Origin of the sequence: Variovorax sp. PMC12, from assembly GCF_003019815.1 — a bacterium.
Lineage (GTDB): Bacteria > Pseudomonadota > Gammaproteobacteria > Burkholderiales > Burkholderiaceae_C > Variovorax.
On the sequence record NZ_CP027773.1, the window covers coordinates 3,369,495 to 3,427,165 of the forward strand.

Annotated in this window: 44 protein-coding genes and 5 tRNA genes (1 of these 49 only partly in view); 15 read left to right on the forward strand and 34 right to left on the reverse strand. The window is 67.8% G+C overall.

The window, feature by feature from the left end; translation table 11 throughout:
* Positions 1 to 229 precede the first annotated feature (229 nt).
* From C4F17_RS15690 to C4F17_RS15705, 4 genes are all read left to right on the forward strand, one after another.
* Complete coding sequence (locus tag C4F17_RS15690; RefSeq protein WP_275892589.1) at positions 230 to 2,533, forward strand: TonB-dependent receptor; 2,304 nt, start codon at positions 230 to 232, stop codon at positions 2,531 to 2,533.
* 109 nt (positions 2,534 to 2,642) lie between these two features.
* Positions 2,643 to 3,260, forward strand: coding sequence for an ABC transporter ATP-binding protein (locus C4F17_RS15695; protein ID WP_106937576.1), 618 nt, complete (start codon positions 2,643 to 2,645; stop codon positions 3,258 to 3,260).
* Between the two features lie 32 nt (positions 3,261 to 3,292).
* Positions 3,293 to 4,051, forward strand: a complete 759-nt coding sequence (locus C4F17_RS15700) for an ABC transporter permease (protein WP_106937577.1) — start codon at positions 3,293 to 3,295, stop codon at positions 4,049 to 4,051.
* A gap of 53 nt (positions 4,052 to 4,104) precedes the next feature.
* A complete protein-coding gene (locus C4F17_RS15705) occupies positions 4,105 to 4,809 on the forward strand; it encodes an aspartate/glutamate racemase family protein (RefSeq protein WP_106935864.1) in 705 nt (234 codons plus the stop codon).
* A gap of 20 nt (positions 4,810 to 4,829) precedes the next feature.
* Here the strand turns inward: C4F17_RS15705 and C4F17_RS15710 are convergent, their stop codons facing one another.
* Complete coding sequence (locus tag C4F17_RS15710) at positions 4,830 to 9,062, reverse strand: OmpA family protein (RefSeq protein ID WP_106935865.1); 4,233 nt, start codon at positions 9,060 to 9,062, stop codon at positions 4,830 to 4,832.
* A 38-nt stretch (positions 9,063 to 9,100) separates the two neighbouring features.
* Positions 9,101 to 17,200 carry an SdrD B-like domain-containing protein gene (locus tag C4F17_RS15715; RefSeq protein WP_106935866.1) on the reverse strand — a complete coding sequence of 2,700 codons (8,100 nt, stop codon included), beginning with the start codon at positions 17,198 to 17,200 and terminating at the stop codon, positions 9,101 to 9,103.
* A 227-nt stretch (positions 17,201 to 17,427) separates the two neighbouring features.
* On the opposite strand from C4F17_RS15715, the gene C4F17_RS15720 reads away from it, so the two are divergent.
* From C4F17_RS15720 to C4F17_RS15730, 3 genes are all read left to right on the forward strand, one after another.
* A complete protein-coding gene (locus tag C4F17_RS15720; RefSeq protein ID WP_106935867.1) occupies positions 17,428 to 18,264 on the forward strand; it encodes a response regulator transcription factor in 837 nt (278 codons plus the stop codon).
* Positions 18,265 to 18,274: 10 nt separating this feature from the next.
* On the forward strand, positions 18,275 to 20,560 hold the full coding sequence (locus C4F17_RS15725) for a sensor histidine kinase (protein ID WP_159053671.1): 2,286 nt from the start codon (positions 18,275 to 18,277) through the stop codon (positions 20,558 to 20,560).
* A 74-nt stretch (positions 20,561 to 20,634) separates the two neighbouring features.
* On the forward strand, positions 20,635 to 21,045 hold the full coding sequence (locus tag C4F17_RS15730; RefSeq protein WP_106935869.1) for a PaaI family thioesterase: 411 nt from the start codon (positions 20,635 to 20,637) through the stop codon (positions 21,043 to 21,045).
* Here C4F17_RS15730 and C4F17_RS15735 read toward each other — a convergent pair.
* Together C4F17_RS15735 and C4F17_RS15740 are read right to left on the reverse strand one after the other, a co-directional pair.
* Entirely contained in the window at positions 21,008 to 22,036 is a 1,029-nt protein-coding gene (locus tag C4F17_RS15735; protein ID WP_106935870.1) for a lysylphosphatidylglycerol synthase domain-containing protein, read from the reverse strand. The genes C4F17_RS15730 and C4F17_RS15735 overlap by 38 nt on opposite strands.
* A gap of 20 nt (positions 22,037 to 22,056) precedes the next feature.
* Positions 22,057 to 22,248: a hypothetical protein gene (locus C4F17_RS15740; RefSeq protein WP_081269572.1), complete on the reverse strand. Its 192-nt coding sequence runs from the start codon at positions 22,246 to 22,248 to the stop codon at positions 22,057 to 22,059.
* Here C4F17_RS15740 and C4F17_RS33640 point away from each other — a divergent pair.
* Entirely contained in the window at positions 22,247 to 22,378 is a 132-nt protein-coding gene (locus C4F17_RS33640; protein WP_267898695.1) for a hypothetical protein, read from the forward strand. The two genes, C4F17_RS15740 and C4F17_RS33640, sit on opposite strands and share 2 nt — an antisense overlap.
* Before the next feature lie 39 nt (positions 22,379 to 22,417).
* Here C4F17_RS33640 and C4F17_RS15745 read toward each other — a convergent pair.
* From C4F17_RS15745 to trpE, 27 genes are all read right to left on the reverse strand, one after another.
* Positions 22,418 to 22,493: transfer RNA gene (locus C4F17_RS15745), tRNA-Phe, on the reverse strand.
* Between the two features lie 25 nt (positions 22,494 to 22,518).
* Positions 22,519 to 23,220 (reverse strand): response regulator, encoded by a 702-nt coding sequence (locus C4F17_RS15750; RefSeq protein WP_081269565.1) that lies wholly within the window; start codon positions 23,218 to 23,220, stop codon positions 22,519 to 22,521.
* 90 nt (positions 23,221 to 23,310) lie between these two features.
* Positions 23,311 to 25,641, reverse strand: a complete 2,331-nt coding sequence (locus C4F17_RS15755) for a sensor histidine kinase (RefSeq protein WP_106935871.1) — start codon at positions 25,639 to 25,641, stop codon at positions 23,311 to 23,313.
* The gene (locus tag C4F17_RS15760; protein WP_106935872.1) at positions 25,638 to 26,279 is read right to left on the reverse strand and encodes a DUF4390 domain-containing protein; all 642 of its coding nucleotides are present in this window, start codon (positions 26,277 to 26,279) and stop codon (positions 25,638 to 25,640) included. Before C4F17_RS15760 ends, C4F17_RS15755 begins: the two co-directional genes overlap by 4 nt.
* Positions 26,260 to 27,639: a 16S rRNA (cytosine(967)-C(5))-methyltransferase RsmB gene (gene rsmB, locus C4F17_RS15765; protein ID WP_442805190.1), complete on the reverse strand. Its 1,380-nt coding sequence runs from the start codon at positions 27,637 to 27,639 to the stop codon at positions 26,260 to 26,262. Before rsmB ends, C4F17_RS15760 begins: the two co-directional genes overlap by 20 nt.
* 69 nt (positions 27,640 to 27,708) lie before the next feature.
* Complete coding sequence (locus C4F17_RS15770; RefSeq protein ID WP_106935873.1) at positions 27,709 to 28,308, reverse strand: lema family protein; 600 nt, start codon at positions 28,306 to 28,308, stop codon at positions 27,709 to 27,711.
* Positions 28,309 to 28,409: 101 nt separating this feature from the next.
* Positions 28,410 to 32,645 (reverse strand): DNA-directed RNA polymerase subunit beta', encoded by a 4,236-nt coding sequence (rpoC, locus tag C4F17_RS15775; RefSeq protein ID WP_081269561.1) that lies wholly within the window; start codon positions 32,643 to 32,645, stop codon positions 28,410 to 28,412.
* 21 nt (positions 32,646 to 32,666) lie between these two features.
* Positions 32,667 to 36,791, reverse strand: coding sequence for a DNA-directed RNA polymerase subunit beta (gene rpoB, locus C4F17_RS15780; protein WP_081269560.1), 4,125 nt, complete (start codon positions 36,789 to 36,791; stop codon positions 32,667 to 32,669).
* A gap of 250 nt (positions 36,792 to 37,041) precedes the next feature.
* The gene (gene rplL, locus C4F17_RS15785; RefSeq protein ID WP_081269559.1) at positions 37,042 to 37,416 is read right to left on the reverse strand and encodes a 50S ribosomal protein L7/L12; all 375 of its coding nucleotides are present in this window, start codon (positions 37,414 to 37,416) and stop codon (positions 37,042 to 37,044) included.
* A 42-nt stretch (positions 37,417 to 37,458) separates the two neighbouring features.
* On the reverse strand, positions 37,459 to 37,992 hold the full coding sequence (gene rplJ / locus C4F17_RS15790) for a 50S ribosomal protein L10 (protein ID WP_081269558.1): 534 nt from the start codon (positions 37,990 to 37,992) through the stop codon (positions 37,459 to 37,461).
* A 245-nt stretch (positions 37,993 to 38,237) separates the two neighbouring features.
* A complete protein-coding gene (gene rplA / locus C4F17_RS15795) occupies positions 38,238 to 38,936 on the reverse strand; it encodes a 50S ribosomal protein L1 (RefSeq protein ID WP_081269557.1) in 699 nt (232 codons plus the stop codon).
* Complete coding sequence (gene rplK, locus C4F17_RS15800) at positions 38,937 to 39,368, reverse strand: 50S ribosomal protein L11 (RefSeq protein ID WP_019658337.1); 432 nt, start codon at positions 39,366 to 39,368, stop codon at positions 38,937 to 38,939. It lies immediately after the preceding gene.
* 143 nt (positions 39,369 to 39,511) lie between these two features.
* A complete protein-coding gene (gene nusG, locus C4F17_RS15805; RefSeq protein WP_081269556.1) occupies positions 39,512 to 40,123 on the reverse strand; it encodes a transcription termination/antitermination protein NusG in 612 nt (203 codons plus the stop codon).
* Positions 40,124 to 40,507: a preprotein translocase subunit SecE gene (secE, locus tag C4F17_RS15810; protein ID WP_081269555.1), complete on the reverse strand. Its 384-nt coding sequence runs from the start codon at positions 40,505 to 40,507 to the stop codon at positions 40,124 to 40,126.
* Between the two features lie 101 nt (positions 40,508 to 40,608).
* Positions 40,609 to 40,684, reverse strand: a tRNA-Trp gene (locus C4F17_RS15815).
* Positions 40,685 to 40,705: 21 nt separating this feature from the next.
* Complete coding sequence (tuf, locus tag C4F17_RS15820) at positions 40,706 to 41,899, reverse strand: elongation factor Tu (protein WP_093060175.1); 1,194 nt, start codon at positions 41,897 to 41,899, stop codon at positions 40,706 to 40,708.
* A gap of 73 nt (positions 41,900 to 41,972) precedes the next feature.
* A tRNA-Thr gene (locus C4F17_RS15825) sits at positions 41,973 to 42,047 on the reverse strand.
* Positions 42,048 to 42,098: 51 nt separating this feature from the next.
* A tRNA-Gly gene (locus tag C4F17_RS15830) sits at positions 42,099 to 42,172 on the reverse strand.
* A gap of 65 nt (positions 42,173 to 42,237) precedes the next feature.
* Positions 42,238 to 42,323, reverse strand: a tRNA-Tyr gene (locus C4F17_RS15835).
* Between the two features lie 109 nt (positions 42,324 to 42,432).
* Positions 42,433 to 43,140 carry a uracil-DNA glycosylase gene (locus C4F17_RS15840; RefSeq protein ID WP_106935874.1) on the reverse strand — a complete coding sequence of 236 codons (708 nt, stop codon included), beginning with the start codon at positions 43,138 to 43,140 and terminating at the stop codon, positions 42,433 to 42,435.
* Positions 43,137 to 43,937, reverse strand: coding sequence for an indole-3-glycerol phosphate synthase TrpC (gene trpC, locus C4F17_RS15845; protein ID WP_106935875.1), 801 nt, complete (start codon positions 43,935 to 43,937; stop codon positions 43,137 to 43,139). The genes C4F17_RS15840 and trpC overlap by 4 nt, the downstream gene beginning before the upstream one ends.
* A 31-nt stretch (positions 43,938 to 43,968) precedes the next feature.
* Entirely contained in the window at positions 43,969 to 44,991 is a 1,023-nt protein-coding gene (gene trpD, locus C4F17_RS15850; RefSeq protein WP_106935876.1) for an anthranilate phosphoribosyltransferase, read from the reverse strand.
* A gap of 21 nt (positions 44,992 to 45,012) precedes the next feature.
* Complete coding sequence (locus C4F17_RS15855; RefSeq protein WP_106935877.1) at positions 45,013 to 45,672, reverse strand: LysE family translocator; 660 nt, start codon at positions 45,670 to 45,672, stop codon at positions 45,013 to 45,015.
* Positions 45,673 to 45,688: 16 nt separating this feature from the next.
* The gene (gene ltaE / locus C4F17_RS15860) at positions 45,689 to 46,747 is read right to left on the reverse strand and encodes a low-specificity L-threonine aldolase (protein ID WP_081268450.1); all 1,059 of its coding nucleotides are present in this window, start codon (positions 46,745 to 46,747) and stop codon (positions 45,689 to 45,691) included.
* Positions 46,748 to 46,753: 6 nt separating this feature from the next.
* Complete coding sequence (locus C4F17_RS15865; protein ID WP_106935878.1) at positions 46,754 to 47,338, reverse strand: aminodeoxychorismate/anthranilate synthase component II; 585 nt, start codon at positions 47,336 to 47,338, stop codon at positions 46,754 to 46,756.
* Complete coding sequence (locus C4F17_RS15870) at positions 47,335 to 47,727, reverse strand: GxxExxY protein (protein WP_106937579.1); 393 nt, start codon at positions 47,725 to 47,727, stop codon at positions 47,335 to 47,337. Before C4F17_RS15870 ends, C4F17_RS15865 begins: the two co-directional genes overlap by 4 nt.
* Positions 47,727 to 49,229 carry an anthranilate synthase component I gene (gene trpE / locus C4F17_RS15875; RefSeq protein ID WP_106937580.1) on the reverse strand — a complete coding sequence of 501 codons (1,503 nt, stop codon included), beginning with the start codon at positions 49,227 to 49,229 and terminating at the stop codon, positions 47,727 to 47,729. Before trpE ends, C4F17_RS15870 begins: the two co-directional genes overlap by 1 nt.
* A gap of 361 nt (positions 49,230 to 49,590) precedes the next feature.
* On the opposite strand from trpE, the gene C4F17_RS15880 reads away from it, so the two are divergent.
* On the forward strand, positions 49,591 to 50,193 hold the full coding sequence (locus C4F17_RS15880) for a chalcone isomerase family protein (protein WP_106935879.1): 603 nt from the start codon (positions 49,591 to 49,593) through the stop codon (positions 50,191 to 50,193).
* Between the two features lie 15 nt (positions 50,194 to 50,208).
* Here the strand turns inward: C4F17_RS15880 and C4F17_RS15885 are convergent, their stop codons facing one another.
* Positions 50,209 to 50,910 carry a phosphoglycolate phosphatase gene (locus tag C4F17_RS15885; protein WP_106935880.1) on the reverse strand — a complete coding sequence of 234 codons (702 nt, stop codon included), beginning with the start codon at positions 50,908 to 50,910 and terminating at the stop codon, positions 50,209 to 50,211.
* Positions 50,911 to 50,989: 79 nt separating this feature from the next.
* Positions 50,990 to 51,415, reverse strand: coding sequence for a hypothetical protein (locus C4F17_RS15890; protein WP_106935881.1), 426 nt, complete (start codon positions 51,413 to 51,415; stop codon positions 50,990 to 50,992).
* A gap of 95 nt (positions 51,416 to 51,510) precedes the next feature.
* On the opposite strand from C4F17_RS15890, the gene C4F17_RS15895 reads away from it, so the two are divergent.
* Positions 51,511 to 52,446: a bestrophin family protein gene (locus C4F17_RS15895; RefSeq protein WP_106935882.1), complete on the forward strand. Its 936-nt coding sequence runs from the start codon at positions 51,511 to 51,513 to the stop codon at positions 52,444 to 52,446.
* A gap of 133 nt (positions 52,447 to 52,579) precedes the next feature.
* On the forward strand, positions 52,580 to 53,137 hold the full coding sequence (locus C4F17_RS15900; protein ID WP_081268456.1) for an Rrf2 family transcriptional regulator: 558 nt from the start codon (positions 52,580 to 52,582) through the stop codon (positions 53,135 to 53,137).
* A gap of 31 nt (positions 53,138 to 53,168) precedes the next feature.
* On the opposite strand, the gene C4F17_RS15905 is transcribed toward C4F17_RS15900, so the two are convergent.
* Positions 53,169 to 54,560 (reverse strand): aminotransferase-like domain-containing protein, encoded by a 1,392-nt coding sequence (locus C4F17_RS15905; RefSeq protein WP_106935883.1) that lies wholly within the window; start codon positions 54,558 to 54,560, stop codon positions 53,169 to 53,171.
* Positions 54,561 to 54,914: 354 nt separating this feature from the next.
* Between C4F17_RS15905 and C4F17_RS15910 the strand changes: the two genes are divergently transcribed.
* The 4 genes in view from C4F17_RS15910 to C4F17_RS15925 are tightly spaced (at most 14 nt apart) and all read left to right on the forward strand, a layout consistent with a single transcriptional unit that may run on beyond the window.
* Positions 54,915 to 55,397, forward strand: a complete 483-nt coding sequence (locus C4F17_RS15910; RefSeq protein ID WP_081268458.1) for an MSMEG_0572/Sll0783 family nitrogen starvation response protein — start codon at positions 54,915 to 54,917, stop codon at positions 55,395 to 55,397.
* Between the two features lie 14 nt (positions 55,398 to 55,411).
* The gene (locus C4F17_RS15915; protein ID WP_106937581.1) at positions 55,412 to 56,467 is read left to right on the forward strand and encodes a Nit6803 family nitrilase; all 1,056 of its coding nucleotides are present in this window, start codon (positions 55,412 to 55,414) and stop codon (positions 56,465 to 56,467) included.
* A complete protein-coding gene (locus C4F17_RS15920; protein WP_106935884.1) occupies positions 56,430 to 57,512 on the forward strand; it encodes an MSMEG_0568 family radical SAM protein in 1,083 nt (360 codons plus the stop codon). The genes C4F17_RS15915 and C4F17_RS15920 overlap by 38 nt, the downstream gene beginning before the upstream one ends.
* Positions 57,513 to 57,514: 2 nt before the next feature.
* On the forward strand, positions 57,515 to 57,671 hold the 5' portion of the coding sequence (locus tag C4F17_RS15925) for an MSMEG_0567/Sll0786 family nitrogen starvation N-acetyltransferase (protein WP_106935885.1). 404 nt of this gene lie beyond the right edge of the window; 157 of the gene's 561 nt are visible here — the first part of the coding sequence; it begins with the start codon at positions 57,515 to 57,517; its stop codon lies beyond the right edge, outside the window.

Below are 57,671 nucleotides of genomic sequence, written 5' to 3' on the forward strand. Positions count from 1 at the left end.
CATGCGTTTTGCATACCAAAGGTAAAGTTTCGGCCCGAATGGTATTGCGAGTCATTACTATTCGCACAGCCGTGACGCATGTTTCTCCTTTGTGAAAAGCCCAGCGTGCAGCCAGCCAGGCGTTCGTCCAGGCGGCCAAGCAAGAGACACGGCCGACAACAACTCTCAGAGGACTATGAACTACGTCAAGAGCCGCAAGCATTCGCCTGCGCGTTACCTTTCTGGCCGCATGGCCACCACCGCCACACTGGTCGCCATCGGCTCGGTGTCCGCGCATGCCCAGGGCACGCTGAACGAAGTCCGCGTCGAAGCCTCGACCGACTACAAGGTCGAGAAATCGGCCTCGCCCAAGTTCACGGCGCCGCTGCTGGACACGCCCAAGTCGGTCACCGTCATCCCGCAGGAAGTGATCCGCCAGACCGGCGCGACCACGCTGGTCGACGCGCTGCGCACCACGCCCGGCATCACCTTCGGCGCCGGCGAAGGCGGCAACCCGGTGGGCGACCGCCCGTTCATCCGCGGCTTCGATGCGCAGAGCGACACCTACGTGGACGGCTTGCGCGACGGCGCGGCCCAGACGCGCGAAATCTTCAACGTGGAGTCGGTCGAGGTCGTGAAGGGACCGAGTTCCGCGTTCGGCGGACGCGGCTCGGCCGGCGGCTCGGTGAACATCATCAGCAAGGCGCCGCAGGCGGAGAACTTCTTCAGCGGCACCATCGGCCTGGGCACCGATTCCTACCAGCGCGAGACGCTGGACATCAACCGCAAGATCTCCGATAGCGTCGCGGCCCGCCTGAACCTGATGAACTTCAAGTCGGACATCGCCGGGCGCGGTCCGGTCAACGTCAAGCGCTGGGGCGTGGCGCCGAGCGTGACCTTCGGCATGAACTCGCCGACGCAGGTCACGCTGAGCTACTACCACTACGAGACCAACGACCTGCCCGACTCGGGCATCCCCTTCAACAACCCGTTCACCTCGGGCGTGTACCTGAACCGCAACGGCGACGGCCAGCCCATTTCGGTGCCGCGCGGCACCTACTACGGCCTGGTGGGCCGCGACTACCAGCGCACCAAGGTCGACGCCGGCACCGTCGACGTGAAGCACGACTTCGGCGGCGGCCTGGTGCTGCGCAACGTCACGCGCTCGAGCACCTCGACCAACGACTACATCTGGTCCCAGCCCGACGACAGCCGCGGCAACTTCCTGGTCAACGGCAACGTCTGGCGCCGGCCCAACAACCGCGCGTCGGACTCCGAGTCGCTGGTCAACCAGACCAGCCTGACCGGCAAATTCGAGACCGCCGGCATCAAGCACAGCTTCACCACCGGCATCGAGCTGGGCAAGGAAGCCACCACCAAGGGCAACTACCTGTTCCTGCAGGACGCGAAGACCGGTTTCGAGACCTACCCGCGCACGGGCGTGAGCGGCCTGAACTGCGCCGTGGGCTCGGGCATCCGCAGCAACTTCAACTGCACCTCGGCGCTCAGCCCGACGCCGTACGACCCGTGGACCGGCGCCATCACCAGGTCGCCGGCGGTGACCGAAGTGAAGACCACCACCAGTTCGGTCTACGCCTTCGACACCATCGAGTTCAACCCGCAGTGGTCGCTGAACCTCGGCCTTCGCTGGGACGACTACAAGACGCGCGCGGTCACGCCGGCCTACATCGCGCCGATCGCGACCACGGCCTCCGTGCCCAGCAATGCCCTGAGCGGCTCGACCAGCGTGTCCGTGCCCGCCGGCCGCATGGTCCCGGGCATCGAGCTCGAGAACAAGGCCTCGTTCCTGAACTACCAGGTCGGCGCGGTCTACAAGCCGGCGCCCAACGGCAGCATCTATGTGTCCTACGGCACCTCGTCGACGCCGCCCGGCACCGACGGCGGCGACGGCGCCGACGGCATCAGCGCGGCCATCCGCAACCTGAAGCCGCAGGAAAGCCGCAGCCTCGAACTCGGCACCAAGTGGGAAGTGCTGGACCGCCGCCTGGTGCTGACCTCGGCGATCTTCCGCACCGACATGAAGAACGCCCGCGTGGTCGCGGCCGACGGCTCGACGCAGAACGTCGGCAAGAAGCGGGTGGAAGGCATCGAGTTCGGCGTGGCCGGCAGCATCACCCGCGACTGGCAGGTGTTCGGCGGCTACACGCACCTGAACGCCAAGCTCACGGACAACGGCTACACGCTGTCGGGCACGACGTACGTCGCCTCGCCGTTCAACGGCAACATGTTCCCGAACACGCCGAAGGACAGCGCGACGCTGTGGACCACCTACACGGTGATGCCCGGCCTCACGATCGGCGGCGGCGCCACCTACGTGAGCAAGCAGTACGGCAACGTCAACAACACGAAGTGGATTCCTTCCTACGTGAAGTACGACGCGATGGTGAGCTACGTGGTCAACAAGAACCTCAGCCTGCAGCTGAACGTCCAGAACCTGACCAACAAGTACTACTTCGACAAGGCCTATGCGTCGCACTACGCGACCGTGGGCGCGGGCCGCTCGGCCTCGCTGACCGCATCGTTCTCGTTCTGAAGCGGCACAGGGCGCCCACGGGTGCCCGCCTGTTCCTCGTGCCGGTCCCGGCCGGAGCATTCATACTCGGCGGCAAACGCCGGCCATGGATGGCTCCGGCGACCGCACGATGGAACCCAACCTCCCCTTCCTGCAGATCAGGAACCTGCGCACGCGCGGCGCAGGCGCCATCGACCTGAGCGCCGCGCGCGGCGAATGCATCTGCATCCTCGGCAAGTCGGGCTCCGGCAAGAGCGTTTTCCTGCGGCTGGTGGCCGACCTCGACCCCGGCGAAGGCACCGTCACCCTCGACGGCATCGAACGCAAGACACTGAGCGGCCCCCAATGGCGCCGGCGCGTGGTCTACCAGGCGGCGGAGCCCGCATGGTGGGCGCCCACCGTGGCCGCGCATTTCCCCGACGACGCCCATGCCCGGCTGGGCGCCTGGATGGAAGAGATCGGCCTTTCCCCCGGCCTGCTCGACACCGAGATCCCCCGCCTCTCGACCGGCGAGCGCCAGCGCCTGGCGCTGCTGCGCTCGCTCGCGCGCGAGCCCGCGGTGCTGCTGCTCGACGAGCCCACCGCGTCGCTGGACACCGAATCGACGCTGGTCGTCGAGGCCCTGCTGGCCCGCCGGCTGGCGCAGGGCCTGACCATCCTGATGGTCACGCACTCGCGCGAGCAGGCCGCGCGCATCGGCCAGCGCCGCTTCGAGATGGCGGACGGCCAGTTGAGGAGCATGCCGTGAACGCCACCATCCACCTCGACGCCACCGACCTGATGCTGGCCACGCTGCTGGTGCTGCTGAACGCCGGCGCCTCGCTGGCGCTGCACCTGCGGTTGCACCGCCAGGTGCTGTGGGCGGCGGCGCGCATGGTGGTGCAGCTGCTGCTGGTGGGGCTGGTGCTGCGCTTGGTGTTCAGCGCGGCGTCGCCGGCGGTCACGCTCACCATCGTCGTGCTGATGATCCTGGCGGCCGCCCGCGAAGTGGCGGTGCGCCCGTCGCACCGGCTGGCGCGCGGCGGCAACTTCCGCATCGGCGCGGCGGCCGTGGGCATATCGAGCGTGGCCACCGTGGTGCTGGCGCTCATGACAGCGATCCGCCCGCAGCCCTGGTACGACCCGCGCTATGCGATACCGCTCATGGGCATCGTGCTGGGCAGCGTGCTCAATTCCGCGAGCCTGGGCCTGGACAGCTTCTTCGAGGGCGTGACCACCGGGCGCGCGCGCATCGAGGCGCAACTGGCGCTGGGCGCGACCGTCCGCGAGGCGCTGTCGGAGCTCACGCGCTCGTCGATACGGCGCGGGATGATCCCGATCATCAACCAGATGTCGGCCGCCGGCGTCATCACCCTGCCCGGCATCATGACCGGCCAGCTGCTGGCCGGCATGGACCCGGTGGAGGCCGCCAAGTACCAGATCCTGCTGCTGTTCCTGCTGACCGGCGCGGGCGGCCTGGCGGCGGCGGGCTCGGTCTACATGGCGGCGCGCTCGATGACCGACGAGCGCCAGCGGCTGCGCTCCGACCGCCTGGGCTGAGGCCGGCTGCGACACTGCTTCCCCGTATTTCTTCCTGCTTCACTGGAGACAAGATGGCTATCGACACTTTGCATATCGGCGTGGTCGGCTGCTCGGCCGAAGGCGCGGCGCTGTGCTATCGCACGCTGTGCGTGGAAGGCGCGCGCTACCTCGGGCAGCCGCATGCGCACCCGGAAGTCTCGGTGCACACGCACTCGCTCGCCAGCTATGTCGACTGCCTCGACCGCGGCGACATCGACGGCGTGGCGCAACTGATGCTGTCCTCCGCGCGCAAGCTCGCGGCAGCCGGCGCCGACTTCCTGATCTGCCCCGACAACACGATCCACCAGGCGATGCACCGCGTGCTGCCGCAATCGCCGCTGCCCTGGCTGCACATCGCCGAAGTGGCGGCGGCGGAAGCCGCGTCGCGCGGCTTTCGCCGCGTGGGCGTGCTGGGCACGCGCTGGCTGGTCGACAGCGAGGTCTATCCGCAGGCGCTGGCGGACGCGGGCCTCGCCGCCGTGCGGCTCGATGCGGCGGAGCGCGCCGAAGTCGGCCGCATCATCATGGACGAGCTGGTGTGCGGCGTGTTCCGCCCCGAATCGACGGCGGTGCTCCAGCAGATGATCGAAGCGCTGAAGGCGCGCGGCTGCGATGCCGTCGCGCTCGGCTGCACCGAGCTGCCGCTGGTGCTGAACGACGGCAACTCCGCGCTGCCCACGCTCGACTCCACGCGCCTGCTCGCGCACGCGGCGCTGCGCCGCGCCACGGCGCGCTGAGGCCCCTCGGCCCCTGCCGCTCAGAACTTGCCGAGCACGTTCAGGAACCAGCCCTTGCTGCGGTAGCTCATGTCGGTGAGGTTGTCCGAGTAGTCGGTGAAGTTGTAGCCCACGCCCACCTTCAGGTTCTCGTTGACGTGGTAGTACGCCGCCGTGACCCAGCCGTTCTTGCGGTCCTGCAGTTCCCTGGCGCGCAGCGAGCGCCACTCGACCATCCAGTCCCAGTTGCGCACCAGCTTCCAGTCGACGCGCAGCACCGCGAGTTCGGCCGAGCTCTTGAACCACGGCGCCGAGCTGTCGCGGCTCGCGCGCAGGTCGCCGCGCCGCCAGGCGTACTTGCCGCCCAGCGTCCAGCGCTCGTTGAGGTCCCAGGTGGCGTCGATGGCGAACACGTGGCTGCGCTGCTGGTAGTCGACGGCGGTGGTCGACACCGTGCCCAGGCTCGAATCGACGCCGCTCGACACCACCTGCCCCGGCGACGACAGGTCGTACAGGAAGGTGTACTTGAACAGCAGGTTCAGCCGGTCGTTGAACGCGGGGCGCAGCGCGTAGCCGAGCATGGCCTCCGTGTACTTGGCCGCGGCCAGCACGCCGGTGCTGCTGTCGCTGTCGGCCCAGTTGAACTTGCCGAGCCAGCGCGAGTCGTCGTCCACCTTCCAGGTGAATGAGTTCTTCAGCAGCCAGCTGGTGCGGGTCTCGGAAGTCGTGCGGTCCTTGCGGTACTCCAGGCCGCCGCTGTACTTCAGGCGCTCGCTCGAGTAGCCGGTGGTGAAGGCGACGGCCTCGCGGCGCGTGGCGCCCAGCGTCTCGGCGCCGACCCAGCCGTTCTCGAAGTTCACGCCGAAGGTCCAGCGCGTGTCGGGCGCGTACTGCACGCCGTAGGCATGCGTGAGGCCCGGCTGCGTGCCGGTGGCCTGGCGGTGCTCGGTGAACATCGTGAGGCCGTCGCCCACGCGCGAGCGCACGCCCGTCACCAGGGTGCCGCCGCGGCCGATGAGGTTCTCGTCGGTGCGGCCGGTGTCGGACACGTAGGTCATGTAGAGGTTGGAGCGGTCGTCGTACTGGTAGTCGACGCCGGCCTTGCCCGCGAAGCCGCCGTCGCCGGTGGAGAGCTCGCCGCGCAGCGCCAGCTTGTCGTTGACGCGGTAGCGCCCGCCGAAGCCCAGGCGGTCGTTCTCCAGCCGCGTGCCGGTGCGCCGCAGCGTCTTCTGCGTGAAGCCGTAGGCGCTCCAGCGGTCGCTGCCGGTGTATTCGAGCTGCACGGCGGCGTCGGCGCGCTCGCCGGACACCGCCTGCGTGGTCGGCAGCGAAGGGCTGGTGATGAGTGCGTCGCCGGTCTTTTCGTCGTAGCGCAGGCCCAGGCCCAGCTTCCACTCGGGCGTCAGGGCCAGCGAATACTGCGCGTCGAACACGCTGCTGTTGTAGCCGTCGCGCTCGTCGCGGCGGTCGGCCTTCAGGCGCAGCTCGCCGTTCTCGGCCTTCTCGCCGAAGGGCACGGTGGCCTGCACGCCGAACTGGCGCGTGGCGTTGCTCGCGTACTGGCCCGGCGCGGAGAAGCCGGCGTCGCGCGACTGCGCATAGGCGCTCACGCGCCCGCCGCCGCGGATGTCGAAGTCGCCCAGGTCGGCCTGGCCTTCCAGGCGCCAGGCGCTGGCGCTGCCGGTGGGGCCGTTGCCCAGCGTGTTGCCGACCGCGCCGTTGCGCCCGGTGAAGCTGAAGCCGCCGTCCATCGAGTCGAGCTGGCCGGTGCCCGGGCCCTTGCTGCGCGCGAACTCGCCCTTGAAGTAGGTGTTCTCGGTCTTGCGCAGCGTCAGGTCGGCGCCGGCCAGGCGCTGGTCGCCGCCGATCTGGTCCTGGCGCGACGCGGTCACGCCCACGCCCACGTGGTCGTTGGCCCACCAGGAGACACGGCCGCCCACGGCGAGCGTGTCGAGCGAGGTGGTGAGCGGCGTGTATTCGTAGTCCACCACCAGGTAGGTCGGCATGCCGGTGAAGCCGCCGGCGCGCACCAGCGAGCCGTCGTCGGACAGGCTGGGCAGCGGCGCCGACAGCAGCACGCGGCCCTGCAGGTAGTCGATCTCGTAGTCGGAGCTCGGCACGAGCTGCGTGCGCTTGAGCACGAAGCCGGAATCCTTGTCGCGGATTTCCAGCGTCACGCGCTCGGCGCCGCGCGTGATGTCCTGGTTGCGCAGGTAGTAGAGCGAGCCGCCGGTGCCGCGGAATTCCTCTCGCGCGGCCAGCGTGCCGGGCTCAGCCGCGAAGGCGTCGATCTTCAGCCGCGCCTCGCCGAACGAGGTCGACTCCTCGCCCAGGTAGCGGCCATGGAAGCCGTAGAGGCCGCGGCTCACGCGGGTGAGTTCGGTGTCGCCGAAGTTGAGCTTGAAGTTGCCCCACATCGCCTGCGAGCGGCCGTCGTCCACGCGCAGGTAGAAGCGGCCCTGCGTGGGCGCGTCCTGGATGGCGGTGGAGTCGTCGCCGAAGGTGGTCCACGAGTCCTCCGGGTCGAAGCGGCGGAACAGCGAGGTCGGGTCCTTGCGGTCGAGATTGCGGAACAGTTCCTTGAGCGGGCGTTCCTCGGTGTCGACGCTGGCCGTCAGCGTCCAGCGGTCGTTGAGCTGACCCTTGGCATAGCCGGCGATGCGGCCTTCGCTCCAGCCGCCGCCACCGTAGCGGTTCTTGTCGTTGGTCATGATCGCGGCCGGGCCGCTCACGCTGTTGCTGCCCACCGTGAGGTCGGCCTGCCCGACGAAGAACCAGTCGCTCGCGGGCAGCTCGAAGTCGCGGCGGTAGGCGCGCGTGGCGCCCTGCGCGTCGGTGACCGCGATCTCGCCGGTCTGCACGCGGCGCGGCACCAGCTGCTGGAACACGAAGCGCCCGCTCTCGTCCACCGGCACCGCGAAGCCCAGCGCGCGCACCGTCTCGCCGGGGCGGATGGCCGCGCCGCTGGCGGTGACCGTGCCTGCGCTCAGCGGAATGTTGGCGATGGCGATGTTGTTCATGCCGTAGCCGCGCAGCAGTTCGCGCGCCGGGTCGGGCGGCGTGCCGGTCTCGGGCCTGTGGCGCTGGGCCAGCGTGAGCGAGAGATCGTCGGTCTCGTCGAAGCGGCCCTGGCGGTCGTACACGCGCACGCGGTAGTACAGCTTGCCGCTCGCTCCTTCGGCGACGCGGTTCAGCAAGCCCTCGGGCACCTGCCATTCGCCGCGCAACGCGGCGTCCAGCGGCACGGTCGCGACCAGGCGGCGCTGCATCGCCTCGTTGGCGGTGAACACGCGCAGCTCGGCCTTGCTGGTGAACAGCAGGTAGTTGCTGTAGCCGGCGAAGCGCACGGTGTCGCCGGCCACCACGGTGGTGGGCCAGGCGCTGGCGCTCAGGCGGCGCGGCTGGGAAAGGTTGTCGTACTGCAGGCGCAGCTGGTTGCGCTCGAGCTGCACGTCGACGCAGCGCTGGCGGTCGGCGCTGTTGGTGCCGTCGCCGGCCGCGGCCTTGCCGTCGGCCGTGAGCAGCTGGCCGTCCACGCTCAGGCGCAGCGGCGCGTCGTCGGTGCCGAAGGCGGTGAAGGTGCGGCACACGCCGCGGTCGGCCGCCGCCGGCGCGGGTGCCACGGCCACTGGCGCATCGCGCCAGTACACGCGCACTTCGACGCGGCGGTTGGCGGCCCAGTTGGCGGGGTCGGTGGCGGGCGTGGCCACGGGCGCGTCGGGTCCGCGCGAGGAAGCGGCCGCCGCGTCTTCGGGCAGGCCCAGGCGCTGCGTGAGGTAGCGCGCCACCTGCTGCGCGCGCGCCAGCCCCAGCGCATGGTTGTCGGCGAAGCGTTCGCGCGACCTCGCGCTCAGCGCCTGGGTGTCGGTGTGGCCGACGATCTCGAAGCGCAGGCCGTCGCGCCCTTTCACCTGCGCGGCGATGCGGTCGAGCTGCGCGCGGTCGGCCGGCGCGAGCCCGTCGGCGCCCGATTCGAAATGCGGCACTCCGGTGTCGCTGCGCTCGGCGCCCGGCACGGGCGGCGGCGTCGGGCCCGCGGCAGCTGCCGGCGCGCTCGCGTCGCCCAGCACGAAGGTGGCCTTGGGCAGTTCGCGCTCGCTGCTGCGCGGCAGGTGGCGGGTGCCGTCTATGTCCACGGCGCGCGGGTCGGCCGCGGCCTGGTCGTGCATGCGGCCGCGCACGGCCGACTCCTGCGCGGCCGCGAGCCCCATGCCCATGCAGGCGGCGGTGACGGCGCCTGCGAGGGCGATGCGCTTGGGTAGCTTTCTTTTCATGTCGGCTCGCTGGCTCGGGTTCTGTGCGAAGGGGCGGTTCATGGCTTGCCGCCCTCCGGCGTGGCGGCGGGCACCAGTTCGACCTCGACGTCGAGGTTGAACAGCGGCGGCGCGTTGCCGTCGGCGCGGGCGCGCTGCTCGCCCAGCTGCTTCCAGCGCGCGAGCACCGCGGCCTTCACCGCGTCGGTGCGCTGGCGGCCGAGCGATGCGGGCTCGCCGGGCGCGGCGCGGTAGGCCAGCCGCAGCAACGATGTCTTCTCCGCCAGCACGCTCACCGTGCGGTCGAGCTCGGGCACGAAGCCGGCGCGCAGCGCGGCGCCGCCGTCCTCGAAGGCCGCGCCCTGCAGCGCGAGCCGCACCACGCGGTGCACGGTGGCGCCGAAGTTGATCTTCAGCACCTTGCCGCGCGTGGCGCGCTCGGCCGCCGGGTTCTCGCTGGTGGTGCGATAGCCCGAGGGCAGCGTGCGCTCGTCGAGCTTCAGCACCAGGTTGCTGCCGGTGCCTTCCTTCGGAATGGCGGCGCAGGCGATGTGGTAGCGGCCCTCGGCGTCGGTGGTCACCAGCACGCCGTTGACGGTGGCGATGCGCACGTTCGCGATGCCGGGCTCGCCGTCGTCCTGGTAGCCGTTGGCGTTCTTGTCGTCGTAGACCTTGCCGATCACGTCGGTGCAGTCGAACAGCGCGTCGGGCACCACGCGCACGGTGGCGGTGGCCAGGTTCGACAAGGTGCGGCCGCCCACGCCCTGCGTGGCGACGACCTGGTTGACGAACTCGCCCTCGCCCACGCCGACCCCCACGCCCGCGACCATCAGGTATTCCTTGGTCTCGTTGGGCGCGAAGTTCTGGCCGGGCACCACCAGCTGGCGGCCGTTGAGCTGCGGCACCACCGGCAGCGCCACGCCACCCGGCAGGCTGCGCACGGTCAGCGAGCCCGGCACGTAGCGGAAGCCCGGCGGCAGCGTGTCGACCACGGCCACGCCCGGCACGGGGTTGCCGCGCGTGTTGCGCGCCGTGATGCGGTACGGCAGCAGCTCGCCCTTCTTCACGGTGAGCTTCGAGGTGGTCTTGCGCAGCTCGATGAGCGTGGCGTCCGACGGGTCCAGCGGGATGTTGTTGGCCACCACGTGCTGGCCGCCGCCGCCCGGCATCTGGAACACCATGTAGTAGCCCGCGCCGGGCACCAGCGCCGCGCCGGGGCTCACCACGCAGGGGTTGGTCTGCGAGGGCGCCGGGCCGTTGGGCGGCGGTGAGCACGACTGCGTGCCCAGCGCGCCGGCGGCCGCCGGGTAGATCGACGACGGCAGGTAGTTGCCCGGCGGCGTCACCACCAGGCGGTACTCGCCGGCCGGTGCGCCCGGCAGCACGAAGAAGTCGTAGTAGCCCGACGGGCCGGTCGTGTAGCTGTCGCGGCCGTCGAACAGGTGCTGCGCCGGATCGAAGCCGGGCGGGCCCACAAGCCGCACCACGGCGCCGGGCACGGGCGTGCCGCTGACGCTGTCGTACACCACGCCGCCCGGGTCGTACGGCAAGTCCTGCTTCTGCACGTTGGCGCCGGGGTTCACGCGCACCTTGATGGTGAAGCGCGGATCGCTCGGCGAGGGCGTGGGGTACGGGGCGCCGGCGCCGTTCTGCGATGCGTCGGTCGGCCACACGCCGCCCACGTAGCGGCCGTCGGGCGAGCGGAAGCGCACGCGGTATTCGCCGGGCACGAGGTCGCCGAAGCGGTAGCCGCCGTCGGCCGCGGTGGTCACGCTGTAGAGCACGGTGGCCGCGTTCTCGGCGCAGGCGTTGCCGCCGTCGGCGCAGCGCAGCAGCTCCACGGTCCAGCCTTCGCCGTTGCCTTCGCCCGAATCGCGGCTGCGGTTGTGGTTCTGGTCGAACCACACGTTGCCGGTGAGCGAGGCGGGCTGGCTGCTGTGCTCTGTGAAGTCGTAGCCGGTGCCGCGCGCGTCGAGCCCCGTGATGTTCACGCGGATCTGGTTCGGGCCCTGCGCGGTGCCGCCCAGGGTGCCGGGCACGGCGATGCCGTCCTCGTAGCCGGCGGGCTGCGTCTCGGTGACGGTGTAGCCGCCGCTGCCGGGCAGCGGCAGGCCGGGCAGCTCGTAGCGGCCGTTGGCATCGGTGACGGCGGTGCGCGTCACCGGCTGGCCCGCCGCGTCGGTGCCGGTGAGCGTGATGGTCACGCCCGGAATGGGCAGGTCCTGCGGCTCGCGCGTGCCGTTGCGGTTGGCGTCGTTGTAGACGGTGCCCGCCAGCGATGCGCCGCGCTCGCCGAAGTTGTAGTTGTCGCCGTTGCCGCCGCGGTACGCGATGGCGCCGATGACGTCGTTGCCCAGCGTGCCGCTGGGCACGCCGTCGAGCGTGCCCACGGCGTCGAGGCCGTCGGCATAGGTCACGGGCTGCGTCTCGCGGATGGTGTAGCCCGCGGCGTCGGCCGGCAGCAGGCCGGTGAAGACGTAGCGGCCGGTGGCGTCGGTGACCACAGTGGCGTTCACCGCCAGGCCGCTGGCCGAGCGGCCGGTCAGCGTGAGCGTGACGCCGGCAATGCCGGGCTCGCCGGCCTGGCGCACGCCGTCGTTGTTGTTGTCGACGTACACCCAGCCCGCGATCTGGCCGCCGCGCTCGCCGAAGTTGTAGTCGATGCCCACGTCTTCCGACACCAGCGCGATGCCGCCGAAACGGTCGTTCACGTTGCCCGGGTTGGCCACGCCGCGCGCAGCGCCGTTCACGATGCCGAGCGACTCGGGGCCGTCGGCCACGCCGGCGGGCTGCGTCTCGTCGATCTGGTAGGTGCCGGGCACGAGCTTGTCGAACAGGTAGCCGCCGTCGGCGCCGGTCTGCACCGTGCGGTCCACGGCGTTGCCCAGGAAGTCGGTGCCGGTGACGCGCACCGTGGTGCCGGCGATGCCGGGCTCGCCGCTGTCGCGCACGCCGTTCGACGGCGCCACGTCGGCATACACGTAGCCGGCCAGGCTCGCGGGTTTCACGGCCGAGAAGTTGTTGCCGGCCGAGCCCGCGCCCACCGCGCCGAGCACGATGTTCTGGATCACGTTGGCGGTCGAGCCGTTGGGCCCGTTGCTCACGCCGCTGCCGCCGGTGGGCACGCTGCCCGCCGTGCTGCCCGCGCCGCTGACGTTGCCTGCGCGCGTGATGCCGGGCTCGTAGCCCTGCGGGCGCGTCTCGGTCACGGTGTAGCTGCCGGGCGCGAGGTTCGGGAAGCTGTAGTCGCCGCTGGCGTCGGTGGTGGTGGTGCGCGTGACGCTCTGGCCGTTGACGTCGGTGCCCGTGAGCGTGATGGTCACGCCCGCGATGCCCGGCTCGCCCGGCGCGTTCTGCGCGCCGTTGCCGTTGCGGTCGTAGTACACGCGGCCCGAGATGCCGCCCGGCAGCAGCTCGCCGAAGTAGTACTCGCCCTGCACCAGCGGCACGTTGGTGCCCGAGACGGTCACGCCGGTGATGGCGTTGCCGCCTGCCTGCGGCGTGCCGGGCAGTGCGTTGTTGTTGGCCTTGCCCGGCGCATAGTTGGCCGGCTGCGTCTCGGTGATGGTGTAGCCGCCGGCGCCCGAAGGCGGCACGTTGCGGAACTCGTAGCCGCCGTCCACGCCGGTGGCCACCGCGACGATGTTCACCGGGTTGCCCGCGGCGTCGGTGCCCGTGAGGCGCAGCTCCACGTTCGGGATGCCGGTGTCGCCTGCCTGCGGCACGCCGTCGTTGTTGGCATCGACGAACACGCGCACGCTGACGCGGCTGAGCAGCTCGCCGAAGTCGTAGCCGGTGGCGTTGACGTTGGAGCGCAAGGCGATGGCGCTCACCACGTCGTTGCCCAGTGTGCCGCCGGCCGTGCCGGCCGCGTCGCTGCCGTCGGCGAAGCCCGCGGGCTGGGTTTCGGTCAGCGTGTAGTTGCCGGGCGTGAGATTGGCGAAGGCGTAGTTGCCGGTGCCGGTGGCCGTGGTGGTGGTCTTCGACACCGCATTGCCGAACATGTCGGTGCCGGTGAGCGTGACGGTCACGCCTGCGATGCCGGGGTCGCCCGCGCTCGCGGCGTTGCTGTAGTCGGCGTCCTGGTAGACGCGGCCTGCGAGGCTGGACGCGCGCACTTCGCCGAAGTTGTTGGCCGACGAGGTGCCGCCCGTGCCGAGCACGATGTTGTCGATGCGGTTGGCGTTGGAGCCGTTCGGGCCGCTGGTGACGCCCGCGCCGCCGGTGGGCACGCTGCCTTGCGCGCTGCCCGCGCCGGTGACGCTCCCCGCGCGGGTGATGCCCGGCAGGTACGCGGCGGGCTGGTCCTCGACCACGTTGTAGGTGCCGGCGGGCACGGTGAAGCCCCAGTTGCCGTTGCCGTCCGTGGTGGTGGTGAGCAGGACGGCATTGCCCAGGTAGTCGGTGCCGGTCAGGCGCATGGTGACGCCGGCGATGCCGGACTCGTCGCCGTCGATCTGGCCGTTGCCGTTCAGGTCTTCATACACGCGGCCGGACAGCGCGCTGTTCTGCACCGTGACCCGGCCTTCGTTGAAGTTGTTGCCGGCGTTGGGGTCGGCGCCGCCGTTGGTGTCGCCCGAGCCGGTGGTGACGATGTGCGCGCGGTTGACGATGTCCGTGCCGTTGGCCGGCGGATTGCCGCTCGCGAAGCGCACCGGAATGCGCACGGTGGCGGTGCCGTTGGCGGGCATCGAGGTGATCGCGCAAGTCACCGCCGTGCCGCCGGAGGCGCCGGTGCAGATGGGCGCCGCGGGCGTGAAGCTGCCGCCGGTCACGGTGAACACGGGCGTGCCGTCCAGCACCAGGGCCGCGGGCAGCGTGTCGGTGAAGCTGGTGGTCTCGGCGCTGTCGGGGCCGTTGTTGCGCAGCTGCACGAACCAGTCGAAGGGCTGGCCCGACGACGCGGTAGTCAGCGGCGTGCTGGTGCCCTTGACCACGGCCGCCTTCGAGACCACCTGCACGTCGGCCTTGAAGCGGAAGGTGGTGTTCTCGGCCACCGTGTTGTTGCCCTGCACCGCGTCGTAGACGTTGCGCGCGGCGTCGAAGAAATCGACCTTGGCGTTGTTCTGGAACGTACCGCGCGACACGCCGCGCAGCACCACGCGGAACTGCAGCGAATTGATGTCGCCGGTGGCGGTGGCGCCGGCGCCGCCGAGCGTCGGAATGGTGAACACCACCTGTCCGCCGGCCGAGCCGATGGCCGCGCCGCCGGCCAGCGCGAAGCTGGTGCCTGCCGGCGCATCCGCCGGGATGCTCACCGACACCAGCGTGGGCGCTGCCTCGCCGTTGGGGCCGGGCAGCGGCAGCAGGTCGATCATGCGCACGTCTTCCGCGGTCGACGCGCTGTTGTTCGACACCGTGATGGTGTAGCCCACGTCGTCGCCCACGTTCACGGGATCGACGTCGTCGCGCTTGGTGACCACCAGGTCGTACACCGGCGCGGTGATCGTGGCCGGCACCGACGCGTCGTTGTTGGCCGTGCTGAGCTCCGGCGTTGCCGTGGAGATGTGCACGTTGTTGGTCACCGTGGTGCCGTTGAGCACGTACAGCGGACGCACGCGCACCGTGACGGTCTGCTGCACGTTGCGGTCGAGCGAGGTCCAGGCGCACTCGAGCTGGTTGTTGGTGGTGCCGGTGCCGGTGGGTTGCGTGGTGCTGGGCTTGGTGGTGCAGCTGCCGCCGCCCGAGGCGTCGGCCGAGATGAACATCAGCCCGGCCGGCAGCGTGTCGACCACGTGCACGTCGTAGGCGCGGCTGAGGCTGCCCTGCGCCAGGCTCTGGTTGCGGGCCGTGAGCGTGTAGGTGAGCAGCTGGCCGACCGGCACCGAGCCGGGGCTGGCCGACTTGGTGACCACCACGTCGCTGCGCGCGGTCAGGTAGGCGGTGGTGCTGCCGTCGTTGTTGGCCAGGTTGGGGTCGGCCGGCGTGGCCGCCACGGCGCGCGCCGTGTTGTTGATCTGGAAGCCGTGGTCGGTGGCCGATGCGCCGTCACCGTAGTGCCGGGCGACGACCTGGATGACCGGGCACAGCGGCAAGGCGCTGGCGGGGGCGGTGCTGGCGCGGCAGACCGGCAGGGTCGACAGCGTGCAACCGGAGAGCGAGGCGTTGCCGAAGCCGCCGCCGTTTGCAGGCAGCGCACAGGTACCGCTGAAGGTGCCGGCGTTGGCCGTCTGCGAGACGCTGCCGGCGCCGATCACCTGCGCGAAGGTGTCGGTGACGACGACGCTCTGCGCCTCGGAGGGCCCGTCGTTCACCACCTCGATCTGCCACGTGACGTCCTGGCCCGCGACCTGGCGGTTGCCGGCGCTGTCGCCGATGCCCACCACGCGCTTGAGCACCCGCACGTCGGCGGCGGTGGCGTTGTCGTTCACGCCGGTGCCCAGGCTCGTGCAGTCGTTGCCGGTGTTGGCGTCGGGGTCGGCGCCGAGCGTGGGCGCGGCGGCGGGCAGCGCCACGTTCACGCACATGGTGTTGACGACCTGGCCGCCGCCCGGCGGCAGCGCCGGGATGGTGGCGTTCACGATGATGTAGCCGCCGTTGCGCGCGCTGCTGCCGTTCGACTGGTCAACGCCGATGTCGGCCGTGAGCGTGCGGGTGCAGGTCACCGTCGCGGGGCCGGGCACGGGCACGGCGGGCGTGGGCACGACGGTGGCGCCGCCCTTGGTCACCGTGCAGGTGTAGCCGTCGCGCTGCGTGACGCTGTTGATCTGCACGCCGGCAGGCACGTCGTCCACCAGCTGGATGGTGCTTCCCGCCAGCAGGCGCGTGCCGCCCAGGTTGGTGCTGCCGACCTGGTAGTCGAAGGCCTGGCCCAGCGGCACGTTGTTCTGCGGCCAGCTGCGGCGCTTGTCGGCGCGGAAGTCGGCGGAAGAAGGCGCCACGTCGACCGGCACGCTGCCGGTGGCCGAACTGACGATGGGGCCCGTCGCGTTCACCGTGGCTTCGTTGACGACGCCGGTGCCGGCAGTCATGGCGATGACCGGCACCAGGATGTCGCCGAGCGCCACGCTGGCGCCGTTGTTGCCGCCGATGTTGCTGCGCGTGCAGCTCACCGTCTGGCCGCTGACGGAGCAGCTCCAGCCGGCGGGCGGGTTGATCGGCGTCTGGATCGCGAAGTTGGCGGGAATGGTGTCGGTCAGCGTCACGCCGGTGGGCGGGCTGCCGCTGAAGCTGGGGCTCAGCTTGAAGTTGAAGCGCTGGCCGACCAGCACCTGGCCGCCGTCATGGCTCTTGGCGAGCGCCAGCACGTAGCCCGCGGTCACGGTGGTGTTGGCCGTGGCGCTGTTGTTGGTGGAAACGCCGTCGCCCACGGAGCCCGCCGGCGCCACGGCCGGCTGGTGCGTGATGGTGGAGCCCGCGCCCGCGGTGACCACGCCGTTGATGCTGAAGGTGCGCGTGTTGCTGCCAGCCGTTGCCGGCGTGGCCGGCACGTTGCAGGTCAGCTGGCTCCCGCTGACCGAGCAGCCGGACGGCAGGTTGGTGTTGGAGACCGTCAGGCCCGTGGGAATGGGATAGGTCAGCGTCGAGCCGGTGCTGGTGTCCGGGCCGTTGTTGGTGACCGTGAAGACGATCGGCACCGTCGAGCCGCTCGGCGCGGTGACGGGCGCACTGATGGCCACGGCCACGTCGGCGCCCTGGTTGACGGTGATGGCCTTGGTCTCGCTGGCGCCGCCGCCGCTGGGCTCGGCGGTCACGGTCAGCGTGCCCTGCGTCTGCGTGCGCAGCAGCACCTTGAAATCGAGCCGCTCGTTGGCCGCGAGCGTGATGCCCGAGCAGGTCAGCGTGCCCTGTCCGGCCGAACCCACGGCCACGTCGGCGGTGCAGGTGCCGGAAGGGACCGCGGAGGTGCCCATGTAGATAGCGTTGGCGGGAATCGTGTAGGTGAACGAGGCGCCCGGCGCGCCGATCGGCAGGCTGTCGGAGTCGGCGACGGTGACCGTGCTGGTGACCGTGCCGCCGGCGGGAAGAATGTCGGGGTCGTGGACCAGGCTCGATATCTGCGGCACCGCGTGCGCGCCCGCGGCGAGCAGCAGCCCCGCCAGCGGTACGGCAAGCCTGGCCAGCGTGCGCCGCCAGCGCCCCGAGGGCGCCTGCGCGCAGGTGGAGAACAGGTCGCGTCGCACCGACGCGACCGGCAGATTCGATGGGGTGCTGGACATCCCGTCCCTCGTGATGGCTCTGATGGACCGGGCACCGACCATTGACAGGTGCGCCGCTCGATGCGGCGAGGTGCTCCGGAAAGTGCGGGAGTCTCGAAGCGGAGGGCGGGAGCCGCTTTTGGGATTCAGGACAAAAGGTTTGCTTTGGATGACATTTGTTTACGAATGCAACGTAACGTGAACTTAGTCACATGGCATTTCAGGCCCGCTCCCATACGCTCTGTGGCATGTCTTACTGGTCGACCACACCCCCCCGGCGCGCGCACATCCTTGTCATCGACGACAACATCGAGGAGCTGCAGTTGCTGCTGGGCGCGCTGCGCGGCGCGGGCCATCGGATCAGCCTTGCGTTCGATGCGCTGCAGGGATACCGCCGCGTCACCGCGCTGCAGCCCGACCTCGTGCTGCTGGACGTGCGCATGGGCACGACCGACGGCTTCACGACCTGCAGGCTGCTGAAGGCCGACAGCGCGACCGCGCACATTCCGGTGATCTTCCTGACTTCGTCGAGTGCCGTGGACGAGCGGATCGCGGGCCTGCGCGAAGGCGCGGTCGACTACATCCTCAAGCCCTTCGAACCCTCCGAAGTGCTGGCGCGCGTGGCGGTGCACCTGGCGCTGGCCAGCAGCAGCAGCCATGCGCAGGCCTGCATGGCGCAGGCCGAGAGCGTGCTGGAGAACGCGCGCTCGGACAACGCCGACCGCGTGATCGCGCAGGCGGCCGAACGGCTGGTGCTGTCCAACCTTGCGAGCGTGCCCGCGCTGCCCGAGCTTGCCGCGCGCGTGGGCACGCACGAGAAGCGGCTGACGCGCGCGTTCCGCGAGCAGACCGGACGCACCGTGTACGAGTACGTGCGCGAGATGCGGCTGGCCGAAGCACAACGCCTGCTGGCGGCCTCCGCGCTCAACATGGAAGAAGTGGCGCATGCGGTGGGCTTTTCCGGCGCGGCCAATTTCTCGACCGCGTTCCGCGAGCGCTTCGGGCTCACACCCTCGTCCTATCGCAACGCACGAGCGGCTCGGCCCATGCCGACGCCGACACGGGCGCCGGCGCCGTCGGCCTGAGGCGGCGGCGGTGGCGATCCGCGGCATCACCGCCGCCTTGCTGCTGTGCGCGGCTTCCTGGCTCGCGGGCCCGGCGCACGCGGCCACGCTGCGGATCGTCGACGCAGCCGCGCTGCCGCTCGTGCTCGACGAAAAAGTCGAGCTGCTCGAAGACCCTGGCGGAATGCTCTCGCGCGAAGACGCGGCCGCCTCGACCCGCTTCCAGCCCGGCACGCATGCGCAGATGCGCCAGGGCTTCAGGAACTCGGCCTTCTGGCTGCGCCTGGGAGTGGTGAACGACACCGGCACGGTGCAGCCGCTGCGGCTGGTGCTGAACGCCACCTGGCTGCAGCACGTCGACTTTCACGTGCAACGCGGCAACGGCACCGCGGCCGCGGGAGCTGCGTGGGTGCACGAGCGAGCCGGGGTGTCGGTGCCGCTGCACGGCGAACGGGACCGCGTGCCCACGCTGTCGCTCGACCTGCAACCCGGCGAGCAGGCGCGCCTGCTGGTGCGCGTGCAAAGCCACAGCAACCTCAAGTTCGCTCCCCAGCTCTACACGGCCGACGGCTGGCGTGACGCCGAGAGCAGCCATGCGCTGCTCGACGGCCTGCTGATCGGCGGACTGCTGGTGCTCGCCGTGTATTCGCTCACGCTGTGGCTCATCTCGCGCAACCCGCTGATGGCCTCGCAGAGCCTGGGCTTCACGCTGGTGGCGCTCTACGAGGCCACCTATCGCGGCCACGCCCGGCTCGCGCTGTGGCCCGACAGCATCGACTGGAGCTACCGCGCGGCCGGCGTGATAGCCGGCTGCAGCGTGCTGAGCCTGCTGCTGTACCTGCACGTGCTGTCGCGCCGCGGACCGGTGCGCCCGCCGGGGCTGCCGGTCATCGCGGTGCTGGCCGCGAGCCAGGTCGTCGCGGTGCTCGGCACGCTGCTGGGGCCGTACGCGCCCTTCGCGCGCCTCGGCAACCTGACCGTGCTGCTGCTGGTGATCGCACTCACCGCGAGCAGCTTCGTCTACATGCGGCGTGCCGGCCCCGGCGGCAAGCTGGCGTTCCCGGTGATGACCATCATCATGATCGGCGTGTGCCTGCGCCTGACCGAGCTTTCGCTGCCCACGCACATGCTGCCCGGCTTCGACGCCTATGCACTGGGCTTCCCCGGCATGCTGGTGGGCCTGGTCGCACTGTCGTCGTGGACGCACCATCTGTCGCGCCAGCGGCAATCCGCGCAGCGCACGCTGGTGCTCTGGCAAGCGGAAGAACAGCAACGCCTGCGCGACGAGGTGGCGCTCAAGACCCACGCGCTGAACGCCGCGCTCGAGCAGCCCGAGCACCAGGCTCGCGAACAGACGCGGCTCATGGCCTACGTGAGCCACGACCTGCGCGCCCCGCTCGCGACCATCATCGGCCACGTGCGGCGGCTGCGCGAAGAAATGCCGCAGCCGCCGCAGCGGCTGCAAGCCATCGAACGCAGCGCGACCTACCAGCTCTCGCTCATCGACGACCTGCTCGACTATGCGAAGGGCGAGCTGCTGCCGTTTTCCTTCGAGCTGCGGCCGGTGCGCCTGCAGGCGCTGATCGACGACATCGCCCAGTACGCCGACACGCTCGCACAGCGGCGCAACAACGCATTCGAACTCGAGGTGCAAGGCGCGCTGCCGCGTACGGTGCTGATCGACAGCAAGCGCTTTCACCAGCTGCTGCTCAACCTGCTGTCGAACGCCGCGAAGTTCACGCAAGGCGGCAAGATCGGCCTGCGCGTGCGGGCGCGGCCACGCGCCGACTCCTGGCGGCTGCAGTTCGAGGTGTGGGACAGCGGCAGCGGCATCGACCTGAACGAGCAGGCGCACATCCGCCAGGCCTTTGCGCAGGGCGCACCCAGCGCGAGCGGCAACGGGCTGGGGCTGGTCATCGCGCGGCGCATCGTGCAGCGCATGGGCGGGCGCCTGCTGCTCATGAGCCATCCGAACCTGGGCACGCGCGTGCGTTTCTCGGTGATCGTGAAGGATGCGCCGGATGAGCCGCGTTCGGTTGCCAGCCAAGCACCGCCGCAGCAGCCCCAGTCGTCGCGCCTGCGGCTGCGCCGCCCGCCGGCGCCCGTGCCGACCGTCGCGCCGCTGCCCGCCGCGGTACGCGCCGAACTCGAGGCGTTCGCGCGCGACGGCCGCTGGACCGACCTGCACGAATGGGCCGACCGGCTGGCGGCGGCCGATTCAGGCCACGAAGCGCTGGTCGATGCGGTGCGGCAGGCGCTCGACCGGCTGGACTTCGAGCACATCCGCCTGCTGGCGCGCGCGACGCCCAAGCTGTGAGCGTGCCCGACGCGGGCTTTGCACGCGGCGAGGCCTCTGTTTAGCATGCAAGGACCTCATTTTCAGGAGCCTTCATGCACGACATCGCCGCTCTCCAGAAGCTGCTGGACACGCTGTTCCCCGGCCTCATGGGCGTGCGCCTCACGGCGCTCGAACCCGACCGCGTGGTCGCGCAGATGGAAGTGCGGCCCGACCTGTGCACGGCCGGCGGCATCCTGCACGGCGGCGCCTACATGGCCTTCGCCGACACGCTGGGCGCCGTCGGCACCATCGTCAACCTGGCGGAAGGCAAGCGCACGACCACGACCGATTCAAGCACCAAGTTCATCGCCGGCGCGCGGGTGGGCAGCATCGTCACCGGCACCAGCGTCGCGCTGCACCGGGGACGCACGACCATGGTCTGGCAGACCACCGTCGCCGATGCGCAAGGCAAGCTGTGCGCCGTCGTCACGCAGACGCAACTGGTGCTTGAAGGGGCGGGGTGACATCCCCTGGGGTTTCTTCGGCCGAATGGCTCGACGCGTAGCGCTCGAGGAACAGGTAGAGCGCCAGGCCACCGGCCAGCGGCAGCAGATAGTAGAGCGCGCGGTAGGCCAGCACCGCGCCCATCAGCACGCCCTGCTTCACGCTGCCCGAGAGCAGCGCCAGGTACACCGCCTCCAGCACGCCGAGGCCGGCGGGAATAGGCGTCAGCACCCCGACGATGGACGCGGCGAGCAGCACGCCCAGCGTGGTCGCATAAGGCACCTTCTGTCCCAGCAGCAGATACATGGCGGCGCCCATCAACGCCCAGTTGGTGGTCGACAACGCAAGCTGCACCACTGCAAGACGCGCGGCCGGCAACTGCAGGCGACGGCCCCTGAAGCGCCATTCCCGCCCGCGCGCCAATGCACAGGCCGCGACATACGCCAATGCCAGCAGGATCATCACCACGCCGAGCAGGCGCAGCGCGCCCGCCCCGATATGCGCCTGGCTGGGCGGCACGATGGCCCCCGCCGCGAACAGGCCACCCGCCAGCAGGCCGTAACCCAGCCAGTTGGTCGCAAGACTCAGGCCGACGATCTGCGCCACCGTGGTGTCGTCTAGACCGGCACGCGCATAGAGCCGCGCGCGCATCGCGATGCCGCCGACCAGCGAGCCGAGGTTGAGGTTGAACGCGTAGCTCGTCACGGCGATCGCCCACGTGCGCCAGTACGGCAGGGGATGCCGCAGGTGGCGCTTGCCGATCAGGTCGAAGCATCCGTAGAGCGCATGGCTCGCCGTGGCGAGACCGAGCACCGCGAGCAGCAGCCAAGGCGAGTAGCGCTGGAGTGCCTGCCACGCGCCAGCCCAGTCGATCTTGTGCGCGTGCGAAAGGAGCAAGCCCAGCACGGCGATGCCGAACAGCGGCAAGGCCCAACGCCTGCAGCGTTGCCAGATCGTGCTGCCCGCGGCGTGCGCAGGGGCATCGGCGATGGCGGCCGAATGGGTGTTCATGGCGACGGCGGCCCGGCGGCTCAGGGCTTGGCGGGCTTGTCGCTTTTTTCGGGCGTCTTGTGCTCGGCGAGGCCCTTGTCGTGGAGCTTGCTGTTGCGCACGTCCTTCATCATGCGTTCGCCTTCGGCGTCACGGCCGTCGGTGGGAACGGACTCTTCTTGCGTGACTTCGGGCTCTTCGTGATGCGGCGAGCCTTTGCGGATCTGGGACATGGACATCTCCTCGGTGATGGCCGAGTTTGTCGAAGCCCGCGATGCCCACAGCGCCGTCCATCGGCGATGGCGGATGCAGGACATTTGCCATTCCGGCGCTGCGCACAGCCTGCGGGAAGGCGGAAATTGAAAAAGCCCTTGATCCTGTGAAGGAGCAAGGGCTTTGAATTGGTGGCCTGGGGCGGAATCGAACCACCGACACGCGGATTTTCAATCCGCTGCTCTACCAACTGAGCTACCGGGCCATCTGCATTTGTGTGCAGCCTTAAATTATACAGCGCTTCTGCGCCCTCTCGACAGATCCACACCAAGTTGTTTGAGTTTTCTGTAGAGATGGGTGCGCTCGAGGCCGGTTTTCTCGGCCACGCGGGTCATCGAACCGTTCTCCATCGCGAGGTGGAACTCGAAATAGGCCTTCTCGAAACCGTCGCGCGCATCGCGCAGCGGGCGGTCGAGGTCGAAGCTCTGGGTCGACTGGGGGCCGATGTCGGCCACGGGCACTGAAGCGAGCGATGCCATCAGCAGGCTGTCGCCGGTGGTGGTAATGGCGGTGGCCTGCGCCACGCCCGCCGGTACGGGGACCACGCCGGCTGCGGCGCGGCGCGCGCTCTCGCGCGCCAGCCCCTGCTCGACGGCCTTGAGCAGCTTCTGCAGCGTGATGGGCTTTTCGAGGAAGGCGAAGGCACCGATGCGCGTGGCGTCGACCGCCGTGTCGATGGTGGCGTGGCCGCTCATCATGATGACGGGCATGCTCAGCAGGCCTGCGGTGGACCACTCCTTGAGCAGCGTGACGCCGTCTGTGTCCGGCATCCAGATGTCGAGCAGGACGAGGTCCGGCCGCGCACGCTGGCGGGCCGCGCGGGCTTCGGCGGCGTTTTCCGCGAGCTCCACGTTGTGGCCTTCGTCATTGAGAATTTCGAAGAGCAGGTCCCGGATGCCCAGCTCGTCATCGACCACGAGAATGTTTGCCATGAGTGCTGCTTGTTGTGTGCGCTGGTATCTGCAATGGTGTGTAAGGTCCGCCGGTCCGGCCATCGCCTGGGCGACGGAAATCGTAAGCGCTCAGGCGGCGGAAGATTTCGAATCTTCGGTGTGAGCGACCGCTGCCCGCGGCTCGCTTGCCAGCGCGAATGATAGCGAGACTTGTGCCCCTGCTACAGCCCCGTCGACAACGCGGTTGGAAAGCTCGATGCGCGCACCGTGCTCATCCGCGATCTTCTTCACGACGGCAAGGCCCAAACCGGTACCTTTTGTTTTCGTCGTGACATAGGGTTCGAAGGCCCGCTTGAGAATGTTCTCGGCAAAGCCGGGGCCGCTGTCCTGCACGGTGAGCCGCACGCGCTGGCCCGAATCGCCCAGGCGCGTGCGGATGACGACCTCGCCCCGCCGGCCGGTGCCGCTGGCCGCGGCCTCGGCGGCGTCCTGCGCGTTTTGCAACAGGTTGTGAATCACCTGCCGGATCTGCTGCGCGTCGCCGCGGATCGGCGGGCAGCGCTCGTCGAGCTCGGAGCGCAGCACGATGGGCAGGCTCTCGGCGTTGTAGAGCTGGAGCACGTCGGCCAGCAGCGCGTTGAGGTCGACCGGCTTGAGGTCGGCGGCGGGCAGCCGCGCATAGTCGCGGAATTCATTGACCAGCCGCTTCATCGCATCGACCTGGTCGACGATGGTCTTCACCGACTTCACGAGCACCGCCTGCTCGGGCGGCTGCACTTTGCCGGACAGCTTCATCTCGAGCCGCTCGGCGGACAGCTGGATCGGCGTCAGCGGGTTCTTGATTTCGTGCGCGAGGCGGCGCGCCACCTCGCCCCAGGCCTGGGCGCGCTGCGCCGAGACGATCTCCGAGATGTCGTCGAACACCAGCAGCCGCGCGGCACCGGGCAGCTCGGCGCCACGGGCGACGATGTTGATGGCGCCGTCCTGCTGCGGCATGTCGTGCCCCGAGGCGTGGAGCTCGAAGGCGTGCTGCCAATGGTCGAGGCCGTGCTGCATGCGCTCGACCAGGAAATCGTCGAACTGCTGCTGCACCTTGGCACCGAACTCCGCGAGGCCGGGCACGTCGACCAGCGGCTGGCCCTCGTAGGCCGCGAGCGGCGCACGCAGCACGCGGGTGGCGCCGGGGTTGGTCGACAGCACCGTGCCCTTGGCGTCGAGCACGATCACGCCGGAGGTGAGGTTGTCCAGGATGGTCTGCAGGTTGGCGCGGGCGGCGTCGAGCTGGCCCATGGTCTTCTCGACCGCGCCGCGCGCGTCGGCCAGCTGCTGGGTCATGACGGCGAACGAGCGCGTGAGGCCGCCCAGCTCGTCCTTGCCCTGCAGCACGGCCGTGGGCCGCAGGTCGCCGGCGGCCACCTGGCGCACGCCATCGGCCAGCACCAGCAGCGGGCGCGCGAGCTGGTTGCCGAACAGCACGGCCAGCAGCACCGCACCGAACACCGCAAGGAACAGGCTCAGCGTCAGCGTGCCGATGTACATGCGGCGCAAGCCTTCGCGCGCGAGCGCCCGCTCCTGGTATTCGCGGTTGGCCTCCTGCACCGCCAGCGCATTGGCCACCACGGCGGGCGGCAACGGACGCGTGACCTGCAGATAGCGCGGCGCGGTGTCGAAGTCGAAACCGGGGCGCTGCACCATGGCGAGCGCACGCACGCTCGCGACCGGCGGCGTGGCGCCGGGCATGGTGGTTTCGTCCAGGCCTTCGATGTGCGCGACCGCGCGTTCGGGCCGCACCTGGCGGAACTGCTGCGCGGTCGGCCGTTCGGGGTTGAGCTGGAAACGCGACGAGCCGGCGCTGGCCACCAGTTGGCCCGAACCGGTCCAGAGAATCACGTCGGTCGCCTCGAGCTGGTCGCGGATGCGCTCCAGCACCAGGCCCGCGCTGGCATCGGGCACTTGCGCGAGCTGCCCGCTGGCGCTGCGCGCCTTGGCGGCGAGGTCGTCGGACAGCGAGTCGAGCGTGGCGCGGCCGAGGTTCAGGCCGGCATCGAGCGCCCCTTCCACCTTGACGTCGAACCAGCTTTCGATCGAACGCGCGACGAACTGGTAGGACACCACGTAGACCAGCGCCCCGGGCACCACACCCACCAGCGCGAAGATGGCCGCCAGCTTGATGAGCAGCCGGCTGCCGAACTTGCCCTGCCGCAGCCGACGCAGCAGCCGGAACGCGACCCAGCCGATCACCAGCACCAGCAGCACCGCCACCACCACGTTGATGCCGAACAGGCGCACGTAGTAGCGCTCGTACAGCGCGCGGTTGTTGGTGGCCTGCGCGAGCAGGAACATCAGCACCAGGCCGATGGCCGTGACCAGCGCGGCTCCCACGCCGATGGCCCAGCGCATCGCACGCGCGCGGCTCGCGGCGGGCGTGGCCGCTGCGCCGCTGCGCGGGGAGGTGCTCACTTTTCCTTCTCCACCGCGAGCCGCGCGGTGCGCTCGACGGCAATGTTCCAGTCGGCCTGCCCGACCACGCCGATCTGGAACGGGCGCGGCAGCTGCGAGGTGTCGAGGCGGAAGCGGAATGTCACCTGGTGCAGCGGGTCGTCGCCGATCTCGGCCGCGTCGCCCAGCCGCAGCCGCCCGACGCGCTTGATGGCGTCGAGCGCGTCGCTCAGCGTGTCGAAGTTCTGGTTCAGCGAAATGCCGAGGCCGGCTGCGCCGGTGATGGGCACCGGCGACACGTTGAGCCGCCAGCGCCGCGTGAGCGGCTGGTAGGCCAGCCGCATGTGGCGCTGGACCTGCGCGACCTTGCGGTCGGTCCAGTACCAGCGCTCCTGGAAAATCTCGGCTTCAGCCACGAAATAGATGGCGATGCCCTTGTCGAGCACCTCCTCGACCAGCGAGGGCAGCTCGAACTGCACGACCGCGCTCAGGTAGACGCTGTCGTCGGCCTGCTCCAGCCGCATCTGGCTGATGGACGTGGTGGGACGCCCCTGCGCGGCCGCCGTAGCCGGCAGCCACGCCATCCACATCGCCCAGGCCCACAGCAGCACGGCCAGCAGGAGCGGCCCGCGCCGCGACTCAATGCGGGCGCTTTTCAAGCAGGGCGTAGAAGAAGCCGTCGTGATCACCAGAGGGATTGTCCGGGACGCCACGGGCATTCGACCCGCTTTGCGGCAGCAAATGGCCAGGCGATGGCAGCAATCGTGCGTCGGTGTTGTGTACAAGAAACGCATCAATTTGTTGCGAACCCTCTTCCCGGAAGACGGAACAGGTGCAGTAAAGAAGCCGCCCGCCGGGGCGCACGAGCGGCCAGAGCGCGGCCAGCAGCGCGGCCTGCTGGACGGCGAGCTGGGCGGTATCGCTCTCGCGGCGCAGCCAGCGGACGTCGGGGTGGCGGCGCACGATGCCCGATGCGGTGCATGGCGCGTCGAGCAGGATCGCGTCGAACGGCTTGCGATCCCACCAGTCGGCGGGGCGCGCGGCATCGGCCACCAGCACGCGGGCCTTCAGGCCGATGCGCGACAGGGTCTCGTCGATGCGCCGGCTGCGCACGGCGTCGACTTCGAGCGCGGTCACGTCGATGGCGTCCGGGCCGGCCAGCTCGAGCAGGTGAGCAGTCTTGCCGCCGGGCGCGGCGCAGGCGTCGAGCACGCGCAGCGGCGCGCCGCCGGGCGTGGCCGGCAGCAGGCCGTCGAGCAGCAGGGGCGCGGCCATTTGCGCGGCCGCGTCCTGCACCGAACAGGCGCCTTCGGCGAAGCCGGGCAGCTGCTGCACGGGCCGGGCACGCGCCAGCTGAAGGCCGCTGGGGCCCACGCGGATGGCGGAAAGGCCGGCGGCCTCGAGTTCCACCAGATAGGAGGCAGCCGTCGATTTGCGGGCATTGACGCGCAAGGTCATCGGCGCCTGCGCGTTGTCGGCGGCGAGCACGCGCTGCCACTCGCGGGGATGGTCGCGCTTGAGCCGCTCGATCCACCAGCGCGGATGGTTCCACTGCGCGACCGGCTCGGAGTCGGTCACGGCCACGAGCTCGTCGCGCTCGCGCAGGAAGCGCCGCAGGCAGGCGTTGATGAAGCTGGCCTGCGCCCGTGTGGCCGGGTTGCGCTTGGCGGCCTCGACAGCCTGGTCGACCAGCGTGAACGGCTCGTAGGGCGCGCGCTCGCTGTCCCATGCCAGCGCCAGGGCGGTGCACAGCAGCGCGTCGGGCAGCGGCGGCGGCGTGCGCTTGGCCAGGTGGCGGCGCAGCGCCTCGGCGCGGCCGAGCCAGCGCAGCACCTGGAAGCCGAGCGCCTGCACGCCGGGGCGCAGCGCGGGCTCGACGGCTTCGAAGGCGACGGAACCCGAGGTGCCGGCGCGAATCGACGCCAGCGCCACCGCGGTCAATTGCAGCTGGCGCCAGAGCGGCGGTTGCAGCGACGGCGGAGCACCGCTGCTGGGGAGATCGGAAGGTAGTTCAGCCAAGTTGGGGGCGATGGTAACGGGCCCGCGAAAAGCCGGGCGCCGTGCAATGGAAAGAAAAAAACGACCGCGTCAGAGCAGCGGCGCGGCCGGACGCAGACGCACGGCCCATGCCACCAGCACCGCGGGGAACTGGGCGATCGCGGCGTTGTACTGTTTCACCGCAAGATTGAACTGGTTGCGCGCGATCTCCGCCGCCGCCGAAGGCTCGGGCCAGGCGATGGGGTCGGGCGCCCCCTGGAGCGACGGTTGCTGTTGTTGTTGCGCCGGCCGCGCGAGCGTGCCGTCGGGCTCGAACATCGTCACCGCGTCCGGATGCTGGCGCTGCCACGCACCGATCCACACCTGCAGCGCAGTGGCCAGCGCGGCCATGCCGCCCGCATCGAGCGGCCTCGACCGCGTCGCGCCCAGCAGGATGCCCAGTTGCGTGGTCGATGCCTGCAGCGGCGCGATGGAAGAAAGCAGCTCGTTCGCCGGCGCCTCGGCCGGCGGCGCGGCGGTGATGCTGGCCTGCACGAAATCGAGCTGCTTGCGCAGAGCCGCATCGAGCGTGCCGTAGCTCTGCAGCACGGCGGCGCGCAGGCGCACCAGCCGGTTGTAGGCGCCGACAAACCAGAACAGCAGCACCGCGATCACGATCCAGCTGGCCAGCGATTCAGGCAACAGACTCATCGACGACAAAACCTCATCAGCCAAAGCACAAAGAAAAACGCCCCCCAACCGGGGCGGTCGGGGGGCGTGGGGTACCGGTCATGGCCGGTGATGCTAACCAGTTATTCGGTCGCGGCGCCTTCGCTGGCGTCGACCGTGGTGGTCGCTGCATCGCTGTCGCCGGAGCCGGCCAGCTCGGCCGCTTCCGATTCGGCGATGGCGCGGCGCTCGGCCTCGTCCATGGCGTCCTTGACCTTGCGTGCCTGGTGGTACGCCATGCCGGTGCCCGCGGGAATCAGGCGGCCGACGATGACGTTTTCCTTCAGGCCGCGCAGCTCGTCGCGCTTGCCCATGATCGCGGCTTCGGTCAGCACGCGCGTCGTTTCCTGGAACGAAGCGGCGGAGATGAACGAGTCGGTCGACAGCGAAGCCTTCGTGATACCCAGCAGCAGGTTGGTGAACGTCGCGGGGATCTTGCCTTCGGCGCGCAGGGCGTCGTTGGTGTTGAGCATTTCGCTGCGTTCGACCTGTTCGCCGGAGATGTAGCCGGTCTCGCCGATGTTGTCGACCACGACGCGGCGCAGCATCTGGCGAACGATCACCTCGATGTGCTTGTCGTTGATCTTCACACCCTGCAGGCGGTACACGTCCTGCACTTCGTCCACGATGTAGCGCGCCAGTTCTTCGGAACCCAGCAGGCGCAGGATGTCCTGCGGGTCCGCCGGGCCGTCGACCACGGATTCGCCCTTGTTCACCACCTGGCCTTCGTGCACCAGGATGTTCTTTTCCTTCGGCACGAGGTCTTCCCAGACCGTGCCTTCCGGATCGGTGATCTGCAGGCGGATCTTGCCCTTGGTCTCCTTGCCGAACGACACCGTGCCGGTCATTTCGGCCAGCATGCCCTTGTCCTTCGGCGAGCGGGCTTCGAACAGCTCGGCAACGCGCGGCAGACCGCCGGTGATGTCGCGGGTCTTCTGGCCTTCGACCGGAATACGCGCCAGCACTTCGCCGGGGCCCACGTCCTGGCCGTCACGCACCTGCACCAGCGCGCCGATCGGGAAGCCGATCGTCACCGAGTGGTCGGTGCCCGGGATCTTCACTTCGGCGCCGGAAGCGTCGATGAGCTTCACCTGCGGGCGCACGACCTTGGCAGCGCCGCGGCGCTTCGGGTCGATGACCACCAGGGTCGACAGGCCGGTCACTTCGTCCACCTGCTTCGCAACCGTGAGGCCTTCCTCGACGTTCTCGAACTGCGTCTTGCCGGCGAACTCGGTAATGATCGGGCGGGTCAGCGGATCCCAGTTGGCGAGCACGTGGCCGGCCTTGATCTGCTGGTCCGCCTTGACCGTCAGCGTGGCGCCGTACGGCACCTTGTGACGCTCGCGCTCGCGGCCGTGCTCGTCATGGATGACGATCTCGCCCGAACGCGAAATCACGACCAGCTCGCCCTTGCTGTTGGTCACGTAGCGCATCGTGGCGTTGAAGCCGATCGAGCCGTTCGACTTGGCTTCCACGCTCGAGGCGATGGCAGCGCGCGAAGCGGCACCGCCGATGTGGAAGGTACGCATCGTCAGCTGCGTGCCGGGTTCACCGATGGACTGCGCGGCGATCACACCGACGGCTTCGCCGATGTTGATCAGGCCGCCGCGGCCCAGGTCGCGGCCGTAGCAGGTCGCGCAGATGCCGAAGCGGGTTTCGCAGGTCAGCGCGGTGCGGACCTTGACCTCGTCGACGCCTTGCGCTTCCAGCGCCTCGATGGTGTCCTCGTCGAACATCTCGCCGGCCTTCAGCAGCACCGAGCGGTTTTCCGGGTGCAGCACGTCGTCGGCTGCGGTGCGGCCGAGGATACGGTCGCGCAGCGATTCGATCACTTCACCGCCTTCGACGATGGCGCGCATCAGGTAGCCGCCGTGCGTGCCGCAGTCCTGCTCGGTCACGACCAGGTCTTGCGTCACGTCGACCAGACGACGGGTCAGGTAACCCGAGTTCGCCGTCTTCAGCGCCGTGTCGGCCAGACCCTTGCGGGCACCGTGGGTGGAGATGAAGTACTCCAGCACGTTCAGGCCTTCGCGGAAGTTCGCGGTAATGGGCGTCTCGATGATCGAGCCGTCCGGCTTGGCCATCAGGCCACGCATACCGGCCACCTGGCGAATCTGGGCCGCTGAACCGCGGGCGCCCGAGTCGGCCATCATGTAGATCGAGTTGAAGGACTCCTGCTCGACTTCCTTGCCATGGCGGTCGATGACCTTCTGCTTCGACAGCTTGGCCATCATGACCTTCGACACTTCGTCGCCGGCCTTGCCCCAGATGTCCACCACCTTGTTGTAGCGTTCGCCGGAGGTCACGAGACCGGAGACGTACTGCTGCTCGATCTCCTTCACTTCCTTGGCGGAGCGCTCGATGATGCCGTGCTTCTCGGCAGGCACCAGCATGTCGTCGATGGCGATCGAGATACCGGCCTTGGTCGCCAGGCGGAAGCCGTTCTGCAGCAGCTTGTCGGCGAACACCACGGTCTCTTTCAGGCCGCACTTGCGGAACGAGACGTTGATGAGCTTGGAGATTTCCTTCTTCTTCAGCGCCTTGTTGATGTTCGAGAACGGCAGGCCCTTCGGCAGGATCTCGGACAGCAGGGCACGGCCCACGGTGGTGTCCACGAGCGAGGTCGACGGCGTGAATTCGCCGGTTTCCTTGTTCTTGGTGTACTCCGTGATGCGCACTGCCACCTTGGCGGTGAGTTCGACTTCGTTGGCGTCGAGTGCGCGCTGCACTTCACCGATGTCGGAGAAGATCAGGCCCTCGCCCTTGCCGTTGATGCGGTCGCGGGTCGTGTAGTACAGACCCAGCACCACGTCCTGCGAAGGAACGATCGACGGTTCGCCCGAAGCCGGGAACAGCACGTTGTTGGAGGCCAGCATCAGCGTGCGGGCTTCCATCTGCGCTTCCACCGACAGCGGCACGTGGACGGCCATCTGGTCGCCGTCGAAGTCGGCGTTGAATGCCGCGCAGACGAGCGGGTGCAGCTGGATGGCCTTGCCTTCGATCAGGATCGGCTCGAAGGCCTGGATGCCCAGGCGGTGCAGCGTCGGAGCGCGGTTCAGCATGACCGGGTGCTCCTTGATGACCTCTTCCAGGATGTCCCAGACCACCGGCGTGCCCGATTCGACTTCCTTCTTGGCAGCCTTGATCGTCGTCGCGATGCCCATGGCTTCCAGGCGCGAGAAGATGAAGGGCTTGAACAGCTCGAGCGCCATCAGCTTCGGCAGGCCGCACTGATGCAGCTTGAGCGTCGGGCCCACCACGATGACCGACCGGCCCGAGTAGTCGACGCGCTTGCCCAGCAGATTCTGGCGGAAGCGGCCGCTCTTGCCCTTGATCATGTCGGCCAGCGACTTCAGCGCGCGCTTGTTGGCGCCCGTCATGGCCTTGCCACGGCGGCCGTTGTCCAGCAGCGAGTCGACAGCCTCTTGCAGCATCCGCTTTTCGTTCCGCGCGATGATTTCCGGAGCCTTCAGCTCCAGCAGGCGGCGCAGGCGCGAGTTGCGGTTGATGACGCGGCGGTACAGGTCGTTCAGGTCGGAGGTCGCGAAGCGGCCGCCGTCCAGCGGCACCAGCGGACGCAGGTCCGGCGGCAGCACGGGCAGCACGTCGAGCACCATCCACTCGGGCTTGATGCCCGACTTGCGGAAGGCTTCCAGCACCTTCAGGCGCTTGGAGTTCTTCTTGACCTTGACTTCGGAGCCGGTCAGGTCGCCGCGCAGGCGTTCGATCTCGCTGTCGAGCTCGATGCCTTCGAGCAGGTCCTTGATGCCTTCGGCGCCCATCTTGGCGATGAATTCGTCGCCGTATTCCTTGCGCTTCGCGTCGTAGTCGTCCTCGGACATGATGCCGAACTTCTTCAGCGGGGTCATGCCGGGGTCGGTGATCACGTAGGCTTCGAAGTACAGCACGCGTTCGATGTCGCGCAGCGTCATGTCGAGCACGAGGCCCAGGCGCGACGGCAGCGACTTCAGGAACCAGATGTGGGCGCAGGGCGCGGCCAGGTCGATGTGACCCATGCGCTCGCGACGCACCTTGGTCTGCGTGACTTCAACGCCGCACTTCTCGCAGATCACGCCGCGGTGCTTCAGGCGCTTGTACTTGCCGCACAGGCACTCGTAGTCCTTGATGGGGCCGAAGATCTTGGCGCAGAACAGGCCGTCGCGCTCGGGCTTGAACGTGCGGTAGTTGATCGTCTCCGGCTTCTTCACCTCGCCGAAAGACCACGAACGGATCTTCTCGGGCGAAGCCATGCCGATCTTGATGGCATCGAAATGCTCATCGGGCGTGAATTGCTTGAACAGGTCGAGTAGCGATTTCATAAGACTCTTTCCCTTTTCAAATTAAGAACGCTCGAGCTCGATGTCGAGACCCAGCGAACGAATTTCCTTGACCAGCACGTTGAACGATTCCGGCATGCCGGCTTCGATCGAGTGCTCGCCCTTGACGATGCTTTCGTACACCTTGGTACGGCCTTGCACGTCGTCGGACTTCACGGTCAGCATTTCCTGCAGGACGTAGGCGGCGCCGTAAGCTTCCAGCGCCCACACTTCCATTTCCCCGAAACGCTGGCCGCCGAACTGCGCCTTGCCGCCCAGCGGTTGCTGCGTGACGAGCGAGTACGGGCCGGTGGAACGGGCGTGCATCTTGTCGTCGACCAGGTGGTGCAGCTTCAGGAAGTGCATGTAGCCGACGGTGACGGGACGCTCGAACTGGTCGCCGGTGCGGCCGTCGAACAGGTACGCCTGCGTGCGCGTTTCGGTCAGGCCCTTGAGCTTGGCGATGTCGTCCGGGTAGGCGAGCTTCAGCATGCCGCGGATTTCCTCTTCCGAGGCGCCGTCGAACACCGGCGTCGCGAACGTGGCGCCGCTTTGCAGGTTGGCGGCCATCGCGAGCAGTTCGGTGTCGCTCAGCTGGCTGAGGTCTTCCGGACGGCCCGAGCCGTTGTACAGCTGCTCCATGAACTTGCGCAGCTCGGCCACCTTGGCCTCCTGCTGCAGCAGGTCGCCGATGCGCTGGCCCACGCCCTTGCCGGCCCAGCCCAGATGCACTTCGAGCACCTGGCCCACGTTCATCCGCGAGGGCACGCCCAGCGGGTTCAGGCAGATATCGCAAGGCGTGCCGTCGGCCATGTGGGGCATGTCTTCGACCGGAACGATCTTCGACACCACACCCTTGTTGCCATGGCGGCCGGCCATCTTGTCGCCGGGCTGCAGGCGGCGCTTGACGGCCAGGTAGACCTTGACCATCTTGAGCACGCCCGCGGGCAGCTCGTCGCCCTGCGTGAGCTTCTTGCGCTTTTCTTCGAACGCGAGGTCGAAGCTGTGGCGCGTCTGCTCCAGCGAGTTCTTGATCGACTCGAGCTGCGTCGCCACTTCGTCTTCCGCCGGGCGGATGTCGAACCAGTGGAACTTCTCGACCGACGACAGGTAGGCCTTGTCGAGCTTGGTGCCCTTGGCCAGCTTGTTCGGGCCGCCGTTGGCGACCTTGCCGGTCAGCAGCTTCTCGATACGGTCGAACGCGTCGGCTTCGACGATGCGAAGCTGGTCGTTCAGGTCGAGGCGGAAGCGCTTGAGCTCGTCGTCGATGATCTGCTGGGCGCGCTTGTCGCGCGTGATGCCTTCGCGGGTGAACACCTGCACGTCGATCACGGTGCCTTGCGAGCCCTGGTCCACGCGCAGCGAGGTGTCCTTCACGTCGGAAGCCTTCTCGCCGAAGATGGCGCGAAGCAGCTTCTCTTCAGGCGTCAGCGTGGTCTCGCCCTTCGGCGTGACCTTGCCCACCAGCGTGTCGCCCGGCTGCACTTCGGCGCCGACATAGATGATGCCGGATTCGTCGAGGCGGTTGAGCTGCTGCTCGGCCAGGTTCGGGATGTCGCGCGTGATTTCTTCGGCACCGAGCTTGGTGTCGCGAGCCATCACCACCAGTTCCTCGATGTGGATCGAGGTGTAGCGGTCTTCCGCGACGACGCGTTCCGAGATCAGGATCGAGTCTTCGAAGTTGTAGCCGTTCCAGGGCATGAACGCGATCAGCATGTTCTGGCCGAGAGCCAGTTCGCCGAGGTCGGTCGATGCGCCGTCGGCCACCACGTCGCCCTTGGCGATCTTGTCGCCGCGCTTGACGATGGGACGCTGGTGGATGTTGGTGTTCTGGTTCGAACGCTGATACTTGATCAGGTTGTAGATGTCCACACCGACTTCACCGGCAGCCGCTTCGGCGTCGTTCACGCGCACCACGACACGGGTCGCATCGACGTAGTCGACGATACCGCCACGGGTGGCCGTGACCACGGTGCCCGAGTCGACCGCGGAGACGCGTTCGATGCCGGTACCGACCATAGGCTTTTCGGGGCGCAGCACGGGCACGGCCTGACGCTGCATGTTGGCGCCCATCAGCGCGCGGTTCGCGTCGTCGTGCTCGAGGAACGGCACGAGCGAGGCGGCCACCGACACGATCTGCGCGGGCGACACGTCCATGTACTGGATGCGTTCGGCACCGACCAGGATCGATTCGCCGGCTTCGCGTGCGGAGACCAGGTCGCCGGTCAGCACGCCGTCCTTGTCCAGGGCCGCGTTGGCCTGGGCGATGACGTACTTGCCTTCCTCGATGGCCGACAGGTAGTCGATCTCGTTGGTGACCTTGCTGTCGACCACGCGGCGGTACGGCGTCTCGATGAAGCCGTATTCGTTCAGGCGGGCGTACAGGGCCAGCGAGTTGATCAGGCCGATGTTCGGGCCTTCAGGCGTTTCGATCGGGCACACGCGGCCGTAATGGGTCACGTGCACGTCGCGCACTTCGAAGCCTGCACGTTCGCGCGTCAGACCGCCCGGGCCAAGGGCCGACACGCGGCGCTTGTGGGTGATTTCGGACAGCGGGTTCGTCTGGTCCATGAACTGCGACAGCTGCGAAGCACCGAAGAATTCCTTCAGCGCGGCCGAGATCGGCTTGCTGTTGATCAGGTCGTGCGGCATCAGCGGCTCTTGTTCCGCTTGACCCAGACGCTCCTTCACGGCCTTCTCGATACGTGCCAGGCCGGTGCGGTACTGGTTTTCGGCCAGTTCGCCGACGCAACGCACGCGGCGGTTGCCCAGGTGGTCGATGTCGTCGACTTCACCGTTGCCGTTGCGCAGGTCGACGAGGATCTTGACCACGGCCAGGATGTCTTCGTTGGTCAGCACCATCGGGCCGGTCGATTCGTCGCGGCCGACCTTGGCGTTGAACTTCATGCGGCCGACGCGCGACAGGTCGTACGTGTCCGGGTTGTAGAACAGGCGCTGGAACAGGGCCTGCACTGCGTCTTCCGTCGGCGGCTCGCCGGGGCGCATCATGCGGTAGATGGCCACGCGCGCTGCGAACTCGTCGACGGTTTCGTCGATGCGCAGCGTCTGCGAGATGTACGCGCCCTGGTCCAGTTCGTTCGTGTAGATGACCTGCACGTCCTGCACGCCGGCCGTGCGCAGCTTCTTCAGCAGCGCTTCGGTCAGCTCGTCGTTGGCCTTGGCCAGGATTTCACCGGAGTCGGCATCGACGATGTTGCGGGCGATCACGCGGCCGATCAGGAAGTCTTCCGGCACGCTGATGTGCGTGGTGCCGCCCTGCTCGAGTTCGCGCGTGTGGCGCGCGGTGACGCGCTTGTCCTTGGCGACCACGACCTTGCCCGACTTGTCGGTGATGTCGAAACGCGCGACTTCGCCGCGCAGGCGCTCGGAGACGAACTCCATCTGCGCGCCGCTGTCCATCAGGCGGAAGTTGTCGTTCACGAAGAAGTTCGCGAGGATCGATTCCGGGTTCAGGCCGATGGCCTTCAGCAGGATCGTGACCGGCATCTTGCGGCGACGGTCGACGCGGAAGTACAGCATGTCCTTCGGGTCGAACTCGAAGTCGAGCCACGAACCGCGGTAGGGGATCACGCGGGCCGAGAACAGCAGCTTGCCCGAGCTGTGCGTCTTGCCCTTGTCGTGTTCGAAGAACACGCCCGGCGAACGGTGCAGCTGCGAAACGATCACGCGTTCCGTGCCGTTGATGATGAACGAACCCTTGTCCGTCATGAGCGGCACTTCGCCCATGTAGACCTCTTGTTCCTTCACTTCCTTGACCACCTTCGACTGCGAAGTCGACGACTCGCGGTCATAGATGATGAGCTGGACCTTGGCGCGCACGGCCGAGGCGAAGGTCAGACCGCGGGTCTGGCATTCGCGCACGTCGAAAGCGGGTTTCGCGAGGTTGTACTCGAGGAACTTCATCTCGACAAAACCGTTGTGCGAGACGATCGGGAAGGCGGCGTCGAACGCGGCCTGCAGGCCTTCGACGGTACGTTGTTTCGGGGGAATGCCGGCTTGCAGGAACGCGGTGTACGCGTCTTTCTGCATCTGCAGCAGGTAGGGGATTTCTACGACGCTGTCGCGATTGCCGAAACTTTTTCGGATGCGCTTGCGTTCGGTGTAACTGTACGCGGACGATTGGGCCATGAGAGCTCCGGAGCTTGAGATCTTCAGCGACTTGTCAGAGGTGCCGAGGCACCACTGCTTGGCGGCTGGCCACTACCAGCCGTTGGCGGACAGCGATGCGTTGCACATCGCCCGAACCAAGGGGTCTTCTGCAGTCGGGGTCAGAAGACACTCGAAAACCGCGTCGATGCGGCGGCTTTCGGGTGCGCTCTGAAAGCGGCAAAGGCTGGAGGGCCTTTTCAGGCGCCTCCAGCCCTCTAGGGGGTCTGAATTACTTCAGTTCCACCTTGGCGCCGGCATCTTCCAGCTTCTTCTTGGCGGCTTCAGCGTCAGCCTTCGACAGGCCTTCCTTGACAGCCTTGGGAGCGGCTTCCACCAGGTCCTTGGCTTCCTTGAGGCCCAGGCCGGTGATTTCGCGCACTGCCTTGATCGCCGAAACCTTGTTCGCGCCAGCATCCATCAGCATGACGTTGAATTCGGTCTTCTCTTCAGCGGCCGGAGCGGCAGCGCCGCCGCCAGCTGCGGGAGCGGCCATTGCAGCGGCGCTCACGCCGAACTTCTCTTCGATGGCCTTGACCAGGTCGTTGAGTTCCAGGACCGTCATGCTGTCGAGCGCGGTCAGAAATGCGTCTTTATCGAATGCCATTTTTGTTTCCTAACAATTGGGTTGAATATTTCAAACGCAGGCTCAAGCGGCCTGTGCTTCTGCCGGTGCATCGGCGGGTGCAGCTTCGCCACCACCACGCTTCTCGGCCAGCGCCGCAAGCACGCGGGCGGTACGAGAGATGGGGGATTGCATCAAGCCCAGCAGTTGCGCCAGCAGCACTTCCTTCGAAGGGATGTTGGCCAGTTGCTTCACGCCGTCGACGTCCAGGGCCTTGCCACCGAAGGCGCCGCCGCGAATGACCAGCTTGTCGTTGGTCTTCGCGAAATCGGCCACCACCTTGGCGGCGGCCACAGCGTCTTCGGAGAAGCCGTAGATCAGCGGACCGGTCATCTGGTCGCCAACAATCTCAAACGCGCTACCAGCGACAGCACGGCGGGCCAGGGTGTTCTTCAGAACACTCAGGCTCACACCCTTGCTGCGAGCTTCGTTGCGCAGTTTGGTCATGTCGGCCACCGTGATGCCACGGTATTCCGCCATCACGAGCGTTTGAGCTTTTGCGGCGAGGCTGGTCACATCACTGATGACCGCTTCTTTCTCACTGCGATTCAGACTCAAGGTCTACTCCTTTTAATGCGACCTTCGGCCGGGGCCTCGGATCGCGCTTCATGCAGCGACCAACTGTCAGGAACAAAAAACAAATTCCTTGCAGCGGGATCGCCATCTGCGCTGGATACCGGACAGGAAGGTCCGGCGATTAAGTGCAGCACCCTGCACACCAGCGGTCTTGGATGGCCCGCGGCAACCGAAGCCGCCGCGACCCACCACATCCGCCCCACCCTTGCGAAGTGGAGCAAATCTCTTTAGCTCGCCGAGATGGTTTGCGTGTCCACGCGGACACCCAGACCCATGGTCGACGACACGGCCACCTTGCGCAGGTACACGCCCTTGCTGGTCGCGGGCTTGGCCTTGACCAGAGCGTCGATCAGCGCGGCGAGGTTGCCTTGCAGCTTGTCGTTGTCGAACGAGCGACGGCCGATCGTGCCGTGCACGATGCCGGCCTTGTCGACGCGGAACTGAACCTGGCCGGCCTTGGCGTTCTTCACTGCCGTGGCGACGTCCGGGGTCACGGTGCCGACCTTCGGGTTCGGCATCAGGCCGCGCGGGCCGAGGATCTGGCCGAGCGTACCGACGACGCGCATGGCATCGGGGGCAGCGATCACGACGTCGAAAGGCATGTCGCCAGCCTTGACCATGGCGGCCAGGTCGTCCATGCCGACGATGTCGGCGCCGGCGGCCTTGGCTTCTTCAGCCTTGGCGCCCTGGGCGAACACGGCGACGCGCTTGGTCTTGCCGGTGCCGTTGGGCAGCACGACGGCGCCACGCACGACCTGGTCCGACTTCTTCGCATCGATGCCGAGCTGCACAGCCACGTCGATCGATTCGTCGAACTTGGCGGTGGCAGCGTCCTTGACGATGGTGATCGCGTCAGCCAGCGGGTACAGCTTGTTGCTGTCGACCTTGCCTTCGAGCGACTTTTGCTTCTTGGTGATCTTGGACATTTACACGCCCTCCACATTCACGCCCATCGAGCGGGCGGTACCGGCGATGGTGCGAACTGCTGCGTCCATGTCGGCCGCGGTCAGGTCCTTCATCTTGGTCTTTGCGATCTCTTCGAGCTGGGCGCGCGTGATCTTGCCGACCTTGTCGGTGTGAGGACGTGCGGAACCCTTGTCGAGCTTGATCGCCTTCTTGATCAGCACGCCGGCCGGCGGCGACTTGATGATGAAGGTGAAGCTCTTGTCGGCGAAGGCGGTGATGACCACCGGCAGTGCCAGACCCGGCTCGTAGCTCTGCGTTTGCGCGTTGAACGCCTTGCAGAATTCCATGATGTTCAGACCACGCTGACCGAGTGCGGGACCGATCGGCGGGGACGGGTTGGCCTTACCAGCTGGGACTTGCAGCTTGATGAAGCCGACGATTTTTTTCGCCATGCTTTGCTCCTTGCGGGTGATATCGCCTTGGCTTGCGGCCAAGGCTCCCCGGGGTTAAACGACTCTTCGGGATCAAGGCCGCGCGCCGAGTCGGACAGCGCGCAGCCGGAAACAATGACACCGGCGCAAAGGCCGGTGGGTCGTCAGGTCTTTTCGACCTGGCTGAATTCGAGTTCCACAGGGGTCGCGCGGCCGAAAATCATGACCGACACGCTGACCTTGCTCTTCTCGTAGTTGACTTCCTCGACCGTGCCGTTGAAGTCGGTGAACGGGCCTTCCTTGACGCGCACGAATTCGCCGACGGTGAATTCGACCTTGTGGCGCGGCTTTTCGGTGCCCTGCTGCATCTGGCTGACGATGTCCTCGACCTCTTTCTGCGAGATCGGGGCCGGACGGTTCTTGGCACCGCCCACGAAACCCGTCACCTTGTTGGTGTGCTTCACCAGGTGCCAGCTCTCGTCGTCCATGATCATTTCGACCAGCACATAGCCCGGGAAGAAGCGGCGCTCCGTGGTGCGCTTCTGGCCGTTCTTGATTTCGACCACTTCTTCGGTCGGGACCAGGATGCGGCCGAACTTGTCCTGCATGCCGGCGCGGTTGATGCGCTCGGTGATGTTGCGCTCGACAGCCTTTTCCATGCCCGAATAGGCATGCACCACGTACCAACGCAGATCGGGGTTGGCGGCGGGAGCCAGCACGGAGGTGTTTTCTTCCTCCGGCGTGCTCGGCGTGGTTTCAACTGCGTCGTCGGTCATTTATTTTCTCCAGCCCAGAATGAGATCGAAAAACACCCATTCGAGCGTCTTGTCGGTGAGCCAGAGGAAGACGGACATGATCGCCACGAAGGCGAACACATAGGCCGTCATCTGCATCGCTTCCTTGCGGGTCGGCCAGACGACCTTCTTGACCTCGCGCCACGAGTCGCGGCCGAAAGCCCACAACTGACGGCCACTCTCGGAGCTGCCGAAGGCGGCCACGGCCGCAGCCAGGCCGACCAGCAGCGCAGCCCATTGCACCACCGAGCCTTGGCGCGACAGCAGGTAGAACGCCACGATGGCGCCCACTGCCAGCACGACAGCCACGGCCAGTTTGGCCTTGTCGGCGCCGGTGCTCACGGTTTCGATTTGAGATGTGGCCATGGTTGGCTGATTTCCTGTGGCCTGTAGGCCTTCAATTCAATGCGTCTCTTGAGACGCCGAAGCCCATCGGGTCACGATGGGCTTTAGGGGTGCCACCTAAGTGGCAGGGGCAGTAGGAATCGAACCTACAACCTTCGGTTTTGGAGACCGACGCTCTGCCAATTGAGCTATACCCCTCCGGTACTCTTTGCGCCCGACTTAGATGTCGAGGATCTTGGCAACGACGCCCGAACCCACGGTGCGGCCGCCTTCACGGATGGCGAAGCGCAGGCCTTCTTCCATCGCGATCGGGTTGATCAGCTTCACGGTGATGCTGACGTTGTCGCCGGGCATGACCATTTCCTTGTCCTTGGGCAGCTCGATCGCGCCGGTCACGTCCGTCGTGCGGAAGTAGAACTGCGGGCGATAGTTGTTGAAGAACGGCGTGTGACGGCCGCCTTCGTCCTTCGACAGGACATACACCTCGGCGGTGAAGTGCGTGTGCGGCTTGATCGAGCCGGGCTTGCACAGCACTTGGCCGCGCTCGACTTCTTCGCGCTTCGTGCCGCGCAGCAGCACGCCCACGTTGTCGCCGGCTTGACCCTGGTCCAGCAGCTTGCGGAACATTTCCACGCCGGTGCAGGTGGTCTTGACCGTCGGGCGGATGCCCACGATTTCGATTTCTTCACCAACCTTGATCACGCCGCGCTCGACAGCGCCGGTCACCACGGTGCCGCGACCCGAGATCGAGAACACGTCTTCCACGGGCATCAGGAACGTGCCGTCCACGGCGCGCTCGGGCGTCGGGATGTACGTGTCCAGGGCTTCGGCCAGCTTCATGATGGCGCCTTCGCCCAGTTCGCCCTTGTCGCCTTCCAGGGCGAGCTTGGCCGAGCCGTGGATGATGGGGGTGTCGTCGCCGGGGAATTCGTACTTGTCGAGGAGTTCGCGAACTTCCATTTCGACCAGCTCGAGCAGTTCCTTGTCGTCGACCATGTCGCACTTGTTCAGGAACACGATGATGTAGCCCACGCCCACCTGGCGAGCCAGCAGGATGTGTTCACGGGTCTGGGGCATCGGGCCGTCGGCGGCCGAGCACACCAGGATGGCGCCGTCCATCTGGGCAGCGCCGGTGATCATGTTCTTCACGTAGTCGGCGTGGCCGGGGCAGTCGACGTGTGCGTAGTGGCGGTTGGCCGTTTCGTACTCGACGTGCGCGGTGTTGATCGTGATGCCGCGGGCCTTTTCTTCAGGCGCAGCGTCGATCTGGTCGTAGGCCTTGGCTTCGCCGCCGAACTTGGCCGACAGCACCGTTGCGATCGCAGCCGTCAGCGTGGTCTTGCCGTGGTCGACGTGACCGATCGTGCCCACGTTGACGTGAGGCTTGGTGCGGGTGAATTTACCTTTTGCCATTTTTCGACTCCGAAAAAAACGTTTTCAACGTATGCAGATGGGTTGCAAAGCTGCCGTTGCAACCCCCAAAAACTGGTGCCCTTTGCGGGAATCGGACCCGCGACCTCTCCCTTACCAAGGGAGTGCTCTACCACTGAGCCAAAAGGGCTTTTGTAACAAAGTTACGAATTCACATCGCCTCAACAACGAACCGAGTCTCTGGAGCGGGAGACGGGAATCGAACCCGCGTCATCAGCTTGGAAGGCTGGGGTTCTACCATTGAACTACTCCCGCATCGGGGGCACTTCAAGGCACCCAAAGCGCTAGATCCAATCGCTCTTAGAAACCAAATTCATCGCTGGTGGAGAGGGCTGGATTCGAACCAGCGTACTCGTAAGAGGGCAGATTTACAGTCTGCTGCCATTAACCACTCGGCCACCTCTCCGGCGAACCTCGAAATATAGCACGGTTTTGTGACTACCCGGAAACCCATGCATCAACGAAGATGCAGGAAAACCGCTCGAGGCGTTAGCCCACGATTATCGCCTAAGTTTTCACCCCGCCGACTGCTGCGCCTCACGCCAGGCTCGGGCTTCACCAAAATGGCCGCAGCCGATGAACGGCACAGGCGGCCTCAGGGCCGATAGAGGCGACGGATGATTCGACATCAGCACCTTATGTCGCCCAACATCGATCAACGCCCGCTTACTTTGCGCGTGCGAACCCCAGAGCATAAAAACAACAGGTTTTTCTCCACCTGAAACATGGCGGATGACGGCATCCGTCAGCACCTCCCAGCCCTTGCCCGCGTGGCTCGCGGGCTGGGCCTCCTCGACCGTCAGGCAGGTGTTGAGCAGCAGCACGCCGTGCGTCGCCCACTTCACCAGGCTGCCGCCCGGATTGGGGAATGCAGGGGGCGGCGTGCCGAGGTCACGCTGCAGTTCCTTGAAGATGTTGCGCAGCGACGGCGGCAGCGCCACCCCGGGCGCCACCGAGAACGCCAGCCCTTCGGCCTGCCCGCGCCCGTGGTACGGGTCCTGACCCAGGATGACCACGCGCACGTCCTCCGGCGGCGTGAGCTCCAGCGCCCGCAGCGGCTGCGGCGGGAAGATCACCACGCCAGCATCGAGCCGCTCGCGCAGAAAGCCCTGCAGCTTCTGCCCCACCGCGCTGGCAAAGAAATCATCGACCAACGGCTGCCAGCCCGGCGCCACGGGCCAGTCGGCGGGATCGCTGCTAGACAGCTGATCGGGCCGGCTCATTTGAACAAAGCAGCGAGGGCCTCGCCGGGTTCTTTTGCACGCATGAAGGCCTCGCCGACCAGGAAGGCGTTGACGCCTGCGGCGCGCAGCGTGGCCACGTCCTCGCGAGTACCGATGCCAGACTCCGTCACTGGCAGGCGGTCGTTCGGCAGCCTGGGCAGCAGGTCGATGGTCGCCTGGATCGACACCTCGAAGTTGCGCAGATTGCGGTTGTTGACGCCGATCAGCGCCGTCCTGAGCTTCAGCGCGCGGTCGAGTTCGGCCGCGTCGTGCACTTCCACCAGCACCGCCATGTCCAGCCCGCGCGCGATGGCTTCGTAGTCCTTCATCTGTGCGTCGTCGAGGCATGCGGCGATCAGCAGGATCGCATCGGCGCCCATCGCGCGCGATTCGTACACCTGGTATTCATCGACGATGAAATCCTTGCGCAGCACCGGCAGGTCGCACGAGGCACGCGCCTGCTTGAGATAGTCGACGCCGCCCTGGAAGAACTGCTTTTCGGTCAATACCGAGAGGCAAGCCGCACTGACCGTGCCGTCGCCCTCCGCATAGCTCTGCGCGATGTCGGCCGGAATGAAGTCCGCGCGCAGCACGCCCTTGCTCGGGCTGGCCTTCTTGACTTCGGCTATCACCGCAGCGTGGCCCGCGGCGATCTGGGCGCGCAAGGCGGCTTCGAAATCACGCGTGAGCATGCGGCTCTCCGCGTCGAAGCGCACGGCTTCGAGCGACGCGCGCTTGCGGGCCGCGGCGACCTCCTGGTGCTTGACGGCAACGATCTTGTCGAGGATGTCGGACATGGGGTTTCTGGTGCTCCCGGTTTCTCTGTGTTCAGACGGTGGCGGATGCCTTGACCAGCTCCGCGAGCTTGGCCTTGGCGGCACCCGACGCGATGGCGGCACGCGAACGCTCGACGCCCGCGGCCACTGAATCGACCACGTTGGCCGCGTACAGCGCGGCGCCTGCGTTCAGCAGCACGATGTCCAGCGCGGGGCCGGCCTGATTGTCGAGCACACCCAGCAGCATGGCCTTCGACTGCTCCGGCGTTTCCACGCGCAGCGCGCGGTTGCTCGACATCGCGAAGCCGAAATCCTCGGGGTGCAGTTCGTACTCGCGGATCTCGCCGTCCTTCAGTTCGCCCACCATGGTGGCCGCGCCGAGCGAAATCTCGTCCATGCCGTCGCGGCCGTAGACCACCATCGCATGCTCGGTGCCCAGGCGCTGCAGGGCGCGCACCTGGATGCCCACGAGGTCGGGGTGGAACACGCCCATCAGGATGTTCGGCGCGCCGGCCGGATTGGTCAGCGGCCCGAGGATGTTGAAGATCGTCTTGATGCCGAGCTCCTTGCGCACCGGCGCGACATTCTTCATCGCGGGATGGTGGTTCGGCGCGAACATGAAGCCGATGCCGCACTCCTCGATGGAGCGCGCGATCTGCTCGGGCTTCAGGTTGATGTTCACGCCCAGCGACTCCAGCACGTCGGCGCTGCCCGACTTGCTCGACACGCTGCGCCCGCCGTGCTTGCTCACCTTGGCGCCCGCAGCGGCGGCCACGAACATCGAGCAGGTCGAGATATTGAAGGTGTGCGAGCCGTCGCCACCGGTGCCGACGATGTCGACGAGGTTGGTCGTATCGATCACCGGCACCTTGGTCGACACCTCGCGCATCACCTGCGCGGCGGCGGTGATCTCGCCGATGGTTTCCTTCTTCACGCGCAGGCCGGTGATCAGCGCGGCCATCATCACCGGCGAGCACTCGCCGCTCATGATGAGGCGCACGATGTGCAGCATCTCGTCGTGGAAGACTTCGCGGTGTTCGATGGTGCGCTGCAGCGCTTCCTGGGGGGTGATCATGGAAAGTCTCCTCGGGGTGAATCAGCGGCCGACGCGAACGGCGGGCGCATCGGTGAACGCAAGCTTGAGGCCGAAGCCGATGAACAGCACGCCGGCGGCGCGGTCGAGCCAGTGCATGCCCTTCTGAACAGCGCTGCGGCGCGCCATCCAGCCCGCGGCGACGGCCCAGCCGATGTTCACGGGAATGGCGTTGACGTTGAACAGCACACCCAGCAGCACGAAGCAGAGCGCCGTGTTGCCGGCGCCGGGCGCGATGAATTGCGGCACGAAGGCCAGGAAGAAAAGCGCGACCTTGGGGTTGAGCACGTTGGTCCAGAAGCCGCCCAGGAAGATCGCCTGCAGGCTGCGCTCGCCGGCCGCCGCCGCCTCGGCCCGCAGGTCGGCCGGCGGCTTCGCGCGCGACAGCAACATGCGCACGCCGAGGTACAGCAGGTACGCCGCGCCGATGTACTTGAGCACCGTGAAGGCAGTGGCCGACGTCGCCATGAGCGTGCCGACGCCCACGGCGGCGGCGAAGATGTGGACGAAGCAGCCCGCCGTGATGCCGAGTCCCGCCATGATGCCGGCGCGCACGCCGGAGCGCAGCGAGTTGGTCACGACGTACAGCACGTCGGGCCCCGGTGTCAGGTTGAGCAGCCAGCCGGCGGCGATGAAGGCGAGCAGATGAGGAAGATCGGGCATCTCGCTCCCCCGGGGCTCAGGCGTTGAAGAATCCGCGGATCGCTGTGACCGCGCGGTCGACGCCGGCGGCATCGACGTCGAGGTGCGTCACGAAGCGCAGCCGGTAGAGCCCCGTCGCAAGAATGCCCTGCTGGTTCAGGCTCGCGAGCAGCTCCGCGGATCGCGCCTGCGCGGCACCCGCGAGATCGACGAACACGATGTTGGTGTGCGGCGCCTCGACCTTCAGACCCTCGATGCCCTCGAGCCCCTGTGCGAGCCGCTGCGCCAGCGCATGGTCGTCGGCCAGGCGGTCGATGTGATGGTCGAGCGCATGCGATGCCGCCGCCGCCAGCAGGCCGGCCTGCCGCATGCCGCCGCCCGCCATCTTGCGAACGCGGTGCGCACGCGCGATGAACTCGCGCGAGCCCACCAGCGCCGAGCCGATGGGCGCGCCCAGGCCCTTGCTGAAGCACACCGACACGCTGTCGAAGCACTGCGCGATGCGGCGGGCTTCCGCGCGGATGTCGCTGCGCTTGTTCAACGCAGCCTGCGCGGTCGCCGCATTGAAGAGCCGTGCGCCGTCCAGGTGCCGCTGCAGCCCCTTGCTCTTCGCCAGGTCGGTCGCAGCCTGCACGTACTCGAAGGGCAGCAGCTTGCCGCCCAGCGTGTTCTCCAGCGCCAGCAGCCGCGTGCGCGCGAAGTGCGCGTCGTCGGGCTTGACGGCGGCTTCGATCTGCGCGAGCGGCAGCGTGCCGTCGGGCGCATGGTCGAGCGGCTGCGGCTGCACGCTGCCGAACACCGCCGCGCCGCCGCCTTCCCAGCGGTAGCAATGCGCCTGCTGGCCGACGATGTATTCGTCGCCCCGGCCGCAGTGCGAAAGGATCGCGCAGAGGTTGCTCTGCGTGCCGGTCGGCACGAACAGCGCGGCCTCGAAGCCGAGCATGGCGGCGATCTTTTCCTGCAGCGCGTTCACGCTCGGATCGGTGCCGAAGACGTCGTCGCCCAGCGGCGCCGCCATCATGGCCTCGCGCATCGCGGGCGTGGGTTGGGTGACGGTGTCGCTGCGCAGGTCGACGAGGTGGGTGCGGTCGGTCATGGTGGCTCAGTCCAGGAAGTTCTTGAGCATGGCGTGGCCGTGCTCCGTCAGGATGGATTCGGGATGGAACTGCACGCCTTCGATGCGCACGTCGTGCGCGAATCCGGTGTGCCGCACCCCCATGATCTCGCCGTCTTCGGTCCAGGCGGTGACAGCCAGCGCCTTGGGACAACTCTCGCGCTCGATGGACAGCGAGTGATAGCGGTTGACGACGAACTTCTGCGGCAGCCCCGCGAACACGCCTTCCTGCGTGGTCGTGATCTCGCTGGTCTTGCCGTGCATCAGTTGCTGCGCGCGCACGATCTTGCCGCCGAAGGCCGCGCCGATGGCCTGGTGCCCCAGGCACACGCCCAGAATGGGCAGCTTGCCCGCGAAGGCCTCGATGGCGGCCACCGACACGCCCGCTTCCGCCGGCGAACACGGCCCGGGCGACACCACCAGCCGCGTCACGCCGGAGGCGATGAGTTCGCCGATCTGCGCCACGGTGATCTCGTCGTTGCGGTGCACCTGCACGTCCGCGCCCAGCTCGCCGAAGTACTGGACGATGTTGTAGGTGAAGCTGTCGTAGTTGTCGATCATCAGCAGTTTCATGGCTTGCTCACAATCCGGTGGACGCCCTTGACGACGGGGAACACGTTGAAGTTGATCAGCAGGCCCAGCTTGAGGCCCGACAGCCGCAGCGCGGCCAGCACCTGCGCGCGATGCAGGTCGGTCAGCACGTCGACCGCCTTGAGCTCCACGATGACCGACTGCTCGATCACGAAGCCCGCGCGGTAGACCTCGCCCAGCGAGCGGCCCTTGTAGCTGGCCGACAGCGCCACGTCGCGCGTGAAGCCGATCTCGCGCTCGGCCAGCTCGATGGCCAGCGCCGCGGCATAGGCGGCTTCGTCGAGCCCCGTGCCGAGCACGCGCTGCACCTCGACGGCGGCGCCGATGATCTCGTGCGAGAAGTCGTTCTGAATATCCGGTGCGTTGCTCATCATTCCAGGCCTTCCTCGACCAGTTCGGCGGCACGCAGGAGTGCGCGCGCCTTGGCTTCCGTTTCCTTCCACTCGAGCTCGGGCACCGAGTCGGCCACCACGCCGGCCGCGGCCTGCACGTGCAGCATCTGGTCCTTCACGATGCCGGTGCGGATGGCGATGGCCACGTCCATGTCGCCCGCATAGCTGATGTAGCCGCAGGCGCCGCCGTAGAGGCCGCGCTTGGTGGGCTCCAGCTGGTCGATCAGCTCCATCGCGTGCACCTTGGGCGCGCCGGTCAGCGTGCCGGCCGGGAAGGTGGCCTTGAGCACGTCGATGGCGGTCATGCCGTCCTTCAGCGTGCCTTCAACGTTGCTCACGATGTGCATCACGTGGCTGTAGCGCTCCACCGCGAAGGCTTCGGTCACCTTCACGGTGCCGGTCTTGGCGATGCGGCCGATGTCGTTGCGCGCGAGGTCGATCAGCATCACGTGCTCGGCGCGCTCCTTCGGGTCGTTGATGAGCTCCACCTCGGCCGCCTTGTCCAGCTCGATCGACGCGCCGCGCGGACGCGTGCCGGCCAGCGGGCGGATGGTGATCTTCTGCTCGCCCTCGCCCGTGTTCTCCTGGCGCACCAGGATCTCGGGCGAGGCGCCCACCACGTGGAAGTCGCCCAGGTTGTAGTAGTACATGTAGGGCGACGGGTTCAGCGAACGCAGCGCGCGGTACAGCGACAGCGGCGACTCGGTGTAGCGCTTGCTGATGCGCTGTCCCACCTGCACTTGCATGAAGTCGCCGGCGGCGATCATTTCCTTGGCGCGCTCCACGGCCGCAAGGTAGTCGGCCTTGGCGAAGCTGCGCTCGGGCGGATGCGGCTGCGTGGGCTTCACGATGGGGGCGCTCACCGAGTACTTGAGCTTTTCCTTGAGCTCCCTCAGGCGGCGCTTGCCCACTGCATAGGCCTCGGGCTGCTTCGGATCGGCATAGACGATGAGGTACAGCTTGCCCGAGAGGTTGTCGATGACGGCCAGCTCTTCGCACTGCAGCAGCAGGATGTCGGGGCAGCCCAGCGTGTCGGGCGGGCAGCTTTTTTCGAGCTTGCGCTCGATGTGGCGCACGGTGTCGTAGCCGAAATAGCCCGCGAGGCCGCCGCAGAAGCGGGGAAGGCCCGGGCGCAGCGCCACCTTGAAGCGCTTCTGGTACTCGGCAACGAAGTCGAGCGGATTGCCCTTGACGCTTTCCACCACCTGCCCGTCGGTCACCACTTCGGTGACGGCCTCGGCGCCGAAGCCGCTGGCGCGCAGCAAGGTCCTTGCGGGCAGCCCGATGAAGCTGTAGCGCCCGAAGCGCTCGCCGCCCACCACGGATTCGAGCAGGAAGCTGTGCTTGCCGCCGCCTTGCGAATGGGCGAGCTTGAGATAGAGGGAAAGAGGCGTCTCGAGGTCGGCGAAGGCCTCGGCCATCAGCGGAATGCGGTTGTAGCCCTGGGCGCTGAGGCTCTTGAATTCAAGTTCGGTGATCACGGGTTCGTTCTCCAATTGCCAGCCGGCGCTCCTTTGGCCGGGGGCAAGGTCATTCACGGGTGGTCCGGCGTCGTCGAGTATGTGTCGATCCGGAACCGCGGGCGCACGGCGTGCGCCGTGCAATCAAACAGTCAGCGAAGTATGGCTACGCCAGGGCCAGGCTCCCCGGCTGCCTTCACCTGTTTGATTGATGTGATGAACGAACATGGAAAGCCGAGTTTAGCCCACGAAAACGCCGGTTCGCACAACAACGGCCGCTCCGGCGCGGCTTCAGGGCGGCTTCAGGGTTCATCCCGAGGTTGCCCATAAAACGAAAAGATACATTCGCACGACCGTTCGCAAAATACCGAGGAGACCTTCCGTGCCAGCTTTTTCGCTCTCGACCGTGTTCTCCCGGCTCGCCCTGGCGGCCTGTCTTGCCGCTGCCGCGTTCGGTGCCGCGGCGGCCCAGGTCGACGTGGCCGGCGTCAAGCTCGAAGACCGCATGGACCTGCATGGCAGTGCGCTGCAGCTCAACGGCGCAGGCATTCGCTACAAGGCCATCTTCAAGGTCTACACGGCGGGGCTGTACGTAGGCAAGAAGGTGTCGACGCCGGAAGAGGCGCTGGCCGCGCCGGGCCCCAAGCGCGTGGCCATCACGATGCTGCGCGACATCGACGCGAACGAACTCGGCAAGCTCTTCACCAAGGGCGTGGAAGAGAACTCGCCCAAGAGCGAAATGGTCAACCTCATTCCAGGGCTGCTGCGCATGGGCCAGATGTTCGCGGACCAAAAGCAGCTGAAGACCGGCGACACCTTCAACATCGACTGGGTGCCAGGCACGGGCACCGTGATCACCGTGCGCGGCGTGCCTCAGCCCGACCCGGTGAAGGAGCCGGCCTTCTTCAACGCCCTGCTGCGCATCTGGCTGGGGCCGAACCCGGCCGACTGGAAGCTGAAGGACGCGCTGCTCGGCAAGCAGTAGCCGAACAGCCTCAAGTCAGGCGGCCGCGAGTTCGGCCAGCGAATCCACGAAGCCGTCGGCATCCACCGCCCGCACCGGCTCGCCGTGGTTGTAGCCATAGGTCACGAGGACCACGGGGCAGCCGGCGGCGCGCGCGGCACGCGCGTCGTTGCTCGAATCGCCCACCATCAGCGTGCGTGCGGGCGCCGTGCCCAGCGCCTCGCAGGTCTTCAGCAGCGGCAGCGGATCGGGCTTCTTGCGCTCGAAGGCGTCGCCGCCGAACACCAGTTCGAAGAACCCGTCGAGCCCCTTCTCGGCCAGCAGCGGCTTCGCGAACGACGTCGGCTTGTTCGTGAGGCACGCCAGCCGCAGGCCCTGCGCGCGCAGTGCCCTCAGGCCGTCGATCACGCCCGCGTACACGGCCGAGTGCTGGCCGTTCACCGCCAGGTAGTGGTGCTGATAGCGCTCCCAGGCGCGGTCGAACAATGCGCGCGCCCTGGCGTCGGCAGCGTCGCCTTCGGTCGGCGCCATCACATGCACGAGCGCGGAATGGATCAGGTGCTCCGAACCCTTGCCCACCATGCGCTCGATCGCAGCCGGCTCGACCGCCGGCAGGGAAAGATCGGCCAGCATGCGGTTCAGCGACGCGGCGAAGTCGCCGAGCGTGTCGACCATGGTGCCGTCGAGGTCGACTATGGCGGCGTCGAAGCGGTTGGGGTGGAAGCTGATGGAGTTCAAGACAGATCGATCGAGTTGCGATAAGGGAGGAACGGCGGGCAAAACATAGCAGACCCGGGCGCGAGTCGCGCCGTCTCTCTCAGTCGCCGCCGTCCCGCGCGGCGAGCCTTGCCACCTCGCGATCGAAAACCTCGTACTGCCCGTCGCAGAAAAGCTCGCAGAGGCGATCGACCTCCGCGCGGCTGCACTCGTCCACAACCGCCGCGTCCTGCTCCGGCTTCGCCTTGCCGAAGAAGCCCTTGCGCATCTGGATCGACACCGACTGCAGCTGGTAGCTGCGGTTGCGTTCGTCGCCCAGCGCCGAGATCCAGAGCTCCCGCTGGTCGGGCTCGTTCTGCAGCACCAGCGTCGGCAGCGGGCCGTCCTGCTGCTCGTCCCACAGCGCGAGCTGCTCGGTCCACGGGAAGGCGTCAATGGCGGCCATGAAGGCGATCAGGTTCGTCTCTCCCTGCGGGTCCGTCTGCTTGTAGTCGTAGCCGACTCTCTGGATTGCGTAGGTCAACATGGTGCGTGGATCGGCGAATGCCGGGGGTGTTGGTGAGAGCGCCATTCTGTGGCCCCGGGGGCACGATGCCGGCACGCGGGGATAATGGCCGCCCGATGATCGTCCGACCCCGCCCTCATTGGCTGCGCATGCTCTTCGTGTGGCGCGGCTCGGTCCTGCCGGACATCGTGCCGCAGCTGTTGTGGACCACCGCCTTCGCGGTGCTGGTGACGGTACTGCACGGGCGGCTTTTTCAATGGAAGGTGCCGCTGAACTTCGTGCCCTTCTCGCTCATCGGCCTCACGCTGGCGATCTTCCTGGGCTTCAGGAACAGCACGAGCTATTCGCGCTACTGGGAAGCCCGCACGCTGTGGGGCACCCTGCTCAATGAAACGCGCTCGCTGGTGCGCCAGGCGCTGACCCTGGGCGACTCTGACTCCCACTCCGACTCCCCCGCGCACGCCGGCGTGGCGGCCGCGCGCCTCATCGCCTTCGTGCATGCGCTGCGCCATCAGCTGCGGGGCACCGATCCCTGTGCCGACCTCGCTCGCCTGCTGCCGCCGGAAGACTGCGAGCGCCTGCGCGCGGCGCGCTTCAAGCCGGCCATGCTGCTGCTCATGGTCGGCGAATGGCTGCGCGACCAGCGCAGGAGCGGCCGGCTCGACCCGATGCTCGCGCAGGCCACGGAAGTACCGCTGGGGCGGCTCACGGAGGCACTGGGCGGCTGCGAACGCATTGCGAGCACGCCGATCCCCTTCACCTATTCCGTCATCATCCACCGCACCATCTATCTTTATTGCGTGCTGCTGCCCTTCGGCCTCGTGGATGCCATCGGCGCAATGACGCCGGTGGTGGTCGCGTTCGTCGCATACACCTTCTTCGCACTCGAGGCACTGGGCGCCGAGATCGAGGAACCCTTCGGCACCCAGCCCAACGACCTGGCCCTGGACGCCATGTCCCGCATGATCGAAGCCACCCTGCGCGAGATGATGGGCGAGCCCCGAGCGCCGGAAACCACCGATGCGCAAACCGTTGGTTACATCCAGACCTGAAGAAGCTTAAGAAGCATTCCGGAAACTTTTCGGGGCTTTCGGACACCTACGTTCCGGCGCTGTCTTTCGCGAACGCGCAAGACAGCCATTCATTCAATGTCTGTATTCCAGACACATCCATGAGGAACACTCCATGCGTCTGACGACGAAGGGCGGCTTCGCCGTGACGGCCATGATCGATGTCGCGCTGCGCGAGCAGGCCGGCCCCGTGGCCCTGGCGTCGATCGCCAAGCGCCAACATATTGCCCGCTCGTCGCTGGAGGCACTCTTCAGCAAGCTGCGCCAGCATGCGCTGGTGAAGGCGACGCGAGGCCCGGGCGGCGGCTACACGCTGGCGCGCAAGGCATCTGAGATCACCGTTGCGGACATCCTGTTCTCGGTCGACGGCCAGGCCGCACCAGAGGCCGAAGCCGCACCGCCGCGCGACAAGGCCGGCAACGGCGCCGCAGACGGCGAATCCGGCTGCTACTCGACCGATGCGCTCTGGGCCTCCGCCAACCACCACGTGATGGAGTTCCTCGACTCCGTCACGCTGCAGAGCCTGGTCGACGACCAGTTGGCCAAGGGCGTGCGCGTCGAAGAGGAAGCCCCCCGCAAGAAAGAACCGCAGCCGCGCCCCGTGCCCAGCCTGCGCCACGTGAACGCACCCAACTCCGTGTTCGCTTGGAGCGGCGTGTTCGCCAAGCGCTGACCGGCACCGCTCCCGCCCCGCCGGCGGGCGGTCAGCGCAGCGTGGCATGCGGATGCAACGGATGCGCCAGCGTGTCCGCGATGAGCCGCAGCGCCTGGTCGCACTGCTCGCGCGACATCGGCCCGCCCAGGCAGATGCGCACCGCGTCGGGCGGATCGCCGTCGGTGGAAAAGGCCGCGCTCGCCACCACGCCCACGTTCTGCGTGCGCAGGTAGGACGCAAACTCCACCGGACTCCAGCCCGGCGTGAGCGGCAGCCATGCATGGAACCCCTCCGGATGCGCCTGCAGCCCGTTCGCGCCCAGGTAGCGCGTGGCCAGCACCTGCCGCGCCATCGACTCCGCGCGCACCGCCTGCAGCATCTCTTCCGCGGTGCCGTCTTCCACCCACAGCGTGGTCAGCGCATTGGTGATGGGTGAGGCCATCACCGTGGTCGCGCGCATTGCGCCGGCCAGCCGCTGCGACTGCACCACCGTCGGCGAGCACACATACGCGCTGCGCAACCCCGCGCCGAAGCATTTCGAGAATCCGCTCACGTAGTAGGTGAGCCCGGGCGCCAGCGTGGCCAGCGACGCGGGCACCTGGCGCGGCAGCATGCCGTAGGCGTCGTCCTCGATGATCGGCACCGCGTAGCGCAGCGCCACGTCCGCGAGCGCCTCGCGACGGGCGCGCGAGACCGTGGCGGCGGTCGGATTCAGCAGCGTCGGGTTGCAGTACAGCGCCTTGGGCTTGAGCGTCCTGCAGGCGTGCTCGAAGGCATCGGCAATCGGGCCGTCGTCGTCCATCTGCAGCGCATGCAGCTGCACGCCCAACTGCGCCGCGATGGCCTTCACGCCGGGGTACGTGAGCGACTCCACGCACACCAGCTCGCCCGGCCGCGCAAGCTGCGAGAACAGCGCCGTCAGCACGCCGTGGATGCCCGGGCACACCAGGATGCGGTCGACGCTCGCATCGGGCACGAAGGGCCGCAGCCAGTGCATGGCGGCGGCGCGGTCGTGCGCGGTGCCGCCGAAGTCCTGGTAGCGCAGCAGGTCGTGGAAGTCGGCCTGCGCGAAAGCCCGGCTCGCGCTGTCGTGCAGCCGCGCCATCAGGTGCTCGTCGTCGGGCTCGGGCGGCATGTTCATCGTCATCTCCGCGCCGCTGCCGCCGCGCAGCCGCAGGCTCGGGCTGCCCGAGCGGATGAAGGTGCCCGTGCCCGCGCGCGAATCGATCAGCCCGCGCTTGCGCGCCTCGGCATAGCCGCGCGCCACGGTCGTGTAGTTCAGCTCCAGGTCGGCCGCCAGTTCGCGCAGCGTGGGCAGCCGGTCGCGCACGCCGAGTCGCCCGGTCTTGATGTCGTCGGCGATCAGCTCGGCCAGTTGCAGGTAGGCCGGGCGGGCGCTGTTGCGCAGTTGCCTGCGCCAGTGGGCGGTGATGGTGGTCATCGGGGGGCTCCGGCGAAGTTGATCGCATTCATTGATTGCATCCGGCCACCGATCAACACGCAGGATTCGCGCCCGCCCCAGAGGACCCGGATGCTTCGATCAGGTGCGATCAACCCCATTGATCGGGTGCATTGATCGCACGGCGCATGCGTCTTGCCGGTGCGCGGCGAGCCGCCCGGCCCGGCCGCCGGCCCGCCTTTGCACAGGCCGGAAAAATTTTTTGCGGCTCGCGGCCCGCGCCGCTGCGCGTTGATCGCGACTTGATTGCACGCAGCCGCGCGAACGCTGGCACATCGCCTGCGAAGAGGAAGGCACGCAAGACCTGCGTGTCCAACCACCCAACCGGAGTCCCCCATGCCCAAAGTCACCCGCCCCCGCAACGAAAAAGGCGAGTACCTCGTCGACTACGAAGAGAAGGTGTTCGAAGACGTCAAGGCCGAGCCCGGCGAGAAGGCGCTCGTCACCTTCCACACCGTGGCCTTCGAAGGCTCCATCGGCTTCGTCAACCTGCTGCAGGCCACGCGGCTGCGGCGCAAGGGCTACGAGACCTCGGTCCTGCTGTACGGCCCCGGCGTGACGCTGGGCGTGCAGCGCGGCTTTCCCACGCTGGGCGACGAGGCCTTCCCGGGCCACCAGAACTTCAACAAGCAAATCGTCAAGTTCATGGAGGAAGGCGGCAAGGTCTACGCCTGCCGCTTCGCGCTGCAGGCGCTGTACGGCCACGGCGAAGGCGCGCTGATCGAAGGCATCACGCCGATCAACCCGCTCGACGTGCTCGACCTCGTGCTGCTGCACAAGAAGGCCGGCGCGGTCATCCTCGACACCTGGACACTGTGAGCGAAGGCGCGGCGATGGCATCCACACCCACCACCGTTCGGGCGGCGGCGATCCAGATCGCACCCGACTTCGAGCGGCCCGACGGCACGCTGGAGCGCGTGTGCAGCGCCATCGACGCGGCCGCTGCCAGGGGCGCGCAGCTCGCGGTCTTTCCCGAGACCTTCGTGCCCTACTACCCCTACTTCAGCTTCGTGCTGCCGCCGGTGCTGCAAGGCGCGCCGCACCTGCGGCTGGCGGAGCGCGCGGTGGTCGTGCCCGGCCCGGTCACGCAGGCCGTGGCGGAGCGAGCCCGCGCACGGAACATGGTGGTCGTGCTCGGCGTGAACGAGCGCGACCACGGCAGCCTCTACAACACGCAGCTGGTGTTCGACGCCGACGGCACGCTGGTGCTCAAGCGCCGCAAGATCACGCCGACCTATCACGAGCGCATGGTCTGGGGCATGGGCGACGGCGCGGGCCTGAAGGTGGTCGACACCGCCGTGGGCCGCGTCGGCGCGCTGGCCTGCTGGGAGCACTACAACCCGCTCGCGCGCTACGCGCTGATGGCGCAGCACGAGCAGATCCACTGCGCGCAGTTCCCCGGCTCGCTGGTCGGCCCGATCTTCGCGGAGCAGATGGAAGTGACCATCCGCCACCACGCGCTGGAGTCGGGCTGCTTCGTGGTCAACGCCACCGGCTGGCTCACCGACGAGCAGATCCGCTCGGTCACGCCCGACGCGCAACTGCAGAAGGCGCTGCGCGGCGGCTGCCACACGGCCATCGTCTCGCCCGAAGGAAAGCACCTCGCGCCGCCGCTCACCGAGGGCGAAGGCATGGTGGTGGCCGACCTCGACATGGCGCTGATCGCCAAGCGCAAGCGAATGATGGATTCGGTCGGCCACTACGCGCGGCCCGAGCTGCTGTCGCTCGCCCTCAACGACCGGCCGGCGCAGACCACCGTGCCCATGCACCTCACGCAACCTTTCGCCCAACGGAGCCCCGACCATGACCACGACACCCATCACGACGCAGCAGCAGGACAGCCGGCAACTGATGACCGAGCTCCAGTCCTTCGGGTTGCGGCTGGTTGATCCTTCGGCCGGCGTCTCGAGCCGCCGCGGCGGCGCGGGCCCTTCGGACCACAAGGCCGTGACCGTCGACGGCCACACGATCATGGTGCCGGTGCACACGTCCACCGCCTGGCACTCGCCCTTCACCGCCGAGGCGCCGGACGCGAGCGGCATGAGCCGCGTGATGCGCGGCAGCATTCCCATCGCAAGCATCAGCTTTCCGAGGCAGCCGCGCTTCTACGCCATGCAGACCTTCGACGGCGTGCCCTACTCGCACATCGCCACGCTGCACGGCAGCGACGTGCTGGCCACCACCGTGCTGCAGACCTGCATCCGCTACGAGAGCCGCAGGAAGAGCTGCAAGTTCTGCGCGATCGGCCAGTCGCTCGCGGCCGGCCGCACCGTCGCGCGCAAGACGCCCGAGCAGCTCGCCGAAGTGGCGCGCGCCGCCGTGCTGCTCGACGGCGTGAAGCACATGGTGATGACCACCGGCACGCCCAACGCCACCGACCGCGGCGCGGCCGTGCTGTGCGAGAGCGCCTTCGCCATCAAGGCCGCGGTCGACATCCCCATCCAGGGCCAGTGCGAGCCGCCCGACGACGACCAGTGGTTCCACCGCATGAAGGCCGCCGGCATCGACACGCTGGGCATGCACCTCGAAGTGGTCACGCCCGAGGTGCGCGAACGCATCATGCCGGGCAAGGCCAGCGTGCCGGTCTCGCGCTACATGAGCGCCTTCGAGGCGGCCGTGGGCGTGTTCGGGCGCGGGCAGGTCAGCACCTACATCCTGGCCGGGCTGGGCGACACGCGGGAAGCCATCCTCGACACCTGCGACCAGCTGCTGGCGCGCGGCGTGTACCCCTTCGTCGTGCCCTTCGTGCCGATCAGCGGCACGCCGCTGGAAGACCATCCGGCCCCCACGCCCGAGTTCATGAAGTCGCTGCTCGCGCCGCTGGGCGAACGCGTGGTGGCCGCCGGCCTGCGCTCGGCCGACATCAAGGCCGGCTGCGGCAAGTGCGGCGCCTGCTCGTCGCTGTCGATCTACGAAAAAGAAAGCGAAGGCTGACCATGCTGTGCATCGACGACCTCTGCGAGATGGCGGACCACTACGCGCCCGCCGAATACCTCGTGCGCGAAGCCGCCCAGCGATGGGAGCGCGACGAAGCCATGGCGCTGCGCCGCGCGGTGTTCTGCATCGAGCAGGGCATCTTCGCGCGCGACGACC

Excerpts from the sequence above, each read along its gene's own strand:
- C4F17_RS15690 (WP_275892589.1), top strand. The coding sequence starts at position 230 with ATGGCCACCACCGCCACACTGGTCGCCATCGGCTCGGTGTCCGCGCAT.
- C4F17_RS15695 (WP_106937576.1), top strand. The coding sequence starts at position 2,643 with ATGGAACCCAACCTCCCCTTCCTGCAGATCAGGAACCTGCGCACGCGC.
- C4F17_RS15700 (WP_106937577.1), top strand. The coding sequence starts at position 3,293 with ATGCTGGCCACGCTGCTGGTGCTGCTGAACGCCGGCGCCTCGCTGGCG.
- C4F17_RS15705 (WP_106935864.1), top strand. The coding sequence starts at position 4,105 with ATGGCTATCGACACTTTGCATATCGGCGTGGTCGGCTGCTCGGCCGAA.
- C4F17_RS15710 (WP_106935865.1), bottom strand. The coding sequence starts at position 9,062 with ATGAAAAGAAAGCTACCCAAGCGCATCGCCCTCGCAGGCGCCGTCACC.
- C4F17_RS15715 (WP_106935866.1), bottom strand. The coding sequence starts at position 17,200 with ATGTCCAGCACCCCATCGAATCTGCCGGTCGCGTCGGTGCGACGCGAC.
- C4F17_RS15720 (WP_106935867.1), top strand. The coding sequence starts at position 17,428 with ATGTCTTACTGGTCGACCACACCCCCCCGGCGCGCGCACATCCTTGTC.
- C4F17_RS15730 (WP_106935869.1), top strand. The coding sequence starts at position 20,635 with ATGCACGACATCGCCGCTCTCCAGAAGCTGCTGGACACGCTGTTCCCC.
- C4F17_RS15735 (WP_106935870.1), bottom strand. The coding sequence starts at position 22,036 with ATGAACACCCATTCGGCCGCCATCGCCGATGCCCCTGCGCACGCCGCG.
- C4F17_RS33640 (WP_267898695.1), top strand. The coding sequence starts at position 22,247 with ATGGACATCTCCTCGGTGATGGCCGAGTTTGTCGAAGCCCGCGATGCC.
- C4F17_RS15740 (WP_081269572.1), bottom strand. The coding sequence starts at position 22,248 with ATGTCCCAGATCCGCAAAGGCTCGCCGCATCACGAAGAGCCCGAAGTC.
- C4F17_RS15750 (WP_081269565.1), bottom strand. The coding sequence starts at position 23,220 with ATGGCAAACATTCTCGTGGTCGATGACGAGCTGGGCATCCGGGACCTG.
- C4F17_RS15770 (WP_106935873.1), bottom strand. The coding sequence starts at position 28,308 with ATGAGTCTGTTGCCTGAATCGCTGGCCAGCTGGATCGTGATCGCGGTG.
- rpoC (WP_081269561.1), bottom strand. The coding sequence starts at position 32,645 with ATGAAATCGCTACTCGACCTGTTCAAGCAATTCACGCCCGATGAGCAT.
- rpoB (WP_081269560.1), bottom strand. The coding sequence starts at position 36,791 with ATGGCCCAATCGTCCGCGTACAGTTACACCGAACGCAAGCGCATCCGA.
- rplL (WP_081269559.1), bottom strand. The coding sequence starts at position 37,416 with ATGGCATTCGATAAAGACGCATTTCTGACCGCGCTCGACAGCATGACG.
- rplA (WP_081269557.1), bottom strand. The coding sequence starts at position 38,936 with ATGTCCAAGATCACCAAGAAGCAAAAGTCGCTCGAAGGCAAGGTCGAC.
- rplK (WP_019658337.1), bottom strand. The coding sequence starts at position 39,368 with ATGGCGAAAAAAATCGTCGGCTTCATCAAGCTGCAAGTCCCAGCTGGT.
- nusG (WP_081269556.1), bottom strand. The coding sequence starts at position 40,123 with ATGACCGACGACGCAGTTGAAACCACGCCGAGCACGCCGGAGGAAGAA.
- secE (WP_081269555.1), bottom strand. The coding sequence starts at position 40,507 with ATGGCCACATCTCAAATCGAAACCGTGAGCACCGGCGCCGACAAGGCC.
- tuf (WP_093060175.1), bottom strand. The coding sequence starts at position 41,899 with ATGGCAAAAGGTAAATTCACCCGCACCAAGCCTCACGTCAACGTGGGC.
- C4F17_RS15840 (WP_106935874.1), bottom strand. The coding sequence starts at position 43,140 with ATGAGCCGGCCCGATCAGCTGTCTAGCAGCGATCCCGCCGACTGGCCC.
- trpC (WP_106935875.1), bottom strand. The coding sequence starts at position 43,937 with ATGTCCGACATCCTCGACAAGATCGTTGCCGTCAAGCACCAGGAGGTC.
- trpD (WP_106935876.1), bottom strand. The coding sequence starts at position 44,991 with ATGATCACCCCCCAGGAAGCGCTGCAGCGCACCATCGAACACCGCGAA.
- C4F17_RS15855 (WP_106935877.1), bottom strand. The coding sequence starts at position 45,672 with ATGCCCGATCTTCCTCATCTGCTCGCCTTCATCGCCGCCGGCTGGCTG.
- ltaE (WP_081268450.1), bottom strand. The coding sequence starts at position 46,747 with ATGACCGACCGCACCCACCTCGTCGACCTGCGCAGCGACACCGTCACC.
- C4F17_RS15865 (WP_106935878.1), bottom strand. The coding sequence starts at position 47,338 with ATGAAACTGCTGATGATCGACAACTACGACAGCTTCACCTACAACATC.
- C4F17_RS15870 (WP_106937579.1), bottom strand. The coding sequence starts at position 47,727 with ATGAGCAACGCACCGGATATTCAGAACGACTTCTCGCACGAGATCATC.
- C4F17_RS15890 (WP_106935881.1), bottom strand. The coding sequence starts at position 51,415 with ATGTTGACCTACGCAATCCAGAGAGTCGGCTACGACTACAAGCAGACG.
- C4F17_RS15895 (WP_106935882.1), top strand. The coding sequence starts at position 51,511 with ATGATCGTCCGACCCCGCCCTCATTGGCTGCGCATGCTCTTCGTGTGG.
- C4F17_RS15900 (WP_081268456.1), top strand. The coding sequence starts at position 52,580 with ATGCGTCTGACGACGAAGGGCGGCTTCGCCGTGACGGCCATGATCGAT.
- C4F17_RS15905 (WP_106935883.1), bottom strand. The coding sequence starts at position 54,560 with ATGACCACCATCACCGCCCACTGGCGCAGGCAACTGCGCAACAGCGCC.
- C4F17_RS15910 (WP_081268458.1), top strand. The coding sequence starts at position 54,915 with ATGCCCAAAGTCACCCGCCCCCGCAACGAAAAAGGCGAGTACCTCGTC.
- C4F17_RS15915 (WP_106937581.1), top strand. The coding sequence starts at position 55,412 with ATGGCATCCACACCCACCACCGTTCGGGCGGCGGCGATCCAGATCGCA.
- C4F17_RS15920 (WP_106935884.1), top strand. The coding sequence starts at position 56,430 with ATGACCGAGCTCCAGTCCTTCGGGTTGCGGCTGGTTGATCCTTCGGCC.